Genomic DNA, 57,671 nt, shown 5'->3' on the forward strand with positions numbered 1-57,671 from the left:
TGCGGCGCATCCCACGCTGCCGCTGCCGAGTTATGTGCGCGTCACCAATCTGGACAACGGGCTTTCGCTGGTGGTGCGCGTCAATGATCGTGGCCCCTACCATGGCCGGCGCGTCATCGACGTGTCGCGCCGCGCCGCCGAACTGCTGGAGTTCCGGCGGGTTGGTACGGCGAAGGTGAAGGTTGATTTTATCCGCAAGGCCTCGGTGAACGGCAGCGATGACCAGGTGCTGGCCGCGACGCTTTCCGACGGCGCGCCGGCGAGGCTGGACGGTCGGCAGACCCCGGTGCTGGCGCCTGTGATGGTGGCGAGCGCTGGCGGGTCGGCAGCATCCGCGCATGAAGCGCCGCGCATGACCGCGCGCGACGCCGGCATGGCCGAAGGGCCAGTCAGCGGAGCGCCGGCCGTACAGATGCAGGCTCGCGACACGCAAGCTGGCGAGGCGCAGATCCAGGAGACGCAGGTGGCCGGGGTGTCCACGCACATCCAGGGCGGCGAGACCAGCCTGACCATGGCCGGCCTCGTTGAGGAAAGCGTCGCGACGCTGCCGGCCACGGCTCCGTTGCCGCCGGTGCGTCCGGTGATGATGGCTTCGGGGAACTGAGCCACGGCCGACGAAGTCGTCGGCTCATGGTTTCCGCGCGCAACTGCGTCATCCATCCGTGGTCATTCATTGGCAGTCGTTCATTGGCGACGTGAGCGACCACGATACTGTCGGCCTAAATGGCGTGGGGCGTGCGCCCGTTGTCTTTGTCCTGGGCGGGTTCTGATGGGCTGACGCCTTCAGCAGATGCTCTGGCGGATCGCATTTTGCCGTGTGGCGAGGGGGGCGGCGGCAAGCTTTTCCATGGCTGACCGGCGCATCGCGCCATGGCGCGTCGGGCAGGCTTCTGGCGGGCCGGATGCGCCGGCTGGCCCGGTTGCGGGCTGCTTGTTTTTGCGCCGCGGTCGCCGCACATTCCCCTGATGAGATTGTCCGCCATGATATCCGGACTGAAGCGGCGAGACGGGCGGCGCGCCACCTTTTCGGTGGGGGCGAAGGCTGCGGCGCGTGCGCTTGTGGGCGTGGTCGCGTTGCTTCCCGCGACGCTGGCGTTGCCTGTCGCGCCAGCGGCCGCCCAGCATGGGCGCGAGGCGGCGGCCAAAACGCCGGCCGGGTTCGAAACGGAAGCCGCCCAGGCGATCCTGATTGATGACGCCACGGGCTCCGTGTTGTTCGACAAGGCGGTTGATGCGCCGTTCGCGCCCGCCAGCATGGTCAAGATCATGACCGCCGCCCTCGTGTTCGAGGCGCTGTCTGCGGGAAAGGTCACGCCGGATACGATGTTCCGGGTGTCGGAGCACGCCTGGCGCACTGGCGGCGGGCCATCCGGCGGTTCGGCCATGTTCGCCATTTTGAACAGCGAGGTGCGCGTCGGCGATCTGCTGCGCGGCATGCTGGTGCAGGCGGGCAATGACGCCGCCATCGTGCTGGCGGAAGGCATCGCAGGCAGCGAGCCGGCGTTTGTCGCCCGCATGACGGCCAAGGCGAAAGAGCTGGGCCTGATCCGGACAAGTTTCACCAATGCTTCTGGCCTGCCGGACCCGGGGCAGATGACGACCGCCCGCGACATGGCGCGGCTGTCGCGCCATGTCATCGCCACATGGCCAGAGCTTTACCGGGTGTTCAGCGAGCCGGAGTTCACCTGGAACAAAATTCGCCAGCGCAACCGCAATCCGCTGGTGCAGGCGGTGAACGGCGCCGATGGCTTGCAGACCGGCTATACCAAAGACGGCGGCTTCGCCCTGGCGGGCTCGGTGGTGCAGAACGGCCAGCGGCTGGTGTTCGTGCTCACAGGCCTCAAGACCGCCGCCGCGCGCTCGGATGAAGCGCGCAAGCTGGTGGAATGGGCTTACAGGACCTTCGAGGCGCGCAAGCTGTTCGAGGCGGGCGCGACGGTGGGCGAGGCCAGTGTGTTCGGCGGCGCCAGCGGCTCTGTCGCGTTGGCGGCCCGCGCGCCTGTCAGCGTGTTGGTGCGCCGCGAGGGAGAGGACAAACTGACGGCGCAAATCGTTTATACCGGCCCGGTGCAGGCCCCGGTTGCGGCGGGCGCGGAAATTGGCAGGCTCGTGGTGCTGCGCGGCGATGCGCCGGCGCTGGAGACGCCGCTTTACGCCGCCACGGCGGTGACGCGGGGCAGTCTGCCGCAACGGGCTATGGATGGCGCGGTTGAGCTGGCGGGTGGCTGGATCCGCAAGGCATTGAGGCGCGAATGAGCGACAGGGCGAAGCTGCGCGGGCGATTCATCACGTTTGAAGGGGGTGAGGGGGTTGGAAAATCCACCCAGATCCGGCTGCTGGAAGCGCGGCTGCGCGCCGCCGGCCTGGAGGTGGTGGTGACGCGCGAACCGGGAGGCTCGCAACGCGCCGAAACGATCCGCAATTACATTCTGGGCGGCGGCGCCCGCGCGCTTGGCCCCATGGCCGAGGCGCTGCTGTTCAGCGCCGCCCGCATCGATCACATCGACACCTTGATCCGCCCTGCGTTACAGGCCGGCAAATGGGTGCTGTGCGACCGCTTCGCCGATTCCACCCGCGCCTACCAGGGGGCGAATGGCAAGCTTGACGATGCGGTCATGCAGGCGCTGGAACAGGTGACGCTGGCCGGCGTCCGGCCGGACCTGACGCTGATGCTGGACATGCCGCCGGCCATCGGCCTGCAGCGCGCCGCCGCGCGTCGCGAAGCCGGCGCCCAGCCTGACCGGTTCGAAAGCGAGGGGCTGGGGTTTCACGCCCGGCTGCGCAAGGCTTTTCACCAGATCGCCAGCGCCGAACCAGGGCGCTGCGCCATTGTCAATGCGGACAGGGCCGTTCCTGAGGTCGAGGCGGCCATTTTTCAGGTCGTCGACGAGCGGCTGGGCGAAGCGGTGACGCCGCTGCCGGCGATCACGCGATAAAAGTCGGTCGCCGCATAAAATGACGGCCTCCCGAACCGCGATCCTGATATACCGCGCGCGTCACACACAGGAGACACAGCAGCATGGCAACCGGAGCGGATGAAGCGATCGGGCCGGACCAGCATCCTGGCGCGCCGCATCCGCGCGAGCAGTCGCTGCTGTTCGGCCATCAGGAGGCTGAGGACGCGTTCCTTGAAGCCTGGCGTAGCGGCCGGTTGCATCATGCATGGCTCGTTGGCGGCCCGGCGGGGATTGGCAAGGCCACCTTCGCCTGGCGGGCGACGCGATTTCTGCTGGCCAATCCCGACCCGTCAGCGTCTGGCGCGGCGGCGACCAGCCTGTATGTGCCGCCGGACGCCCGGGTTTTCCGCCAGGTCGCCAGCGGAGCCCATCCGGATGTGGCGGTGATCCGCCGCGGGCCGCGCAAGGACGGCAAGGGATTCTCCGCTGAAATCGCCGTTGCGGACGTGCGCCGGGCGCTCGATCTGTTCGGGGCGACGGCCAGCGGCTGGCGGGTGGTCATCGTTGACTGCGCCGATGACCTGAACGTCGCCGGCGCCAACGCCCTGCTCAAGGCGATCGAGGAGCCGCCGCCGCGCGCCATCGTGTTCGTGATTTCACACGCCCCGGCGCGCACGTTGCCGACCATCCGCTCGCGCTGCCGGCGGCTCAACCTGCGGCCGCTGGCCGACGCGGACGTGACCAGGGCGGTGCGATCGCTGGGCGCGCCATGGAGCGATGCGGAGGAGGCTGAACTGGCGGAGGCGGTGACGCTGGCGCATGGCTCGGTGGGTGAGGCGCTGGCCATGCTCGATGATACCCGGCGGGCGTTGATCCGCCAGACGCGCGCGTTGCTGGAGGCGCTGCCGCGCATGGAGGTCGCCGACGCCCTGGCGCTGGCGGACAAGGTGACTGGCCGCGACCAGGAAGAGGCGTTCCGCACGGTGCTTGAAACCGTTGGCGACTGGACCTCCGGGCTTGTGCGCAGCCAGGCGGGGCAGGGGCCGCGTCGCCTTGCGCCCCTGGTCGAGGTGTGGGAGAAGAACGCCCAGGCGGCGCGCGAGGCGGAAAGCTATAATCTGGATCGGCGGCCGCTGGTCATGTCCATGTTCGGCGACCTCGCGGAAGCTGTCCGGCGGCTCTGCGCCCCGTAAGCACGCGCCGGTCTGGCCGGAAGGATCCTGGCGGCCCGCGCCGCCCGGGATCCGGCTCAAAATCAACGGGTTATCGCAGATGGCAGCCGGCCGGCCGACCTACTACATCACCACAGCCATTTCCTATCCCAATGGCGCTCCGCATATTGGCCACGCTTATGAGGCGATCGCCGCCGACGCCATCGCCCGCTTCAGGCGGCTGGATGGTTATGACGTCTATTTCCAGACGGGCACGGACGAGCACGGCCTGAAGATGGTGCAGACGGCGGCCAAAGCTGGCGTGACGCCGCGCGAACTGGCTGACCGGAACTCGGCGCTGTTCCAGGCCATGTGCGATGGCCTGTCGGTGTCCTACGACAGGTTTTTCCGCACCACAGATCCGGCCCATTACGCCGCCTGCCAGGAGCTGTGGCGGCGGATGCGCGCCAATGACGACATCTATCTGGACACCTACGCCGGATGGTATTCGGTGCGCGACGAGGCGTTCTACGACGAGAGCGAAACCACGTTGCAGGGCGATGGAACGCGCCTTGGTCCGCAGGGCACCCAGGTGGAGTGGACCGAGGAGCAGACCTGGTTCTTCCGCCTGTCGAAATATCAGGATCGCCTGCTGAAGCTCTATGAGGAGCAGCCGGATTTCGTCGGCCCGGACAGCCGCCGCAATGAGGTGGCCAGCTTCGTGCGCGGCGGCCTGCAGGATCTGTCGATCTCCCGCACCACGCTGGACTGGGGCATCCCGGTGCCGGACGCGCCGGGCCACGTCATGTATGTGTGGATCGACGCCCTGGCCAATTACATCACCGGCGTCGGCTTCCCGGATGAAAACAATCCGCGGTGGCGCTACTGGCCGGCGGACGCCCACATCATTGGCAAGGACATTATCCGCTTCCACGCGGTGTACTGGCCGGCGTTCCTGATGTCGGCGGGCGTGACGCTGCCGAAGCGCGTCTTCGGCCACGGCTTCCTCTTCAACAAGGGGGAGAAGATGTCCAAATCGCTGGGCAATGTCATTTCGCCGGCCGATCTGGCCACGGCCTATGGCGTTGACCAGATGCGCTACTTCCTGTTGCGCGAGGTGTCGTTCGGTCAGGATGGCAGCTACAGCCACGAGGCCATCGTCAACCGCGTCAACGCCGATCTCGCCAACGATCTGGGCAATCTGGCCCAGCGCTCGCTGTCGATGGTGGCGAAGAATTGCCACGGCAAGATTCCGCAGCCGGGCGGCCTGACGGTGGAAGACGCCGCCATGCTCGCCCAGGCCGACGCCCTGCGCGACAAGGCGCGCGCCGCGCTCGACCAGTTTGCCCTGCATACCTACCTGGCGGAGGTCTGGGCGGTGGTGGCCGAGGCCAACCGCTATTTCGCCGCCCAGGAGCCGTGGAAGCTGCGCAAGACCGAACCCGATCGCATGGCCACCGTGCTGTATGTGACGGCTGAGGTGATCCGCAACGTCGCCATCCTGGCCCAGCCGGTGACGCCGGCAGCCGCGGAGAAACTGCTCGATCTGCTGGCCGTTGACGCGGACAGGCGCGACTTCGCGCATCTGGGGCAGGTTGGCCGGCTGATCGAGCATACGCATCTGCCGGCGCCGGCGCCGGTGTTTCCGCGTTATGTTGAACCGGAAACGGAAGCAGCTTCCTGATGCTTGTCGACAGCCACTGCCACCTTGACTATTTCGCCAGTGATTTCGACGAGGTGATGGCCCGGGCGGAGGCGGCCGGCGTGACGCGCATGGTGACCATCGCCACCAACGTGCGCAAGGCGCACGTTTACCGCGAGATCGCCGAGCGTGATCCGCGCGTCTGGTTCACCGTCGGCACCCATCCGCTGCACGCAGGTGAGGAGCCGGACGTTACCGTCGATGAGATCGTCGCCCTGGCGCAGCATCCGCGCTGCGTCGGCATCGGTGAGGCCGGGCTGGACTATTTTTACGACAAGGACCCGCCGGAGGTGCAGCAGGCGGTGTTCCGCACCAATATCGCCGCCGCCCGCATCACCGGGTTGCCGCTGGTGATCCATGCGCGCAAGGCCGATGACGACATGATCGCCATCCTGCGTGAGGAGATGGCGAAGGGCGCCTTCAAGGCGCTGCTGCACTGTTTCTCCTCCGGGGCGGAGCTGGCGCGGGTCGGCGTCGAGCTTGGGCTGTATGTGTCGTTCTCGGGCATTTTGACGTTCCCGAAGTCGCAGGACATCCGTGACATCGCCGCCGGGGTTCCGGCGGAGCGGCTGCTGGTGGAGACGGATTCGCCATACCTGGCGCCGGTTCCGGTGCGCGGCAAACGCTGCGAGCCGGCCTACACAGCCCACACGGCGCGGGTGCTGGCGGAGGTGCGCGGCATGGACGCGGCGGCGCTGGCCAGGCTGACGACGGACAATTTCTTCCGGCTGTTCGACAAGGCCGCGGCCCTTGAACAGGCCGGAAACCAGTAAGAGGTTGGGGGAGCGCATGAGCCTGAAGGTCACCATTCTCGGCTGTGGCTCATCGGCTGGCGTGCCGCGCGTGGGGCAGGGGTGGGGCGCCTGCGATCCCGCCAATCCCAAAAACCGCCGCAGGCGTTGCGCCCTGCTGGTGGAGCGGATCGGGACAGGCGGCGCCACCACGGTGCTGGTCGACATGGGGCCGGACCTGCGCGAGCAATTGCTGGACGCCGACGTGCGCAAGCTTGACGGCATCCTGCTGACCCACGAGCACGCCGACCATACCCATGGCATCGATGACGTGCGCCCCCTGGCCATCGCCATGCGCCGGCGCCTCGACGTCTGGATCGACGACAAGACCTTTTCCTTCCTCGAAGACCGTTTCGACTACATCTTCCGCACGCCGCACGGCAGCTCCTATCCGCCGATCCTGCGCCGCCATTCCATGACGGTCGGCGCGGAGGTGGTGATCGACGGCGCTGGCGGCGCGGTGCGGGCGCTGCCGTTCAACATGCTGCACGGCGACACCACGGCGCTGGGCTTCCGCTTCAACGGCCTGGCCTACGCCAGCGACGTGCATCTGATGCCGGAAGACAGCATCGCCATGTTGCACGGCCTCGACGTGCTGATCGTCGATGCCTTGCGCCACACGCCGCATCCGACGCATTTCAACGTCGCGGAAGCGCTGGAACTGGTGGCGCGGGTGCAGCCGAAACGGGCGGTGCTGACCAATTTGCATACGGACCTGGATTACGCGACGCTGGCGGCGGAGCTGCCGCCGCATGTGACACCGGCCTTTGACGGCATGGTTCTGGAGACGGCGTAAACACTATAAAAACGGCCAGCGATGGAGCCGGCCGATATGGGAGGAACCGTCATGTCGAAAGCTTTTGCGACCGAAATCCATGATGACGGCGCGGTGATATCCGGTCCGCTGCGCGGTCCGCGCCAGATGTTGCAGGCGCAGTCCTACGACGATCACGCCTCGATTCATGATGACGCCACCGCCCAGAAGCTGGGCTTCAAGGGCGGCACCATCGAAGGCCCGACGCATTTCAGCCAGTTCGCGCCGCTCGGCGCGCATCTGTGGGGCAAGGCCTGGTTCGAAACCGGCTGCATTTCCGCCCACTACCGCAGCCCCTGCTACGAGGGTGATCTCGCCCGGGCTTTCATGCGCAAGCCGGCGGACGGCGCAACGCATACGGAAATCTGGATGCAACGTGAGGACGGCGAGGAAGTGCTGCGCGGCACCGCCTCGGTTGGCGCCGGCAACCCGCCGACGGCGCTGGAGCAGCGGCTGCAGACCCTGAAAGCGCCGGACGTTCTGGTGATCCTGGCGGATGTGACGATGGGCCGTTTTGGCGGCCGCGTTCCGGTGCGCATGGCCATGGACCAGAACATGGGCGCCCTGTATCCCTTCAGCCTTGGCGACAAGCTTAAAGTCATCACCGAGCCGTCGTCGTGGTATGTCGCCGGCGACAATCCGTGGGGGCGGGCGATCATCCCGATGGAGATGATCAGCGTGCTGCTGGGTTCGCCGGAGAATGGTCGCCTGCCAGCGCGCGGCCCGGCGGTTGGCCTGTTCGCCGACCAGGAAATCCGCCTGGTCAATGGCCCGCTATTCGTTGGCGAACCCTACGAACTGGAGCGCGAGGTCGTTGGCCTCAGCGGCAGCCGGCGCACCGAAAGCGCCTGGGTGCTGACCCGCGTCTATCGCGCCGGTACCGACGATCTCGTGGCGACGATGCTGCTCAACAGCGCCACGCTGAAGGATTCCTACGCGCCTTACGAGGCCGAACTCCAGCAGATCATGGCGGCGCGGCAAAGCGCCTGAAGAGTGCGCCTGAAGGGCGCATTTGCAGCCGGCCGCATTTCTTGCCAGACCGGGCAATGTCCGGTCGCCTGCCTGACGAAAAGATCCGTCAGGCAGGCGCGGCTGCCGCCGCCCTCAGGACGGCGGCGCCCAGATCGGCGCGGAGGTAGCGTCGATTTTTTGTGGGATCAGCCCGGCGGCGAAGAAGACGTCGGCGATGCGCTGCTGGTCGCCCAGCCTGTCGCGCTGCACCGGGAGAACCTGATAGCTGCGCCGCTGGTTGACGGCCCTGACGACCTCTGGCGGTACATCGCCCCAGATCGGCGCGAGCTTCTTCGCTGCAGCTTCCGGGTTGGCTTTCACCCAGCGGCCCTGTTCGGCCAGCGCTGCGAAGACAATATTCACCACATCCGGGCGTTCGTTGGCGAAGCTGGTATTGACCGTATAATAACGGCTGTAGCCACTGAGGCCGGTGGCGTCGGCGATGGTGCGCACCGGATGCTGGTGCTCGGTGATTGACAGGAACGGATCCCAGATCACCCAGGCGTCGATGCTGCGTCCCTTGAACGCCGCCGCGCCGTCCGGCGCTTCCAGATAGGCCGGCGTGATGTCGCTGAATGACAGACCCTCGCGGGCCAGCGCCGCCGCCAGGATGAAGTGGCAACCGGAGCCGCGCGAGACGCCAACCCGTTTGCCTTTCAGGTCCCGCACGCTGCGTATCGGCGAATCCGCGTGCACGATGATGGCTTCAGCGGACGGCGAGGGCGCTTCCGTTGCGTAAAATGTGAGTTTTGCGCCGGCGGCCTGCGTGAAGATTGGCACGGCGTCGGCCACATCCGCATGAAACTCCACCGAGCCGGCGTTCATGGGCTGCAGCACGGATGTGAACTGTTTCCAGTTCACCTCCAGCCCCAACGGCGCCAGCCGTTTTTCCAGCACCCGGTCTTCCTTGAGCAAGGTCAGCAGCGTCGATGAGCGCTGATAGCTGAACCGCACCGGCGTCGCGGCGGCGCGGGCAACCCCGGACAACACAACGGGCGCGGCGAGCGCGCCGGCAAGAAGATGGCCAAGTACATGGCGACGTGTGTGCGGCATGGTTAATTCCTGATTGTCTAGATGTAATTTAATTTTGTTGGCGTGTACATCAATATAGTTTTCGTATATTATGTATTCATTCGTTGAGAATGGAATATTGTTCTTTAGCAATGCGACTGCGAGGAAGAAATGTCTCAAAACGCGCTACGTTTTGGCATATGGGCGCTGGTTCATGGCAACCGGGCTGCGCTGCATGATCCGGAAGAGCCCTATGACGCGTCGTTCGCGCGGAATCGTGCGCTGGTTCTGGAGGCTGAGCGGCTCGGATATGCGACGACGCTCGTGGCGCAGCACACCGCAAATCCACTGGACCGGGAACTGGACCAGCTTGAGGCGTGGACCGCCTCCGCCGCGCTGGCGGCCCTGACCAGCCGGATCGAGATCATCGCTGCGATCAAGCCATACCTGTATCATCCGGTCGTGCTGGCCAAGATGGCGCTACAGATTGAGGAAATCAGCCAGGGGCGCTTTGGCCTCAATCTGGTCAATGCCTGGAACCGCCCGGAACTGGAGAGGGCCGGATTGCCGTTCGCGGAGCACGATGCGCGCTACGCTTATGGCGCGGAATGGCTGTCCGTGGTCAGTCGGTTGATGTCCGGCGAAGCGGTGACCCATCACGGCGCGCATTTCCACATCGACGACTATCAACTCAGGCCGGTGGGCAAATTCCGGCGGCGGCCGGCGATTTATGTGGGCGGCGAGTCGGGGCCGGCGCGGGCGCTGGTCGCCGCCCAGGGCGACGTCTGGTTCATCAACGGCCAGCCGCTGGAGGCGGTTCGCGATCTGGTCGCGGATTTGCGGGCGCGCCCGCGCGTCGGCGCGCCGCTGCGCTTCGGGCTGTCGGCGTTCGTCATCGCCAGGCCGACCCAGGCCGAGGCCGACGCCGAACTGGCGCGACTTGCCGGCCTGGCGCAACTGGATGCGCCGCTGCGCGATATACAGCGGACCAACACCGATCCGGCTGTGGTGATGATGCAGACGATCGCGCGCACGCCATCGGTCGGCACCAATGGCGGCACGGCCGCCGGGCTTGTCGGCGACTATGATGCGGTGGCGCGCCGGGTCGCGGCGTTTCATGACCTGGGTATCGACACCTTCATGCTGCAGTTCCAGCCGTTCGAGCGCGAGATGCGACGCTTCGCGGCCGAGGTCATTCCGCGCGTCCGCCGATTGACCGGCGAAGCGCCGGTTGCGGCGCGGCGCGGGGCCTGAGCGCCGGCAGTGCCGGCGGGAGCTCCCGCCCTGGCTCGCCGCCATTGAGGCCGCCAGATCCTTCCGAACTGTTTCAGCCCGTGGAGCGTCCCGATGCACGACGTCCGGATCTCCAGGGGCTGAAAACCGCTCAAATCGCCAGAGGCGCCAGATTGGCCTGATCTGGAGATGATTTATAGTTCCATAATATATCTTCTGCGAATTATATATGAAGCCGGAGCCACGCTTCCCGCTCCGTTGCAATCCATTACCGGGCTGAATGGCTGGTGAAACCTGTTCGGTTACAACGGTTTTCGCCCTGGTTTCCCTGGCATGGTTTCCCTGGTATGGCTGCTTGGGCATGACTCCCTTGCCCGGTCTCGCTGCTGCTCGTTCCTGGGCATTCCCTTGCTGGCGTCCTTCTGGCGACGCCCTGCAACTGGCCTATTCGTAACCGTCGGCCTGGCTTCGTCGCCAGGTTCGCCCATCCCAGGGCCACCCGATCCCGTGTCCTTCCGATCTTTGACCAGCACGATCCCTGGCCAGTTCCCATCGCCGGTGGCGCGTCAGCCACCGGCTGCGCGGGCACGCGCCATGGCTTTCCCACAAGGTGTGAACGGTTTATCCCGGTTGTCCGATGGCCCGGCGGGTTCTGGCCGCGGGCTGCATGCAGACGCCAATTTCCGCATGGCGGGCCTGTTTCCAGCGGCGCACAACGGATGGAGTTGCGATTTTTCATGAATGATACGCGCGCGCTGGAACTGCGCCTTGGCGAGATGGTGCGCCGGCGGTTGCCCGGCTATGCCGCCGAGTTTGTCATGTTTGGGCTCAAGCAGGCCTGGGCCTGCCTGTTCGCCGGGCTGCTGCTTGGCGCGATCCTGGTCAGCCGGCTGATCTGGCAAGCGGATTGGCCGGCGCCGCGCTACGACGCGCTGTTCATCTTCGCCATCGTTGTCCAGGTGGTGTTCCTGGCGCTGAAGCTGGAAACATGGTCGGAGGCGCGGGTTATCCTGGCGTTCCATATCACCGGAACGGCCATGGAATGGTTCAAGGTGAGCGCCGGGTCGTGGAGCTATCCGGAGCCAGGCTTCTTCCGCGTCATGGACGTGCCGCTGTTTTCCGGCTTCATGTATGCGGCGGTAGGCAGCTTCATGGTCAGGGTCATTCGCATCTTCGAGATGCGGTTCACGCCCTACCCGCAATTATGGTTAACCCTGGCGCTGGCGGTGGGCATCTATGCCAATTTCTTCGCGCATCACTTCCTGCCGGACATGCGCTGGGCCCTGTTCGCCGCCACCATCCTGATCTATGGCCGCACGCGCATCTGGTTCAGGCTGGCGCGCTGGTACTGGATGCCCCTGCCGCTGGCGGCTCTTTTCTCCAGCCTGTTTCTCTGGGTGGCGGAGAATATCGGCACGCGCACCGGCACATGGCTTTACGCCGGGCAAAAAACGCCGGAACTGGTGTCATTTTCCAAGATCGGGTCCTGGTATCTGCTGCTCTATGTGAGCTTTGTCACCATCTCCCTGGTGACGCGGGAAACCATGCACGGGCCGGCGCCATCGCCTGACGACGCCGGTTCCGGCAAACATGCATTGGGAGGCTTTTCCAGTGAGGCGGACACTGCCTCACGGCGCTGATCAGGCGCGAACGCCCGAGAAGCCCCAACTGCCGATAAACCCGGCCGACACCTTGCCATCCATGTTGTCGCCAGCGACGCTGCCCTTGAATTCCAGCGTCAGGGGCATCGGGCTGGTGATCTTGATCTTCCAGGAGACATCATCGCCGGATGTTTTGCCGTCAAAAATCTCGCCGGCCTCATGATCGGCGCTCTGCGTGCCCGTCAGGGCGCCGCCATTGGCCGTCAGGTTCACAGTGGAGCTCCGTTCGCCCATCGGTGTCTGCATGGTCAGATTCCAGGCGCCGTCAACAGCCATTACAAACTCCATTCATCGTCATTGAATACATCGCCCGATACGGGTGAGAGACGTCGCAGCATGCTTTTTCCTGGCGGATGAAGCAACTTGTCAGATGGTAGGAGCCTGACTGTTGTGACAGCTGTTGGAAATATCCTGGGCACAGGCCGCATCGGCGACAATGCCCTGCTCCTCGCCCAGACAATTGCCGGGGCGCGCATCGGACATCGGCCAGCAGACCAGACGCTTGCCGCCGCGCCTTTTGCCGGATGCGGCTGGGTTAGCCGCCGGGAATCGGCCAGAGACCTGGCGTCGCCAGTTCAAGCAGATGGCCGTCCGGATCGCGAAAATAAATGCTGTGGCCGCCCTTGGGCCAGTCGGTGCGCCCCTCAATGGCGACGCCGCGCGCCACAAGCGCCGTTTCCCATTGCCCCAGCCCTTCGCGGCTTGTCGCGAAGGCGATGTGCTGCTGGATACGGTCATCCGGCCGGGTTTTCAGATAACCGTGCGGCGGAATGGTTCCGCCCGGCATATGCACGGTTTCCGTGGTGGCGCCGCGCTGGAACAGCAGCAACACGTTGCGATCGCCAGCCGCATAGGCCCGGAAGCGTCCATCCGCCACCAGCGGGCGCAAGCCGAGGATATTCCCGTAAAACGCCGCCGCCCTTTCCAGGTCGTCCACATAAAGCGCGCTCTCAAGCAGCTGGCCAAGAGGCGGTGGATCAAAAGGCGGCGGGCTGTCGCTGGCGGTCATCTGCGGCGTTCCTTCCATGCGGGCGCGCAACAACGAACCCGCCCTGTCAGGAAAGTATATCTCACCGGGCCAGATACCAGGCCTGGCAGCCCGACAATGTGTCCCGCGAGACTGCCGTCGCGGCGCTTACCACATATCGAGGGCGACGCGGGCCTCGTCGGACATGCGGCTCTGGTCCCACGGCGGATCAAACACCATCCGCACATCGACGCCGGATACGCCAGGCACGGCGGCGATGGCGTTCTCCACCCAGCCGGGCATTTCGCCGGCCACCGGGCAGCCGGGGGCTGTCAACGTCATGTCGACGTCGACATGACGGTCGTCATTGATCGCGACGCGGTAAATCAGGCCAAGCTCGTAAATATCGACGGGGATTTCCGGATCATACACCGTCTTGAACGCCGCGATGATTTCGTCCGTCAGGCGATCGATCTCTTCCGGCGGCAAGGTGGACGACGGCGTGACGTCAGGCGCGTTGGGCGCGGGTCCGTCGGTCATCTGGTTCTGGGTCACTTCGTCATCTCCCGGGAGCGGACCGCCACGCGGATTTTGCATCCTGCGGAAACCGCTCCTGATCCGGCTGGCTGGCCAAACGAATGAAGCCGCCGCCCAAACACGCATTCCAGAGCGCTATGCGGTTTCACCGAACCGCATCACGCTCTAACTTTATAATTTCGCATGACTATTCGCGGACAAGCGATGCCCACCTGCCCGCATCATGCTCCAGCCGACGGCATACACCGATGCCGTGGTCATGTCATCCAAACATGCGCTCGGCCTTGCGCAGCGCATCGACCAGCGCATCAACCTCGTCGCGCGTATTATACAGCGCAAACGACGCCCTGCATGTGGAGGTGGCGCCGAAGCGCGTCAACAGCGGCATGGCGCAATGGGTGCCAGCCCGCACCGCCACGCCAGCCCGGTCGATGATGGTGGCCACGTCATGGGCGTGGGCGCCCTTCATCTCGAACGACAGGATGGCGCCCTTCCCCGGCGCCCGGCCGATGATGCGGATGGAATTCATTTCGCCCAGCCGCTCATGGGCGTAGGCGCTCAATTCCGCCTCGTGGGCGTGGATGCGGTCGCGGCCGATGGCCTGCATGTAGCGTAGCGCTGCGCCGAGGCCGATGGCCTCGACGATCGGCGGCGTGCCGGCCTCGAAGCGGTGCGGCGGCGTATTGTAGGTGACCGTGTCCATGGTCACCGTCTCGATCATCTCGCCGCCGCCATTGAACGGCGGCATCTTCGCCAGCAGGTCGCGCTTGCCGTAGAGCACGCCGATGCCGGTTGGTCCGTAAACCTTGTGGCCGGTGAACACGTAAAAATCGGCGTCGAGATCGCGCACGTCGACGCTCTGGTGCACCGCGCCCTGGCTGCCATCGACCAGCACCGGAATGCCGCGCGCATGGGCGATGCGGATCATCTCCTTCACCGGCGCGACGGTGCCCAGAACATTGGACATGTGGGTGATGGCGACGATTTTCGTGCGGTCGGTCAGCAGCTTTTCGTAAGCATCCAGATCGAGCACGCCATCGTCATCCACCGGAATCCACCTGAGCACGGCGCCTTTGCGCTCCCGGTGGAAATGCCACGGCACGATGTTGGAGTGATGCTCCATGATCGACAGGACGATCTCGTCGCCCTCGCCGATCGCCATGCGGCCGTAGCTGTCGGCCACCAGATTGATCGCCTCCGTCGCCGAGCGGGTGAAGATGATCTCGTCGGTCGAGGCGGCGTTGAGAAAGGCGCGCACCGCCTCGCGGCCGTCCTCGAACGCCTCGGTGGCGGCGTTGGCCATATAGTGCAGGCCGCGATGGACGTTGGAATAGCCGGTTTCCATCGCCCGGGTCATGGCCTCGATCACCGCGCGCGGCTTCTGGGCCGAGGCGGCGTTGTCGAGATAGACCAGCGGCTTGCCGTAGACCTGCCGGGAGAGAATCGGGAAATCGTCGCGAATGCGCGCGAGATCGAGAGGCGCGGCGGGCGTGCTGTCTGTCATGGAGACAATCGCGGGGCTGTCCCCGCCCTCCTGAAATACTGATCAGGGCGCCTCTGGCCGGGCGGACTATCCCATCCGGCGGGCGCTCCGGCGCATGCGGCGAGGTCGCCGCATGCATTGTCAGGACATGGAAATGCCTGCCTGCTCAGCCGCGGGCGGCCAGCCAGCTTTCCACCATGGCCACGAGATTGTCGCGCACGTCCTCGCGCGCCACGAATTCCAGCGGCTCGCCCAGGAACGCCTCGACCATCAGCGCCTCGGCCTGCTTGCGCGGCAGGCCGCGGGCCATCAGGTAGAACAGCAGATCGTCATCGAGCTGGCCGCAGGTGGCGCCGTGGGCGCACTGCACGTCGTCGGCGAAGATCTCCAGCTCCGGCTTGTTGTTCATCGTGGCGTTTTCCGCCAGCAGCAGCGCGGCGGACATCATGCGTCCGTCGGTCTTCTGGGCGTGCTGGCGCACGATGATCTTGCCCTGGAACACGCCGGTCGACTCATCGTCCAGCACCGTCTTGAACAGCTCGCGGCTGTTACAGTTCGGCACGGCGTGATCGAGCGTGAGCGTGGTGTCGGCGAACTGGCGACCGCGCAGCATGGTGGCGCCGCCAATGGTGATGTCGGCGCCCTCGCCCGCGCAGCCCAGGAAGATCTGGTGCCGCGACATGGCCGGGCCGGTGGTCAGCCCGAACGAGCTGAAGCGCACGTCAGCGCCCAGCGTGACGGCCAGCGTCGACACGGCCTGGGCGGCGTCGCCCTCAGCGTTGATCCGCGTGTGGTTCACGCGGGCCCCGTCGCCGGCGCTGATTTCCACCACCGCATTGACCTGGTAGGCCAGGCCGTTGGCGCCGGCGTGCGTCTCGATCAGATCGAGGCTGGCGCCGTCATCAACGATGACCAGCACGCGCGGCGCGGACGAGAATGGCGCCCCGGCGGCATTGGCGAAGCGCAATTGCAGGGCAACGTCGCCGGCGTCCTTCGTCACCCGCACGATGGCGCCTTCCGCCATGAAGGCGGTGTTGAGCGCCAGCATGGGGTTGTCCTGGGCCAGCTCCAGCGCGCCCAGGCGGCTGGTGAGGGCGTCGCCCGCCGCCAGCGCGGCGTCCAGCGCCACGATGTCGACGCCAGCGATCGCCGGCGGTTGCGAAACCAGGTAGCCGTTGACGAAATCCAGCGACGGAATCGCCAAGGGCGCCGGGAAGGCGGCGTTGCCGGCCAGCACCGTGGCGACGACGGCGGCGTCCGGCCGGGCGGCCGGCTCCGGCGCGTCGCGCAGCAGGGCGCGCAGGTCGGTGTAGTGGAACTCCTCGATCCGGCGGGTCGGCAGACCCGTCTTCTCGAAGCGGTCGAATGCCTCCGTGCGGCGACGCCCGGTTGCGCTGTCGCCTGGCAGGGAGTTGGCGGCGGCCTGGAAACGCGCGATCAGCGCGGTCTCGGCGGCGGTCCGCAACGGCTTCACGTCAGCGCCCATTATTCAGCGGCCTGCTGGCGGTAGTCGGCGTAGCCATTGGCTTCCAGCTCCAGGGCCAGCTCCTTGCCGCCGGTGCGGACGATGCGGCCATTGGCCATCACGTGCACGGTGTCGGGCACGATGTAGTCGAGCAGGCGCTGGTAGTGGGTGATGACCAGGAAAGAGCGCTCCGGCGAGCGCAGGGCGTTGACGCCGTCAGCGACGATCTTCAGGGCGTCGATGTCGAGGCCGGAGTCGGTCTCGTCGAGAATGCACAGCTTGGGCTCCAGCAGCGCCATCTGCAGGATTTCCATGCGCTTCTTCTCGCCGCCCGAGAAGCCGAAGTTCAGCGGACGCTTCAGCATGTCCTGTTTGATCGAGAGCTTTTCGGCTGCCTCGCGCACCCGGCGCATGAGGTCCGGCGTGGTCAGCTCGGCCTCGCCGCGCGCCTTGCGCTGGGCGTTCATCACCGCCTTGAGGAAGGTCATGGTGCCGACGCCGGGGATTTCCAGCGGGTACTGGAAGGCCAGGAACACGCCAAGGGCAGCGCGCTCGGCCGGGTCCATCTCCAGGATGTTCTCGCCGTCGAGCAGGATCTCGCCGTCCACGACGGTGTAATCCTCCTTGCCGGAGATGACGTAAGAGAGAGTCGACTTGCCCGAGCCATTCGGGCCCATGATCGCCGCGACCTCGCCCTTGTTCACGGTGAGGTTCAGGCCGTTGAGAATGCGCTTGTCATCGATGTCGACGACGAGATTCCTGATTTCCAGCATGGCGTTGTTCCGGTCTTTCGGGCCGGGCGTCGCGTCCTGCGCGCCTGCCGCGGTCCATTGGGTCTTGTTGTTCAGTTGAGGCAGCCGGGCGTCAGCCCACGCTGCCTTCCAGCGAGATCGAGATCAGCTTCTGCGCCTCCACCGCGAATTCCATCGGCAGATGCTGCAGCACGTCCTTGACGAAGCCGTTGACGATCAGCGCCACCGCTTCCTCGTCCGACAGGCCGCGCTGCATGCAATAGAACATCTGGTCGTCGGAGATTTTCGAGGTGGTGGCCTCATGCTCGAACACCGCCGAAGCGTTCTTCGACTCAATGTAGGGCACGGTGTGCGCGCCGCACTGGTCGCCGATCAGCAATGAGTCGCAATTGGTGAAATTGCGCGCGTTCGACGCCTTGCGGTGGGCCGAAACCTGACCGCGATAGGTGTTGTCCGACTTGCCGGCGGCGATGCCCTTGGAAATGATCCGGCTCGTCGTGTTCTTGCCGAGGTGGATCATCTTGGTGCCGCTGTCGACCTGCTGACGGCCGTTGGAAATGGCGATCGAGTAGAACTCGCCGTTGCTGCCATCGCCGCGCAGGATGCAGGACGGGTATTTCCAGGTGATCGCTGAGCCGGTCTCGACCTGGGTCCACGAAATCTTCGAGCGGTCGCCGCGGCAATCGCCGCGCTTGGTCACGAAGTTGTAGATGCCGCCCTTGCCTTCCGCGTCGCCGGGGAACCAGTTCTGGACCGTGGAGTACTTGATCTCCGCGTCCTCCAGGGCCACCAGCTCGACAACGGCGGCGTGCAACTGGTGCTCGTCGCGCTGCGGCGCGGTGCAGCCTTCAAGGTAGCTCACATAGGAGCCCTTCTCGGCGATGATCAGCGTGCGCTCGAACTGGCCGGTGTTGCGCTCGTTGATGCGGAAATAGGTCGACAGCTCCATCGGGCAGCGCACGCCCTCCGGGATGTAGACGAACGATCCATCGGTGAAGACGGCGGAGTTCAGCGTGGCGAAAAAATTGTCCGAGGCCGGCACCACCGACCCGAGGTATTTCTTCACCAGCTCCGGATGCTCGCGGATGGCCTCGGAGATCGGGCAGAAAATCACGCCGACCTTTTTCAGCTCTTCCTTGAAGGTGGTGGCGACCGACACGGAGTCGAACACCGCGTCCACCGCGACCTTCGACGTTTTCACGCCGGCCAGCAGCTCCTGCTCGCGCAGGGGGATGCCCAGCTTCGCGTAGGTCTTGAGGATTTCCGGATCGACGTCGTCGAGGGAATCCGGGCCGGAGAAATTCTTCGGCTCGGAATAGTAATAGGCGTCCTGGTAGTCGATCTTCGGGTAGTCGACGCGCGCCCAGGTGGGCTCGACCATGGTCTGCCAGCGACGGAAGGCGTCGAGGCGCCATTGGGTCATCCATTCCGGCTCATTTTTCTTGGCCGAAATATAACGCACCGTGTCTTCCGTAAGGCCCTTGGGGGCCTTCTCGGTCTCCAGCACGGTCTCAAACCCGTATTTGTACTGGTCTACGTCGATCGCCTTGACGCGGTCGACGGTTTCCTGCACGGCGGCCATCTTGTCCTCCTGTCACGGCTTCAAGGGCCGTGGGCTGGCCAGTCACGGCGCGCTCCCGAAAGAACGGCCAAATCAGATTGCACCGGCGACCTTGCGGCCGCCTGTTCGCGGGGGCGTCATACGCCCGCCAGCGCGCCTCTTCGTTCGCGCGCGCCAGCCACGCAGGCGGCGAACGCGTCGGCGAAGCGCGCAATGTCGGCTTCGGTTGAGTTCCAGCCGGTGCTGATGCGCACCGCCCCCCCTGCGATGTCCTTTGTCACTCCCATGGCTTCCAGCACATGCGAGCGCCTGACCTTGCCCGACGAGCAGGCCGAACCGGACGAGAGGGCGATACCCCGAAGATCGCACTGCATCAACAGGGTCTGCGCTGAAAAGCCGGGCGCCGCGAACGCCGTGACATTGGGCGCGCGCGTCGCGTGCTCGCCAAAAATCACCACGTCAGGCGCGATATCGCGCAACCGCCGTTCGGCAAGGCTTTGAAGCTCCCGGCAATGGGCGGCATTATGCTCAAGCTCTGTGGCGGCAATGCGGGCGGCGATCCCGAAACCGCTGATTCCGGCGACATTCTCGGTGCCGGCGCGCGCGCCGCGCTCCTGGCCGCCGCCGCGCAGCAGCCGCGTGTCCAGCGTGACGAAACCACCGCCAAGCGCGATGGCGCCAACGCCCTGCGGGCCACCGATCTTGTGCGCGGAAACGAACAGCGCGTCCGCCCCCAGGGCGGCCATGTCGACCGGCAGTTTCCCGGCCGCCTGGACCGCGTCGCACGCCACCACGCCGCCAGCCGCGTGGACAATCTCCGCTGCGGCGCTCACCGGCTGGATGACGCCGGTCTCGCTGTTGACCAGCTGGATGGCGAGCAGCGCCGGGCCATTGGCGTCAAGATCCGCGCGCAGCCAGTCGAGATCAATGACGCCGTCGCCATTCACCGGCGCATGGCTGACCCGACCCGCGGCGAAACCGTGGCCTTCCAGAACGCAGGGATGCTCGGTCGCCAGCGCGATCAGCCTGGCCGGCTGGGCTCCGTGGAACGATAGTCCACCCGCCAGCAGCGTATTGGCGGCCTCAGTGCCGCCGCTGGTGAAAATAATGTCCTGGCTGGCCGCGCCCACCAGCATGGCGACCTCATCGCGCGCCTGCTCGATGGCCGCCCGGGCCCGCCGGCCTTCTGCATGGATCGACGAGGCGTTGCCGGCGGCGCACAGGGCGTGGATCATCGCCTCACGCACGGCGGGTCGCGCCGGCGATGTCGCGTTGTGATCCAGATATATGCGCGCTTCAGTCATTCATGCCGCCCCAGAAAGGCCGTCGCCACGCCAAATGCCCGGCGGGCGAACGCAATCCTTGCAATGGACCCCTCTCGCCGTGTTAAACAGGCGCTCGCGCCTGTCTCCGGGCCAGACGCGGCAAACGTGCGGCCGTGCAACAGATCCTGACCAGGTCCGGCGTCCTGTTCTGGCCTGACCTGTTTTGGCCAGCCCCCTGGGGCCATGGCCATGTCTGCCATATGGGGTTCGCGCGACGCGGGCGCCATGGCCCGGATTCTGCTGGACGCGGACCGACCTGAGCCGTATCGCGCCGCGCCCCGGAGACCTGTTGCGAACCGCGTGTTAATGTGCGTAGAACCGTTCTAAGCCCTTTTTAGGCCGACCTGCCCTGAAGTCAAGCGCGCCCCGCGCCTTGACCTTCCAGAGGCGCACGGTCAGCCGCATCAGCAAGGTTGAGTATGCCTGAAGTCATCTTTCCTGGCCCTGCCGGACGCATCGAAGGCCGGTATCACCCGTCAAAGCGCAAGGGTGCGCCGATCGCGGTGATCCTGCATCCGCACCCGCAGTTTGGCGGGACGATGAACAACCAGATCGCCTACAACCTTTATTACACCTATGTGAAACGCGGCTTCTCCGTGCTGCGTTTCAACTTCCGCGGCGTCGGCCGCAGCCAGGGCAGCTTCGACCATGGCGTTGGCGAACTCTCCGACGCCGCTGCGGCGCTTGACTGGGTGCAGTCGATCAACCCCGAGGCCCGCACCTGCTGGATCGCCGGCATCTCCTTCGGCGCCTGGATCGGCATGCAGTTGCTGATGCGCCGCCCGGAGATCGAGGGCTTCATTTCCATCGCCGCCATGGCCAACCGCTATGACTTCTCCTTCCTGGCGCCCTGCCCCTCGTCTGGCCTGTTCGTGCATGGCTCGGAAGACCGGGTCGCGCCGGTGAAGGACGTTGTGCCGGTGATCGAGAAGGTGAAGACCCAGAAAGGCATCCTGCTCGAGCATGCGGTGATCGAGGGCGCCAACCACTTCTTCGACGGCAAGGTCGACGAGCTGATCGCGGTGGTGAACGACTATCTCGACAAGCGGCTTGGCTCGGGTGAGGAAGAAACCGCCGCGCTGCCGCCGCCGCCGGACCCGGTTGAGGAAGAAGCCGGGGAAGACTGACAGTGGAAGACTGACTGTCAGACCCGACGTTTCCCAAGGTTTGGGTGAAGCCGGGGTGGCGTTTGCGCTTTTCAGGCCACGGATGCGCCGGCATCTCCGCGCCCCGGCATGAGAGCCACATCGCCGGAGCCGCCATTTCGCGCCAGTTATCAGAAGGCCGCCGCCAGGCGGCCTTTTTCGCGTCGCGCCCTTGCTGCAGGCCCTTGCCGCGGGCCCTTGCCGCGCTCACGGCTGACCGTCGGAATCTGCCCCCGAAAGGCGGCGCCGGATCAGGCGGTTTCGGCGATGGCCGCGGTTTGCCGCAGCGGCGGTGTGGCGAGCACGCCGCCGGTCATTGGCGCGGGTGCGCCGGTGGAGCCGGGCCAGGTAAGCGGCAGGCCGTCGCAGCTGCGGACCGCAAGGAAGGCGAAGGCCTGCGCCTCGATGAAATCGCCATCCAGTTGCGCTTCATTGGCCAGAATGACGCGGGCTTGCAGGCGCTCCCGCAGCAGGCGGATCAACTCCGGATTGCGGGCGCCGCCGCCGCAGACAATCCAGCGCGCCGGCGGCGGACCGCCCGACGCCTCCACCGCCCTGGCGATGGAGCGGACAGTGAAATGCGCCAGGGTGGCGGCTCCATCCGCCGCGCCCAGATGCGCCGCCACGCCGGGTGAAAACCAGTTGCGGTCCAGGGATTTGGGTGGCGGAGCGTCAAACCACGGATGCGACAGCAGCCAGGCCAGCAGGGCTTCGTCCGGAGCGCCGGCGGCGGCCATGGCGCCGTCAATGTCCATGCTGGCGCCGGCGCGGGTGCGCATCCAGTCATCGAGCAGCGCATTCCCCGGCCCGGTGTCGAAGGCGACGAGCGATCCGTCCGCATTGATGAAGGTGACGTTGGCGACGCCGCCGATATTCAGGAAAGCCACGGGCGGCGCCAGGCCAGCCCAGCGCGCCAGGGCGGCGTGAAACACCGGGACCAGCGGCGCGCCCTGGCCGCCGGCCGCCACGTCGGCCGCCCGGAAATCATACGCCACCGGGATCCCCGTCGCCGCGGCGAGCCTGGCGCCGTCGCCCAGTTGCACGGTCAGGCGGGCTTGCGGGCGATGCAGCACCGTCTGGCCGTGAAAGCCGATGACATCGACATCCGATGGCCCCAGGCCGTTGCGGCCCAGGAAGTCATTCACCGCCTCGGCATGGGCGGCGGTCACCAGATCCTCGGCCGCGGTGAGCGCCGGCGGCCGGTCTTCGCGGCGCGTGAGCGCCGGCGCCGCCGTCATGGCCTCCGCCAGGACGGAGCGTTCCGCCGGGCTGTACGCCCGATATCCGGTCGGGCCAAAGGCGTGAATGGTTTCACCGTCCGTTTCCAGCAACGCCACGTCGACGCCGTCCATCGACGTGCCGCTCATCAGGCCAATCGCCCGCCGGACAGTCATCCCGTTCAACTCCTCAACCTGTTATGGAACGTCTTTTGCGGTGGTTGGCCGAAGGCGGGCAGCGCGCCAGCCGGGCCGGCGTTGTGTGGCGACGCCAGCCCATGCGGTCAAGCATAGCAGCATTTCTGGTTGTGCAGGAGCGGCGGGAACGGGAGACGCGGGAGGAGCCGCCGGATGGCGCGGCAAGGCCGGGCAGGCTGTTGGCATGCAGCGACGGATAGGGGTGCAAGCCTGGAGTGCGGCGCGGCGCGCCAGCATCGAAACCGTCCACGCCGGGGCGCGTATCCGCCGCACGGCGGGTCATCCCCTGATTCGGCGTGTTTCTCGCGCGATGAAGGGCTTCCGTCAGGTCCCGTGCTTTCAGGTCTCCTGAAGGATCCGGTAAATCGTCGCGGTGGAAACGCCAAAGCGCCTGGCCACCTGGCGGGTCGACATGCCCTGCTCGGTGACGAGACGTTGGGCCCGCTCCCGTTGCGCGCTGGTCAGGACAGCCGGGCGTCCGCGTTGCCGCCGTTCCTGCTCATCGTTTCTGGCTTCACCGCCCCCTGCCGGACCTGCGCCGCGCGGCGTCGGGCGGATCCGCTCCGCCAGGTATCTGGAGACCGGCAGCAGCGCGTCGCCCAAAGGCGTGCCGGGCGTGATGTCGCTTTCGCCGACCTGAATGGCGGCGCCGGTTTTTGAAATTTTTTCGAGCGAATCAACAATTGCCTCGAGGCTTTGCCCGAGCCTTTCGAGGGAGGCTATCAAAAACACATCCCCTTGCCGCAAAAAGGCGATCGCGTGCGCGAGAGTCGACTGCCCGCTCTCCGGCGATTCCGCCAGGAAGATACGCTCTGCGCCATTGGATTCGAGGAAAGTGTTGTCGCTGACAACGCCCTCTCTCGCGGCCTGACCAAAACCAATCCGCACCCCCTCCCCCCTCACGTTCAGTTCTTCAGACTAGCTTCCGTTATCTTTTTTGCATTCGCGCCCGCATTCAGCCGGCGCGCAGGTTGATCCACCAGCTCCAGTCTTCACGCTCTCCGGCCTCACCCCATCGTTCCTCAAGGTGAGGGCTGGGTGAACCCCATGTATCTGGTGGGACAAATACTCGCATGCACTTGCCCGTCGGTATCCTTGTCCGTGCGATCCTGATTTTGCATAATTTCAAAAAAGATCGCAAAAATTACGATTTTTGCGAAGTTCCCCAAGTTACTACGCCAAAGGTCGTAAGCGAAAGCTTGTATTTGGAGCAAGGCTGCTTTTCTTGCCTCAGGACGATGCGCCAAACAGGCGGAAGCTTGACTGTAAATAAGAATTTTATCCCATAAATCAGCAGCATATGCGGGGCGCGTCTGTAGCCCCCCGGGGGCTGGGTTTTCATGGCTGGTTGTCCAGGACAGTCCGCCGGCAAGGGCCATGCCGGCGCCCTTCCTGCCATGCCTCCCGCGCGGCGGAGGCTCCCGGCGCGCCCGATCTCGCGGCGCCGGAGCGGTTCGCCCCTCCCGCCTGACGGCGCGCATGGTTCTGGCGCTATCCCGCGTGATCTCCCGGCGCAAAGATGTTAAACGCGCGCAAGCCAGATTTGCGTCTCCCGCCTTCCCGTCCCGCCTCCGCCATGCGCGGCGTCTGGAATGGAGGCGGAGACACGGCGACGCCCGGCCCTGAGCGCCGGGCTCGCCTCCGCCAGAGATATTCCGCCAGAGATATAAAGTGAGCGAGCTGATGACCGCGCCAAAATCCGACTTTCTGCGCGTCCTGACCGAACGCGGTTACATTCACCAGTGCTCGGATCTGCCGGGACTGGACGAGAAGGCGGCGTCGGGCCAGCTCACCGCTTATGTCGGCTATGACTGCACCGGGCCGTCGCTGCACGTTGGCCATCTGCTGTCGATCATGATGCTGCACTGGTTCCAGCAGACCGGCCATCGCCCGATCGCCCTGATGGGCGGCGGCACCACCCGCGTCGGCGATCCCTCCGGCAAGGATGAGAGCCGCAAGATCCTGACCCTGGAGCAGATTGAAGAGAACAAGCAGAGCCTGCGCACGGTGTTTTCGCGCTTCATCGATTTTGGCAAGGACCAGGAGGGCCTGGCGCCCGCGCCCCACGGAGCCGGCGCCGGCGCGCCCGCCTTCATGGTCGACAACGCCGAGTGGCTGGCGCCGCTGAACTACATCGACTTCCTGCGCGACGTCGGCAAGCACTTCTCCGTCAATCGCATGCTCAGCTTCGATTCGGTGAAGACCCGCCTGGAGCGCGAGCACGAGCTGTCGTTCCTGGAATTCAACTACATGATCCTCCAGGCCTATGATTTCGTGGAGCTGAGCAAGCGGCATGACTGCGTGCTGCAGATGGGCGGCTCGGACCAGTGGGGCAACATCATTAACGGCATCGATCTGGGGCGCCGCATGGGCCGTCCCCAGCTCTACGCCCTGACCTGCCCGCTGATCACCACCGCCTCGGGCGCCAAGATGGGCAAGACCGCCAGTGGCGCAGTCTGGCTGAAGGGCGACATGCGCAGCCCGTATGAATATTGGCAGTTCTGGCGCAACACCGAGGATGCGGACGTGGCGCGCTTCCTCAGGCTGTTCACGGTGCTGCCGCTGGACGAGGTCGCCCGTCTGGCGGCGCTGGGCGGCAGCGAGGTGAATGAGGCCAAGAAGATTCTGGCCACGGAAGCCACCGCTTTGCTGCACGGCCGCGCGGCGGCCGACCAGGCCGCCGAGACAGCGCGCAAGACCTTCGAGGAAGGCGCCCTGGCGGCGGATCTGCCCAGCGTCACCATCGCCCTGGCCGATCTGAAGACCGGCCTTGGCGTGCTCTCAGCCTTCACCAGCGCCGGCCTGGTGGCCTCGACCAGCGAAGCGCGCCGCCAGATCAAGGCCGGGGGCCTGCGGGTCAACGATGCTGTGGTGAGCGATGAACGCGCGGCGCTGACGGAGGCTGATCTCACCGGCGACGGCGTCATCAAGCTCTCTTTCGGCAGGAAGAAGCACGTGCTGCTGCGCGTCGCCTGAAGCCCGCCGCGTCTGCGAAGGGATTTCCGGGAATCATGACCCATGGGGCGGCCGCCAGGCCGCCCCTTTTTATGCGGGCCTCCGCGCACGGCGGGCTGGTGCATGAAGATCGGCTGATGCGTGAATGCGCCCGCTCCACTGCTCCGGAACGCGCGCCGGCTGTTCCCGCCTAGGGTACGCGGCCAGGGGGGGCCGGCGGCGCCTGTTGCGTACGGCCGGCTCCGTCCGGCGTGAACACCTCCAGGAACTTGCGGAAAATCCCCGGCGCCACCGCGGTGAGCGGATTGACGGTGAGCGTTGGCGCGCTGGCTGGCCCGGTGATGCGGAAGCTGACAGCGAACAAGCCTTCATTGGCGCCGCCGCCAATCAGCGGCCCCACCAGCGGAATCCGCGCAAAGGCATTGTTGAGCGCGTAGGCCGGAATGAACGTGCCGGTCAAATCCGTGCGGTCGCGCGCAAAATCGACGGTTCCATCAAGCTTGATGCCAACCTGCGGACCCCAGATGATGCCGTCGCGCAGCTGTACGCGGCCAGCCCGGCGGTCGAACGACCCCTGCAGGCGCTGGAACGGCACTTCGGAGACGTTGAGGCGTTTTGACCCGGCGGCCGGCTGGGCGGCGGCGATGCGTCCGAGCGCCGGTTCATCACGCAGCGTGAACCGGGCCACGTCGATTGAGCCGCTCTGGCCCTTGCGTCCGAGCTGGGCCGAGATAACCAGGTCGCCGCCATACATGCGCTTGTAGAGGTCGGTGAAACGGAGCAGCGCGCCGGCGTTCGAAGAACGCACTTCCAGCTTCTCCGTCATGTCCGCCTGGGGCGAGAGGCGCAAGGAGGTCGAGGCCTGGCCGAAGCGCCCGTCCATCGTCGCCTGACGCACCTGACCATTGCGCGAGGTGAGTTTCAACGTGGCGTTGGTGAGCGATTCATCATTGAATCCCGCCAGAATCGCGCTCGACAGGTCCAGGTCGATTTTTGGCGCGCCGGAGCCGCCGCCGGCCGGGCCACCTGTGCCGCCGTCGTCGGTGACGATGGCGCGCAACATGGGCCTGGCGTCGATGAACTGCCCGCGCACGGTTACCTTGTATATGTCCTCGGCGCGCTCGACATCGACGCGCATGTTGTCTGTGGGCGACATGCGGAAGCCGGCGAAGCGCAGCCGCTGGAACCCACCCTTTGCGTCCAGCTCCATCATTCCCTTGCTGGCGGAGACATTGCCGGCGTCGACGGTCAGGTCGGACAGCCGCCAGGCGCCGCGCTGGGTTTCCAGCTGGAAGGACAGCCGCCCCGGCTTTCCGGCGGGCTTGGACCAGCCAGGCAACAGCCCGGCGATGCGCGCGCGCGCCAGATCCACCTCAATGCGCTGGCCACCGGCTTTCGCGGCGTCCCGCCCGGCGTCGGCGTCCTCCAGCGGCAGGATCGCGTGAACCGTGACCGGCCCGGAAAAGCCGGAGCCAAGGTTGACGTTGAAGCGCGCCCGGGCGGCGTCATCAAGCGTCGCCGCGACCCGGATTTCTCCCCCGGAGCGGCTTTTGCGCTGCTGGCGCAGATCCAGGGTCACCGGCACGGATGCAATGCGCCCCTCGCCCTTCAACTGGCTCTGGGCCTGGTCAACCATCACCTGGAACGCCCCCGCCTCGAGACGGTGCTCCCCCATGACCTGGGCAATCGTTACATTGCTCAGGGAGCCGGAAATCTGCGGCTGGATCTCGACTGTCTCGGTGGCGGGCTTCAGCGGGATCGTCAGGCCGACGCTCAGCTCCGCCTGGCCAGTGACCTTGGCCGGATCAATCGGCGCGGCGCCCAGACCGGCGCGGGCCATGACCCGCAAAAGGGCGGGAAGATCGCCGTTGACGCGGAAGGAAACGTCAGCGGTAGGCTCTGGCCGCTGCGCGGAATGTATCACCACCTGGCCGCCGGAGATGGGCAGCGCCGGGCCGTCTGCGGGCGTCATGCGCGCATCCTTTACGGCGATGCGGGCTTCCACGCCGGTTACGGCGGCGGTCGCGGAGGCGTGAACCGGCGGGGTGTCTGGCGAAGCGCGCCAGACCGCGTCGCGCATGCTGATGTCAACAGCCAGCTCATCCGCGCGCATGGGCATGCGCTGGCGCGCCTTCTGGATATCCTCGCGGGTCATGCGCACGCGCACGTCAAAGCTGTCGACGCGGCCAGACGTGAACGTGCGCCCCATGTAGTCGCGCACCGCCCTGGCGGAGAAGGATGGCCACATGGCGAGGGCCGCGCGGGTGTCGGCGTCCCTGCCAGCGATGGCGAGGCTGACGCCGTCCCCGGTCGCGGCGCCGCCCAGCTGGCCGGTCACCGAGACGGAACCCTGCCTGGTCTCCACGTCGAACTGGTCGATGCGGGCGCCGCCATCGCGGGCGCCCGCCAGACGCGCCGTAACGCGCTCAACGGGCAGCGGCGCGTCGCCTGGACCAAAGGGCGCCGCCAGCGCGTCAGTGGACGAAAGCTGCAATCGCCACGGATCTTCGCCCTCGCCCCGTTCAAGCCCCCCCGACGCGGTGACATGATAGCCGTCCCATGCGGCGTGTAGCCGGTGAATATCGAACTTCTGTTCGTCCGGCCGCCAGCTTGTTTCCAGCTCCACGGCGGTCATGGTGAAGTGCGGCATGTCCGGGTCATCCGTGTGGATGACCGCCGGGGCGCCGCTCACCTTCGCCACAAGATCCACCAGGGCGCCGTCGGGGCGCACCGCCCCCGTGATCGAGCCGGACAGCGGCATGTCGGTCCATACGGCCTTTTCGCGGTGGGAGAAGGCCTGCAGGTCCGACACCGGCACATCGCGGAAGGTCACGTTGGCGACCCGCTTTTCCCCGCCACGCCCGGAAATGGCGCCATCGAGCCGCCAGCGGCCCTTGCCCCCGGTCAGTTCAAAGGAAAAATTGCGCAGATTGTCCTTGGGGCGGCTGAAGGTCAGTTCGGCGTCGCTAAACCGGAAGCGCTCGCCCCCATCGGCGCCAACGAGGATCACCCGCGCATTGCTGATGCTGGCGGCGTCGACGCCGCCGAGCAGGCCGTCGCTCTGGGTCAGCAGTTCGATGGCCGACGCGACGCCTTTTGCCAGCGCTTCCGTCAACTGGCGGGGCGGCTGGGGCGCAGAGGCGGCGTCGGCGCTTCCCGTTTTCTGTGGCGCGTTCTGTGGCGCGGCGATCGCCGGGTCGGTTTCTGCTCCCGCCTGGAAAGATATCTGGCCTTCCGGGCCCATCTCCAGACGGAGCGCCAAGCCGCGAAATTCGATGGAGCGGGGCCGGAACTGCCCCCAGACCAGGCCCCATGGGTCAACGGCGACCGTCGCTTCCGGCGCGGCGACGGCGCGCTGGCCGTCAGGCGCAATGATGGCGACGCCCTGCAGGGTGAGCGCCGGGTTGAAGCCGGCGTGGTTGATGGCCGCCGCATTGATGCGGGCCTCCCATCCATTGCCGATCTGCCGGTTCATGGCGGCCGCGACGCGCTGGGACAGGCCCTCGATGGCGATGGGGCCGAACGCCAGGCGCACAGCCAGCACGCCTGCCAGGAGCACCACGAAACCAAGGCTGATGGCGACGAACAGCCCGGCGACCCGCGCCGAACGCCGCGCCAGGCTCCTGCGCTCCCCGCGCGCCGCGCCGCGGGCGCGCTCCTGCTCGTGGCCGCGCTCATTCTCGCCGGCGCCCTTGTGGGGCTGACGCGCTGGGGTCTCGCTTTTCTTCCGGCGCAATTTGAAGCGCGTGGGCGGGGTCGACCTTGGCAACCGGGGGCATTCCCTTTGTTCAGACATCCGGCGGGATCGGAAAGGGTCCAGCCGGATTGGGCGGGGATGCTGCCCCAGGTTTCTGGCGCGCCGCGCCATTCATGCAAATGCCCCGGTCCGGGAGGCCTGGCGCCGTCGCCTGGCAACAGGCGGCGCGGCTACCCTTAACCAACCGGCAGTCAGGGAGGCCCCCGGCACAAGCGGGCGCCGTTTCCTGAAGAAAAAGCCGCCGCCCGCCATGGCCCGCCTTCGCCGGTTCGCGCGAAGGGAGTTGCGGCGGGAGGACGGGTCTGGCAGTTCGTCTCTGGCAGTTCATCCCTGGATGATGAACCCGCCCTCCAGAGCAATACGATTCTCGGCCTGCCGGCCACATTTTTTCTGACCGCCGGTTACAAACGGACAACGCCGCAGCCTGTCCGCTATCAGCGGTTCTGCCGGGATTCTCCGCGGAAAGGAACGCGTATGCCGCTTAAAGAAGGCTTTCTGGCGCCGGATCTCCGGCTACCTCTGGGCGCTGGCGGGGAAGTTTCGCTCGCTGATCTCAGGGGCCGCAAAGTGGTCGTGTATTTTTACCCTAAGGACAACACGCCGGGCTGCACGACGGAGGCGCTGGAATTCAACGGTCTGAAACCGGAATTCGAGGCGGCTGGCGCCACCGTGATCGGGGTGTCGCCTGACGCCGTGGCCTCCCACCAGAAGTTCGCGGCCAGGCATGGGCTGGACATCGCGCTCGCCGCCGATCCTGAGCTGAAGACCCTGGAGGCCTGGGGCGTCTGGGTGGAAAAAAGCATGTATGGCCGCAGATACATGGGCGTGGAGCGCACCACCGCGCTGATTGGCGCTGACGGCAAAATCATCCGGATCTGGCGCAAGGTGAAGCCGGCGGGGCACGCGAAGGAAGTGCTGGCCGTGGCTCGCGCCGCCTGAAGCCGCCGCCTCTGCGGTGCAGGCAGACAAAAGGCCCGGTTCTTGCGGAACCGGGCCTTTTGTCGTGCGGGCAAAACCCGCTCAGTCGATGTCTTCCACCTCGGCTGCGCCGCCATAGACGCGGTGCGCCAGGGCGGCTTCCACGAACGGGTCGAGATCGCCGTCCAGCACATCGTCCGGGCTGGTGGATTGCACGCCCGTACGCAGATCCTTCACCAGCTGGTAGGGCTGCAGCACATAGGAGCGGAGCTGGTGGCCCCAGCCGATATCCGTCTTGGCGGCGGTTTCAGCGTTGGCCTTCTCCTCACGCTTCTGCAACTCGGCCTCATACAGGCGGGCGCGCAGCATGTTCCACGCGGTGGCGCGGTTCTTGTGCTGGGAGCGCTCCTGCTGGCATGCCACCACGATCCCGGTGGGAATGTGGGTGATGCGCACCGCCGAGTCGGTGGTGTTGACGTGCTGGCCGCCGGCGCCCGAGGCGCGGAAGGTGTCGATGCGGCAGTCCGATTCGTTGACGTCCACCTGGATGCGGTCGTCCACCACCGGATAGACCCAGGCCGAGGCGAAGCTGGTGTGGCGACGGGCGTTGGAGTCGAACGGCGAAATCCGCACCAGCCGGTGCACGCCGGATTCAGTCTTCAGCCAGCCATAGGCGTTGTGGCCCTTGATCTGGAGCGTCGCGCCCTTGATGCCCGCTTCTTCGCCAGCGGTGTATTCGATGACGTCGACCTTGAAGCCCTTGCGCTCGGCCCAGCGGGTGTACATGCGCAACAGCATGCTCGCCCAGTCCTGGCTTTCGGTGCCGCCCGCGCCGGAGTGGACCTCCAGATAGGTGTCGTTGGCGTCGGCTTCGCCGGACAGCAACGTCTCGATCTGGCGCTTGCCGGCTTCGGCCGCGACGGCGCGGATGGCCTCTTCGCCTTCCGTCACGATGTCGGCGTCGCCTTCCGCCTCGCCCATCTCGATGAGCTCGATGGAATCGCCCAGGTCGCGCTCCATGCGCTCGATGGCGCTGATGCGCTCTTCCAGATCGGTGCGCTCGCGCATCAGCTTCTGGGCGGCGTCGGCGTCGTTCCAGAACTCGGGAGATTCAGAAAGGGCGTTCAGCTCTGCGAGGCGTTTGACTGCGACATCCCAGTCAAAGATGCCTCCTCAGCAGTCCCACGGACTGCTTGGCCGCTTCTGCCAGCGATTGGATTTCTGCACGCATGTCGATTCTTTTCTGGATACGCAAAAACGCTTGAAATGCGGGGCGGGACGCGCCGCCGCGATCGGGCTCCAGGGCATTGTCAGGAAAAGCGGAAACCGCTTTCGTTCTGAGAATGCGTCAATCAAACGGCTGGAGCGTCTGCGGCGAACCCCTGTTCGCCCTGGACGCTCTAGCCCTGCCCGCCGCTTATGTAAACCGCAGCCTGGATATTCTGACGGCGTCAGAAGCCGCGGGCCCCGCCGTCATACTCCTGCGACGGCGCCTGAGGCGCCCCTTGCGACGATGCTTGCGGAGACCCCTGGGGACGCGGCGCGGATTCGCCTCCGGCCACATAATCGGGCGGTGCGGTGCCCGGCTTGAAGGCTTCGAGAATCACGGCCCCGCCTTCGCCGCCGGCGCGCAGGCCGGTCTTGGCGTTGACCTTGACGAGCTTGATTCCCGGCGGCACGCGGAACGGCGTGGCCGCCTTGTCCTTCAGCGCCATGTTGAGGAAGTCGCGCACCACCGGCGCCGCCAGATGGCCGGCGGTGACGCGGCCGCCCAGCGAACGGGGCTGGTCGTAGCCGAGGTAAACGCCGACCGCGAGATCCGGCGAGAAGCCGACGAACCACACGTCCTTGGCGTCGTTGGTGGTGCCGGTCTTGCCGGCGAGCGGCTTGCCCAGCGCCTTCAGCATGGTGGCGGTGCCGCGCTGCACCACGCCTTCCAGGATGTGGGTGATCTGGTAGGCGGTGAGTGGATCAATCACCTGCTCGCGCTTGTCCACCAGCGTCGGCTCGGCCTGGTTGGCCCAGCGGTCGGCGCTGCAGTTCTCGCAGATGCGCTCGTCATGGCGATAGATCGTCTTGCCCCAGCGGTCCTGGATGCGGTCGATCAGCGTCGGCTTGATGCGCTTGCCGCCGTTGGCGAACATCGAATAGGCCGCCGTCATGCGCATGACGGTGGTTTCGCCGGCGCCGAGCGACATGGGCAGATACTTCTGCAACTCGTCATAGACGCCAAAGCGGCGGGAATATTCGGCGATCACCGGCATGCCGATGTCGCGGGCCAGACGCACGGTCATGACGTTGCGCGACTGCTCGATGCCATAACGCAGGGTGTGCGGGCCGGAGAACTTGCCGCTGTAGTTCTCTGGACGCCACGGCGGCAGGCCGGGCCCCTGTTCGATCTCGATCGGCGAATCGTAAACGGTGGTGGATGGGGTGTAGCCGTTGTCCAGCGCCGTGGCGTAGACGATCGGCTTGAATGATGAGCCGGGCTGGCGCTGGGCCTGGGTGGCGCGGTTGAACTCGCTCTGGTCGAAGGAGAAGCCGCCGACCATGGCGAAGACGCGTCCGGTCAGCGGGTCCATGGCCACCATGGCGCCGGAAATCGCCGGAATCTGGCGCAGGCGATAGAAGCCAGGCCGCTTCTCGATCGGCTCGGCATAAATGACGTCGCCGGGCGACAGGAACGCGCCGGGCTTGCCCTTGCGCGTCCAGCGGACGCCGTCGGCGTCGATCTGGCCGGTCACCCGCCGCGCATCAAGCGAACCGTTGCCGTTGCGCTCGGGCTGCAGGCCAATGCGTACGCCGGCGGCGTTGCTTTCCAGCACCACGGCCAGACGCCACGGCTGCACGTCGGTGAGGGTTTTCAGCTCGCCCAGAGCCTTGCCCCAGTCCGCCGTCGCCCGCAGGTCGATCTTGTCCACCACGCCATGCCAGCCGCGCGCTTCATCATAGCGCACCAGGCCGTCCACCAGCGCCTTGCGCGCCATGGCCTGCATCGTCGGGTCGAGCGTCGTGCGGACCGAAAGGCCGCCGTCATACAGCTTCTTCTCGCCGTAGCGCTCGGCGATCTCACGCCGCACTTCCTCGGCAAAATAACCGGCCGCATAGGTGTTGGGCGAGAGCGAACGCGGCGAAACGCCCAGCGGCTGCTTGCGCGCCTGATCGGCCTGTTCGCGGGTGATGTAGTCGTTCTCATACATGCGCTCGATCACCCAGTTACGGCGATCGGTCGCCGCGACGGTGTGGCGGAACGCATTGTAATTGTTGGGCGCCTTGGGCAGCGCCGCCAGATAGGCGGCCTCGGCGACCGTCAGTTCGTGCACCGATTTGCCGAAATAGTTCAGCGCGGCGGCGGCGACGCCATAGTTGCCCGAGCCCAGATAGATCTCGTTCAGATACAGCTCGAGGATCTTGTCCTTGGTGTAGGCGTTCTCGATGCGCAGGGCGACCAGCGCCTCGCGGATCTTGCGCTCATAGCTGCGCTCGTTGCCGACGAGGAAGTTCTTGGCCACCTGCTGGGTGATGGTCGAGGCGCCCTGCTCGCGCTGGCCGGAGTTCTTGCGACCGACATTCTGCACCACGGCGCGCAGGGTGCCGAACGGGTCGACGCCAACGTGGCTGTAAAAATTCTTGTCTTCGGCCGACAGGAATGCCGCAACGACCTGGCGGGGAACCGCCTGGATCGGCAGGAACAGGCGCCGTTCGCGCGCGTATTCGGCCAGCAGCCGGCCGTCGCGGGCATGGAAGCGGGTCATGACCGGCGGCTCGTAGTCCCGCAGCTGGGTGTAGTCCGGCAGATCCTGGGAATAGTGCCAGATGAAATAGCCAACCGCCGCCGCGCCCACGACCGCGACGGTGAAAGCCAGCCCGAAGAGGAATGCGATGAAACGCAAAACAAAACGCATGCGAAACTGGCCCGCCGTCTGCCATTGACCGGAGGTCGCAACATCGCGACCCGGTGAGAATACGCGTTAACGATACGCGTGTTTACATGGTGATGCGCGCCGGAGCGAGTCGGCCGCGACCACCATGATTCCTATTGTCGAATAGTCCCTGGTGGCTATCAAAAGCGAAGTGTGCGGCAAGATTCCGGCGCCGCGCGACAAATCCGCCGCAGGAAAACGCAACGCTTCAGGGAATGTTCCCAGGGGCGTTCATTGGCGCGGTCATCGGGGCGGTCATCGAGCGTCGCCCGTCAAAATACTGGTTGATTGCTTTGGCCAGGGCGGCGGTGGTGCGGTCCCGCCACTCGGGCGAATTCATCAGGTCGGCGTCGCGGGTGCTTGAAAGATAACCGATTTCCAGCAGCGCTGAGGGCGTGTCTGGGGCCGTGAGCACTATGAACCGCGCTGAACGGTGCGGATTCTTGTTCATGCGGATGACCTGGCTGAGGCTGCCGACCAGCTTTGTCGCCAGTGTGTTCGAGAATGCCCGGGTTTCCCGCATGGTGAGATCAAGCAGGATGTTCGCCACCTGGTCATTGTCGACCTGGGTGGTAACGCCGGCGGCGCGGTCCGCGTCGTTTTCCTTGTCGGCGAGCTGCGCTGATTCCGTGTCGGTGGCCAGTTTCGAGCCCGTATAGACGGTGGCGCCGCGCACCCCGGGGCTTTCGCGCAAAATGTCGGCGTGCACTGAAAGAAACAGCGCCGCCTTGTGCTGCTGGGCGATGCGGACGCGGTCGCCAAGCGGCACGAACAGGTCGCCTTCGCGCGTCATGATCACCCGATACCGCCCGGTGGCCTCAAGGTGCTCGCGCAGGCGCTGCGCGAATGCCAGCACGATTTCCTTCTCGACCAACCCGGCCGAATTGATGGCGCCGTTGTCGAGGCCGCCGTGGCCAGGGTCGAGCACGATCACCGGCCTGCGGTCGCCCCGGTCCGCCGGAACGACGGCGGCGGGCGGCGGCGCCTGCCCGGCGCCCTGCCCGGCCGCCAGGCGGGCTTCCTTGTGGAAATGCGCCCGGTCGGCGCGCGTGATCTCGATCTCAAGGCGCGGCAGGGCGTTGTCCTGCTGGACTGACGCGACGCGGGTGACAGTGGCCGGCGCGGCGAGATCAATGACGATGCGGGATTTGCCTGGCGCGAAGACGCCATAACGGAATGAGGCGGCCAGGCCCGCGCCGCGTCGCCCGGCCCCCTGGGGGAGCTGGAAATTGACTTCGGGCAGTTCGATGACCACCCGGTCCGGGCGCTCCATGACAAAGGCGCGGGCTTCGACCGGCTGCGAAATCGTGAAACTCAGGGTTGTAGCGCGGTTGTCGCCGGTGACGCTCACCGCATTGGTGACGGCGCGTGGAGCCGCCGGAGCATTTGCCGGCGCGGCGGCGCGCGCGCCGGTAGCGTCAGCTGCGTCGGGCGCCGCCAGCGTCGGCAGGCCGGCGGCCAGAATGGCGGCGACGGCCATGATCGGGGCCAGAACGGCGCCGGCCGCCCGGTCGCGCTTCAGTCTGGCGACTGGTTCGTCCCGGCGGCGTTTCGCGGTCTGTTCGCGCGGCGTCTGCGTCCCGTCCTGCATGCAGCCTGCTATAATACAGTTGTGGCCCCGCTTTAAGACCAGCACGGCGGTTCGGCTCTGTTTATATTAACGGCCATGGGCCCTGGCGGGAAGCGGTCGCCGGAGCGGCCCTCCGGATGTCCCCGGTCGGGCGGAACATTCAGGCGGAACATTCAACTTGCCAAGCACGGGGCCGGCTATGTATTGATGGGACGACCCGCCGCAAATCGGCGCGCGTCTGCCAGATCGGCGGGCGGCGCCAGTCGCCGGAACAGCCAGCGGATTTGACGCTCCCGCGTCTTTCGATCCACGCGGCTGCACGACGGACCCTTTTCCGGATCGCGGCGGGGCGTTTTTTTCAGCTGCTTGCGAGCAGTTTTTTGCCCGTAGCCCTGTGGGTCTGCGTGGCGTCACGAGGAATTTTAATGGGCGCGCGCCGGGTTCTGGCCCAGTCCGATCTGCCATTGACCGCACAGGTTTGCGGCGGCGGTCGTTCGGGGCAGTCAGACGCGACGCGGCCTTCTCTCCTCCTTCGCTCCCCTCCACAATCATGCGCCGGTTATTCCAGCTACGGAGTCGCCTGGCGCAATCGCAGCCCTCGCAAGGGAATCCCGTCTCTGGCCGTTTGCCGGAGGCGCGCGCTTTTTCCGGGGCTTGCGACAACGGAAGTTCACTATGGCCAACAAGATGCTTATCGACGCGTCCCACCCGGAGGAAACCCGGGTGGTCGTGGTTCGCGGTCAGAAGGTTGAAGAATTCGATTTCGAATCATCGAGCCGGCGCCAGCTCCGCGGCAATATCTATCTCGCCAAGGTCACCCGGGTAGAGCCTTCGCTTCAGGCCGCGTTCGTTGAATATGGCGGCAATCGCCACGGCTTCCTCGCCTTCAGCGAAATCCACCCGGACTACTACCAGATCCCTGTCGCAGACCGGCAGGCGCTGCTCGCCGAGCAGGCCGAGGAAGCCGCGCGCGAGGAGCAGGAAGAAGAGCGCGGCGCCCGCCGCCGTTCGCGCCGCGACCGCAGCATGCGGGCCCGCAACAGCGATTCCATCTCCGCAGAGGCGACCGGGGCCGATGGCGAAGGCGCCGGTCAGGGCGATGAGGCGCAGGGCGACGTTGCCGCCGCTGACGACGTCGCGTTCGACGACGTGGGTCCCGTGACCGAACTTTCCTCGCCGGATGACGACGTGATCGAGACCGTGGGCGGAGACGCCGGCGACGAGGCCGCCGCCGATGCGGAAAACGGCGACGACGGCGAGGATGAGGACGACGCCGTCGAGCAGGTCGGCGGCGCCGATGCGCTGGAAGAGGTTTCGGAGCGCCGCTTCCGTCCCAGCCGCCGCCAGTACAAGATCCAGGAAGTCATCAAGCGCCGGCAGATCCTGCTGGTCCAGGTGGTGAAGGAAGAGCGCGGCAACAAGGGCGCGGCGCTGACCACCTATCTCTCCCTCGCCGGCCGTTATTCGGTGCTGATGCCCAACACGGCGCGCGGCGGCGGCATTTCCCGCAAGATCACCAATTCGGGCGATCGCAAGCGCCTGAAGGAAATCGCCTCGGCGCTGGAAGTGCCGCAGGGCATGGGCATCATCCTGCGCACGGCCGGCGCGGCGCGCACGCCCCAGGAGGTGACGCGCGATTTCGAATATCTGCTGCGCCTGTGGGAGAGCGTGCGCGAACTGACCCTCAAGTCCTCGGCTCCGTGCCTGGTCTATGAGGAAGGCTCGCTGATCAAGCGCGCCATCCGCGATCTCTACAACAGCGACATCGACAATGTGCTGGTTTCCGGCGACGCCGGGTTCGGCGAGGCGCGCGATTTCATGCGTATGCTGATGCCGGACAACGCCGGCGTTGTGCAGCAGTACAAGGGCGCGCAGCCGCTCTACGCCCATTATGGCGTGGAGCCGCAGCTCGACGCCATGTTCTCCACCCATGTCACGCTGAAGTCGGGCGGCTATATCGTCATCAATCCGACGGAAGCGCTGGTGTCGATCGACGTGAACTCGGGCCGCTCCACGCGCGAGCACTCGATCGAGGACACGGCGCTGCGCACCAATCTGGAAGCCGCGGAGGAGATCTCCCGCCAGCTTCGCCTGCGCGACCTCGCCGGCCTGATCGTGATCGATTTCATCGACATGGAGGAAGGCCGCAACAACCGCGCGGTTGAGAAGAAGCTCAAGGAGTGCCTGAAGAACGATCGGGCCCGCATCCAGGTGGGCCGCATCTCGCCGTTCGGCCTGATGGAAATGTCGCGCCAGCGCATCCGCACCGGCGTGCTGGAAAGCTCCTCGATCCCCTGCCCGCACTGCGCCGGCGCCGGCACTGTCCGCTCCGTGCCGTCGATCGCCCTGCAGGTGCTGCGCATGCTGGAGGAAGCGCTGATCCGCAACAACAGCCACAACCTCAACGTCCGCACCCGGACCGAGGTGGCGCTGTATATCCTCAACCAGAAGCGTAACCATCTGCGCGATCTGGAGTCGCGCTTCGGCGTCGATATCTGCGTGCTGGTCGACGACACGCTGATCGGCCAGATCCATTATCACCTGGAGCGCGGCGAGCCGGCCACCGGCGTGGCGCGGGCCCCGGCCACGGGCGTGCAACTGGAGAACTTCTTCGCCGACGACACCCAGGCGATCGAGGGCGAAGCCTTCGAGGTCGAGGCTGACGACGAGCGCGAGGAAGCCGCCGCCGCTCCCGCTGGCGAGCAGAACGGCGAGAATGGCGATGGTGAAAATCGCCGCCGTCGCCGTCGCCGCCGCCGCCGTGGTGGGCGCGGAGAGGACGACAACGGCTTTGAGGCTGGCGGCGAGTCCGGCGACGAGGGCGACGACGCGACGGCTGAAGCCGGCGATGACGACGCTGCCGCTGGCGTTGCGGGCCAGGAGGCGGTTGCCCAGGAGAAGACTGGTCAGGAGCAGGCTGGCCAGGAGCAGGTTGGCCAGGATACGGCTGACCAGGAGGAAGCCGGCGCCGCAGACGCGGCGGCTGATGACAATGGCGAAGAGGCTGGCGAGCGCGGTGGACGCCGCCGTCGTCGCGGTCGCCGCGGCGGTCGTCGCGATGAGCGCGATGGCGGTCCCTCCCTCGCTCCGGTTGCCGACTACCGCATCGATGACGCGGGCGATCCGGCTGGTTTTGCCGAGAGCGCCGTGGTCGAGACCGGCGGCTGGACGCCCTTCGGCGCCAGCGAGCCGGTAGTCGCCGCCGTTGCGGCGCCTGCTCCCGCCAGCGAGCCGGAGGCGGCCCCCGCCTCCGCCGCTCAGGCGGAGCCAGAGGAAGCGGCAGCGGAGCCCGCGCCTGACGCCGCCAGCATTGTCGCGGCGACGCCAGAGCCCGAGACGGTGGTGCTGACCCAGGAAGCGGACCCGGCGCGTCCCCGCCGCAGCGGCTGGTGGTCGCGGAAGGTCGGCTGACGCAGACTTCCAGACAGCATGAGAAAAAACGCCCGTGACATGGTCACGGGCGTTTTTGTTTGGGCGCGAAATCTCCAGGCAGCCGTCAGCTGCTGCGCAGCGGCCGCTCCTCCATGCTGGCGAGGAAGCCGGCGGAAACCAGCACGCCCAGCGCCGCCGCGCCGTAGATCCAGCGGAAGACCATGGCCAGCTGGTGCGCAGCCTCCGGAGCCAGCGCGCCGGCGATGCGGACGCCCTCGCCGGAAAAACCGGCGGCATGGCCCGCGAAGGCCGCGCCGTTCAGCATGATGGCGCCAAATGCGGCGACGATCAGCGCCGCCCCCATCTGGCGGAAGAAATTCATGGCGGCGGTTGCGGTGCCGAGCTGGTGCAGGGCCACGGCGTTCTGGATCGAGATGGTGCACACCGGGAACAGGCTGCCGATGCCGGCGCTGGTCGTCGCCAGCAGCGCGATGGTGATCCAGGTGGGCCGTGTTTCCAGGGCGAAGACCGCCAGGGCCAGCAGGCTGAGGCAGGAGATGGCGAGGCCGGTCAGGGCCACGCCCTTGTAACGGTTGAAATACACCATGCTGCGGCCGGAGGCCGTGGCGCCGAACACGGTGGCGACCATCATGGGCGTGACGGCAAGGCCGGCGTCCGCCGTGCTGAAGCCGCGGACAATCTCGAAATACAGCGGCGCGTAGATGCTGAGGCCAACAAAAACGCCCATGCCGAAGCAGGCGGCGATGCAGGCGCGGACCACCACGCGGTTACGCAGGATGTCCAGCGGCATCAGCGGCTCCGCCGCCGTGCGCAGCCGGATGGCGAACAGCGCCCACAAGACCAGCGAGGCGCCGACCGTTGCGCCGATGGGCCAGGAGAACCAGGGATAGCGGTGGCCGCCCCAGCCCATGGCCAGCAGCAGGCTGATGGTCGCCCCCATCAGCAACAGCGCTCCGGCGAAATCGAGGCGGTGGCGGCGCTCGTGCCGGGGCAGCTGCTTCAGCAGCGTGGCGCACAGCCACAGGGCGACCCCGCCGAGCGGCAGGTTGATCCAGAAGATCGCCGACCAGTGCAGATGGCCGGAAAGAAAGCCGCCGAGCGCCGGCCCCAGCAGGCTGGAGGTGGCGAACACGCTGGCGACGTGGATCTGGTAGCGCGAACGCTCCTTCGGCGTCAGCACATCGGCGAGCACGGTCTGGGCCAAAGAGATCAGGCCGCCGCCGCCCAGTCCCTGAACGCCGCGCGCCACGATCAGCGAGATCATGTCCGGCGCCAGGGCGCAGGCGACGGAACCGGCGAGAAACACCACGATGGCCGTCATCATCAATGGCCGCCGGCCCCAGATATCGCTGGCCTTGCCATAGAGCGGCGTCGCCGTGGTCGCGGCGAGCAGATAGATCGACACCACCCAGGGCAGCAGGTCCGGATCGCCGAGATCACGGCCGATGGCGGCCAGCGCCGTCGCGACGATGGTCTGGTCGAGCGCCGCCAGGAACATGGCGAGGATGACGCCGCCGAGGACGGCGTAGATTTCCCGCTGGCTGAGCTTCGGGCGTTCGAACGCCGTGGAAGCCGCCGCCATGGGCGTGCTTGCAGATGCTGACATGAGACTGGCCCGTCGCGCCGCGAATTGCGGCGCCCCTTTTCGATACCGGCCAGTCCTCGCCTGTTTTTAGGCCCGGAGGGAGGCGGTTGCCAGAAAGGTTTTCAACCGCGCCATGCCCTCAATGCATGTCTCTTCCGAACCGGCGAAGGAAAGGCGCACGAAATGCGCGCCCCGGTGTGGGTCGAAATCAAGGCCTGGGGTGATGGCGACGCCGGCCTCATCAAGGAAGCGCTGGCAGAACGCCATCGAATCCGCCGCATGGCGCGACACGTCCACATAAGCGTAGAAGGCGCCGTCGGCGGGCGCGGTCTCCAGGCCGAGATCAGCGAGGGCGTTGAGAACGATATCGCGGTTTCGGGCATAGCCGGCGCGCACCGCTTCCAGTTCGTCAATGGCGTCGAACGCCGCTTCGGCGGCGACCTGGCTGAGGAACGGCGTGGAGATGAACAGGCTCTGCGCCAGCCGTTCGATGGGCCGCACCAGCGCCTGTGGAACCACCAGCCAGCCGATGCGCCAGCCGGTCATGCAGTAATATTTGGAGAAGGAGTTGACGACGATGGCGTCCGGCGCGCTTGCCAGCGCCGTCGCGGCCGGGGCGCCATAGTGCAGGCCGTGGTAGATTTCATCGGAAATGAGCCACAGGCCCTGTCGCCGGCACAGGGCGCCGATATCCGCCAGCTCCTGGGGCCGGGCGATGACGCCGGTGGGGTTTGACGGGCTCATGACCAGCACGCCGTCAAGCGGACGCAGCCGGGATTCAGCTTCGATGGCCGCCGCCGTCATCGACCAGCCGCTCCGGGCGCCCAGCGGAATGTCGACGGTTTCCATCTCCAGGGCATTGAAGATATTGCGGTAGGCCGGGTAGCCCGGACAGGCGCAGGCAATGCGCGCGCCGGTTTCAAACGCGGCCAGGAAAGCCAGCATGAAGCCGCCGGACGAACCGGTGGTGATGACCACCCGCTCCGCCCCGACGTTGACGCCATAAAGCTCCTGATAGCTGCGGGCGATGCGTTCGCGCAGCGACGGCAGCCCCAGGGCTTCCGTATAGCCGATCTGGCCGCTGGCCATGGCGGCGCGCGCCGCTTCCAGCGGGCGGCGCGGCGTCGGCGCTGACGGCTGGCCGATCTCCATATGCATGATGTCCGCGCCCTGCCTTGCTTTCGCCCTGGCGGCGGACAACACATCCATGGCCAGAAACGGCGCGACTCGCGCGGTGCGGCGGGATGGGGCCGGAGCTGGCGGCGTGACGGGCGGAACGGACAAGATGGTGCTCCAGTATGCGGCGGCGGGCAGATAAGCCGGCTGACGGGTGAACCAGCTCTATAGCATCCCGGCCGGTGCGTCGCCGTTTTCGTGTGCAGGGCGCCTGCTGGCGGCTTGCGGGCAGGCGCTACGGCTTGAGCGTGGCCTTCCCGTCCGGGGCGCGGGTGGAAAATGGCGCGAGACCTCCCCATTTGGGAGTTTTGGCGCGGCGACATCTGTTGCTAACTGCTATGGATTATCATGTGCGCCGCCGGGATTCCGGCGCGTTCGCCGATGCAGTGACCATATCAGACAGCAGCTTTTTCCGGTCAGGCCATGGCGCCTGCCCGGAAAAAGCTGTTCAGGCGCTGCGCTGACAATCACGCCGGGACGCCGGTATATGGGTTATCGACAGTTTTGGGTTTCAGCGTCTGTTGTGGGCGCGGGCATGAAGCAGATCATCATGCAGTTCAGGGTGCGAAGGATCGAACCGAACATGAACGCTTTTTCAGGAATTCACCGTTCCGCCGCCCGTCCCCTGACGGGCGTTTCCGGCTGGCGCCGTTTCGCGTTTGCCGGCGCGGCGGCCGTTCTGGCCGTGGCCACGGCCGGCGGTGCGGCCCAGGCCCAGACTCCGGATTTCACGCCCGAGCAGAAGAAGGCCATCGAGTCGATGGTTCACAGCTACATCGTGGCCCATCCGGAAGTGCTCCAGGAGGCCATGGCCGAGCTGGAAAAGCGTCAGCAGACGGCGCAGGAAGCCAAGCAGCAGCAGGTGCTCACGACCGAAAAGGACACGCTGCTGAAGAGCAAGAACGCCGTGGTCGTCGGCAATCCGGATGGCGACGTCACGCTGGTTGAGTTCTTCGACTACAATTGCGGCTTCTGCAAACGCGCCGTGGGCGACGTTTCGCGCCTTATCAAGGGCGACGGCAAGCTGCGCGTGGTGATGCGCGACTTCCCGGTGCTGGGCCAGGAATCGCTGGAGGCGTCGCGGATCGCCCTGGCGGCCAAGCAGCAGCTCTCCGGCCAGGGCGCGCTCGACTACCACAAGCGCCTGATGGCGGTGAAGGGCCGCATCGGCAAGGAACAGGCTGAAGCCGTCGCCCGGGAGATGGGGCTCGACATGACGCGCCTCGCCAAGGACGCAGATTCTCCGGCCGTCGCCGACGCGCTGAAGGAAAGCCGCGAGCTTGGCGACAAGCTGGGCCTCACCGGCACGCCGTCGTTCGTCATCGGCGACACCATCATTCCAGGCGCCGTCGGTCATGACGCCATGGCGGAGGCTATCAAGTCCGTGCGCCAGTGCGGCAAGGCCAGCTGCGGTTAAAGGCCAGCTTCTGCTGAAGCGGTTGTGTAGAGGGGCGGCTGGCGACAGCCGCCCGTGGTCGCGTCTGGGCTCGCCTCCTCGGGCCGCTTCGCGGCGGACGCTTTGCTTGCGCGGGCCGGCTCCGGCCGCGCTCCGTTTACCATGCCGGACGTCGCGCCTTATCTTCGCCCTGAATCCGGCCTCTGGTTGCGGCTGTGACTTCCTGGGTTTGTAACTTCGGGCGCCACAGGCGCAGGCGGAGACTGGCGGGTTCGTAACGGCGCAACCTGTCTGGCGGTGAAGGCCCTGCCTGGTGGCGGCAGGTCCGCCAGGCAGAAGAAGAGGTTCGAAGAAGGCTTCGAAGAAGGCTTGGCGGCGCCGCGCCCGCACGGTAATACGTCGTGATTCATCCGGCGGCGTCTGGTGGGTGACCGGGGCATCCCGGAAGACCGGCCGTCCGTGCGATAGCTGGAATGCGGCGCGCCCTTCACCGGCGGGTCACGCTTCAGAAACGTGGGGTGCGCTTTGGTCAGACAGGCCCAGGGCCGCGCCCCGGATATTTGGCATGACGCATTGTGCTCCCGTGGGGTGGCGATCACTTCATGGGGCGATGCCCCAGGCGCAGCAGCATGGTCGCAATTCACGTCATCAACGGGCCGAACCTCAACCTGCTTGGGCGTCGTGAGCCGGAAACCTACGGCCACGCCACCCTGGCGGATATTGAGGCGCGCATCGCCGCCCGGGCGAAGACGCTCGGCGTCGACGTGAGCTTCATGCAGAGCAATCACGAGGGCGCGCTGGTGGACGCCGTGCAGGCGGCGGGTCTTGCCGGCGCTGGCGTCATTATCAACCCAGGCGCCTACACCCATACCTCGATCGCCCTGCGCGACGCCATCGCCGGCGCCAGCGCCCAGGTCATCGAGGTGCATCTTTCCAATATTCACGCGCGTGAGCCGTTCAGGCACAGTTCCCACGTTTCGCCGGTCGCCGTCGGGGTGATCTGCGGTCTTGGCCCGCTTGGCTACGAACTGGCCCTGGAAGCGCTCGCACCGCTTGTCAGGTCACGCACCGGATCAGGAGCCCAGGCATCCATATGAGCGAGAAAACCAACGCAACCGCAGCCGACATCGAACTCGTTCGCGAACTCGCCCGTCTGGTCTCCGAGAGCACCCTGACGGAGATCGAGGTGGAGAAGGACGATTTGCGCATCCGCGTCGCCCGTCAGGCGCCGCCGGCCGCCGCCGTTCCCACCTATGTCCAGGCCACGGTCCCCGCGCCGGTCGCCGCCGCGCCAGCGGCTGCTGCTCCGGCTGCCGCCCCTGCTCCCGCCGCGCCGCGCGGCGATCACCCTGGCGCCGTCACCTCGCCGATGGTCGGCACCGCCTATCGCCGCGCATCGCCGGAAGCCAAGCCGTTCGTCGAGGTGGGCTCGAAGGTCAATGCCGGCGACAAGCTGCTGCTGGTCGAGGCGATGAAGACTTTCAACGATATTGTCGCCCCCCGCCCCGGCACGGTTACCGCCATTCTGTTCGACGATGGCCAGCCGGTGGAATATGGCGAGCCGCTGCTGATCATCGAGTAACGGGCGCTCCCCGACTTTCCGGACGCTTCGCATCCCGGGCAGCGACTGGCCCCGTTCCGCCGCTGTCCCACGTTATTTCGCTCCAGCGCCGATTGGAGAGCCATGTTCGAGAAAATCCTGATCGCCAACCGTGGCGAGATCGCTCTTCGTATTCTCCGCGCCGCCAAGGAGCTTGGCATCGCGACCGTCGCCGTGCATTCGACCGCGGACGCTGACGCCATGCACGTGCGCCTCGCGGACGAGAGCGTCTGCATTGGCCCGCCCGCCGCGCGCGACAGCTATCTGAACATTCCCGCTTTGGTGGCGGCCTGCGAGATCACCGGCGCTGACGCCGTGCATCCCGGTTACGGCTTCCTGTCGGAGAACGCCGGTTTCGCCGACGTGCTGGCGGACCACAATATCGCGTTCATCGGCCCCAAGGCCGAGCATATCCGCATCATGGGCGACAAGATCGAGGCCAAGCGCACGGCGCGGCGTCTCGGCATTCCATGCGTGCCGGGCTCGGAGGGCGGCATTTCCGACGAAGCCGAGGCGCTGCGGGTTGGCGATGAAATCGGCTATCCGGTGCTGGTCAAGGCGGCCTCCGGCGGCGGCGGTCGCGGCATGAAGGTGGCGCGGACGCGCGAGGACCTCGCCGATGCGCTCGCCGTGGCCCGCCAGGAGGCGAAGGCCGCCTTCGGCGACGACGCCGTCTATCTGGAAAAATATCTGGAGAAGCCGCGCCACATCGAAGTGCAGGTGATGGGCGACGGGCGCGGCAAGGCGGTGCATCTGGGCGAGCGCGACTGCTCGCTGCAACGCCGGCACCAGAAGGTGTGGGAAGAAGGCCCCTCGCCGGTTCTGGGGCAGGCTGACCGCGAGAAGATCGGCGCGGTCGTCGCCAACGCCATGGCCGAGCTGAAATATCGCGGCGCCGGCACCGTCGAGTTCCTCTGGGAGAACGGCGAGTTCTATTTCATCGAGATGAACACCCGCATCCAGGTGGAGCATCCGGTGACGGAGATGATTACCGGCATCGATCTGGTCAACGAGCAGATCCGCGTCGCCGCCGGCGAGGAGCTGTCGTTCAGCCAGTCCGACGTGCGCTTGCGCGGCCACGCCATCGAATGCCGCATCAACGCCGAGCATCCGGTGACGTTCCGCCCTTCGCCGGGCGTCATTTCCTACTACCATCCGCCGGGCGGCCTTGGCGTGCGCGTCGATTCCGCCATCTACCAGGGCTATCGCATTCCGCCGAACTACGATTCGCTGCTTGGCAAGCTGATCGTTCATGGCCGCACCCGCGATGAATGCCTGATGCGTCTGCGCCGCGCCCTCGACGAGATCGTGGTTGGCGGCGTTGACACCACCCTGCCGCTGTTCCGCACCCTGGTGCGCAACCACGACATCCAGGCTGGGGCCTATGACATTCACTGGCTGGAGCACTTCCTCGCCGATGGCGGCATGGACGACGCGCAGTTCTGAGCCGTGATGAGCGGGGAAACGGTCGCTTCCGTCCTGACCCCCGATCTGTTGCTGGCCGCCTATGCGGCCGGCATTTTTCCCATGTCGGATGGGGCGGACGCCGCCGACATCTATTGGGTCGAGCCTGACGAACGCGGGATTTTCCCGCTCGACGCGCTGCAATTGCCGCGTCGCCTTGCCCGCACCATCGCCGCTGAGCCGTTCGAAGTGCGGGTCGATTCCGATTTCTTCGGCGTTATCGACAATTGCGCCGCGGCGCGGCCCGACCGCGACACCACCTGGATCAATGGCGAAATCCGCCGCCTCTATGGCGATCTGTTCGCCATGGGCGCCTGCCACACGGTGGAATGCTGGCGCGACGGCGTGATGGTTGGCGGCCTGTATGGCGTGCGCATTGGCGGCGCATTCTTCGGCGAGAGCATGTTCCACACCGTCACCGACGCCTCCAAGGTGGCGCTGGCGCACCTGTGGGCGCGGCTGATCGCCGGCGGCTTCACCCTGCTCGACACCCAGTTCATCACCGGCCATCTTGCCAGCCTTGGCGCGATTGAAATTCCCCGCGCCGAATACCGCCGTCGCCTGCAACAGGCGCTGGCGGTTCGCGGCGACTGGCGGGCGCTGCCGGCCCGGGCGACCGGCCGCGAGGTGGTGGAGATCATCCGCGGTCACGGTCGCGTTTCTGGCGCGGACGCCTGAAACGGACAGCCAGGCGGCGCACTGCGAGGCGGCCTGCGAGATGCGCCTGGCGCGCCAGTCCAAACCGGCCTGCGCCTTGGGGAGACGTTTCTATTTGCCGGCTATCGCGGGATGTTTTACCCGGTCGCCCGGCTGAATTCCCAGCTTTTCGGTGACCCCGCCATTGAGCTCCAGCACGTAGCGCACCGGCTCGCCGGAGGCGATGATGCGGGTGGACATGGGTTCGGTCTGGCGCGCCACGCGGGCGATGGTTCCGTCCGCCCGGATAAACACCATGTCCAGCGGAATCAGGGTGTTTTTCATCCACATGGCGACGGGCGCGTCGCGCTCGAAGTCAAACAGCATCCCCTGAGCTTCCGGCATGCTGCGACGGTGCATCAGTCCGACCTCCCGCCCCTCCGGCGTATCACGCACTTCGACCTGAAAAGCCTGGGTTGTGACGGCGGTGATGATCTTCAGCGGCGTGGCGTCCACCGGCGTGACCAGGGCGGCGGCGGGTCCCTGGCCGGAGCCGGCCAGCGCCGGCAGGGCCGTCAGCGCTGACAGGGCGATGGTGAGCGCGGCGAGGAGGCGGCGCGCGCCGCTGGCCGAAGATTGCCTGGCCGAAGATTGCCTGGCCAAACATTGTCTGGCTGACGACTGGAGGCGCGGTGGAAACAGCTCGGACATGGGGAATGCTGGCTTTCAGAAGGATGACGGCAAGAATCGTCTGGCAATTATCGTCTGGCCTGCCGTGCATGTTGCCAGCGTAACTGCGTCAAAACGAAGGGCCGGTCAAAACAGGGCGAGGCAAAACCTGGGCTGGTTGCCGCAAGCCGCAGGCGGCCAGGTTGCCCGGTTGTCCCGCGCGCGGTTCCCTCAATGTCGCAAGGCCGCGCCGGAGGTTGCCTCCTCCAGCGGGTAGACTTCCGTCGCCATCAGGCCGCGCGGCCCGGGGCCAAAGCGCACGGCGACCGCCTGGCCAGGGCGCAGGCCGAGCATGCCGCAGCGGCGCGCCACTTCCATATGCACGAAAATATCCGGCTCGCCCTCGCCGCAGGAAACGAAGCCGAAGCCGCGCAAGCGATTGAACCATTTCACCGTGGCGATTCTCAACCCGCTTTCCGGCGTGATGCTCACATGGGTTCTGGGCGCGGTTTCCGCCGGGTTGGGCGCGGAGCTTTCATCAATGGTGATGAGGCGCACCACATGCAGTCCACGCGGCCCGCTGGCGGCGATGCAGGTCACCATGGCCCCCTCGCGGATGGCGCTGCGGCCCTCGCGCCGTAATGTGGCGGCGTGCAGCATCACGTCGGGCCCATCTGCCCGGGAGATGAAGCCGAAGCCACGCGCCATATCGAACCATTTTATGCGGCCCGCCACCTCCTCCAGAGGCGCTCCGCCAGGATCGGCCATGGCCTCCTCCAGCCCCGGCTGGCCTTGCGCGCTGGCCGGGGGGAGATCTCCGCCGTGCTTTTTCGGGCCGGAGTTGTCTGTCATGCCTTTGCCCATCGCAACGGGTTACGGACGTTGTGCAAGGTTAAACCGCTGGCGCGCTGGAGGAAAGCGTCCCGTCGCCAGTAAAGTGGCGTCAGTTAAGCTGCGCCAGCGGCTCCAGCGCCTCGCCAATGTCGGCGTTGACCACCAGGCTCGCCGCCTCATCCAGCGGCGTCGGATCGCGGTTGAGGATGATGAGGCGCGCGCCGCTCTGCCTGGCGATCAGCGGCAGCGTCGCCGCCGGGTGCACCACCAGCGACGAGCCGGCCACCAGAAAGACGTCGCAATCCATGGCGACGGCGTGGGCCCGCAGCATCTCGCGCTCCGGCATTGCCTGGCCAAATGAAATGGTGGCTGATTTGACGATGCCGCCGCAACTCACGCACACGGGCGGTTCGCCCGAAGCCTCGAAGCGGGCGCGGACGTCGGCCAGTTCATGGCGCAGGCCGCAGTCGAGGCAATGGGCATAGGTGCCGTTGCCGTGCAGTTCGATGATGCGCGATGGCCCGACGCCAGAGGCCTGGTGCAGGCCATCGATATTCTGGGTGATGATGGCGCTCATCCGTCCAATGCCGACAAGATGCGCCATGGCCCGGTGGCCGCGGCCCGGCGTTGCGTGGCCGTAAATATCGTCCATGGCGAATTTGCGCCGCCATGCTTCCTGGCGCGCAGCTGGGCTGGAGACGAATTCGCCAAATTCGATGGGCGCGAATTTCAGCCACGGACTGCCAGGCGAGCGAAAATCGGGCACGCCGCATTCGGTGGAAATACCGGCGCCTGTGAATCCGACAATCCGGCGGGCATCGCGCAGCATCTCGTGCATTTCAGCCACGCTGTCCGCGACGTCCTGACTTAACTCATGGGTTTTCATAATGAATTTCCCCATCACGCCGCTGCTGCGGCCAGATGAATTCCTGTTTCAGGAGCTTCTAGGCGTCTGGAATGGCCAAAATGCAGCGCATTCGTCCACAGCCTTGGTCGCAACGTGCGCCATGCCCTCTTGCGCCCCCCCGCAATGGCCTCTATAGGTCCGCTCACCGACGGAACGCGCCCATCGTCTATCGGTTAGGACGCCAGCCTTTCACGCTGGAGAGAGGGGTTCGACTCCCCTTGGGCGCGCCATCGGATCCACATTCCCCTACAGAACCGGTTGATGCAATCTTCGCTCGCGGCGTTTGGCCTGCGGGCTATTTGCATGTGCGCCCTGCCTGTCGACCGGTTGCAGCTCTTTCCAGAATGGCCGAAAACAACGTCACATATGTGGCGGGTTCCCTCTCGGGGGCGCAACTCGCCCGGTCAGAAAAATAACGGGGTCGGGATGGAAGCGGTTTTCAGGGTTGAGGGCAACCGGGTGCTGGCGCGGCCGTATGCGGCGGGCCCATGGGACAACACCATGCAGCACGGCAGCGCGCCCACGACCTTCGCTGTCTGGGCGGCGGGCCAGGTGGAGACGCCGGAGCCCATGCATGTGGCCCGCGTCACCATGGACCTGATGCGGCCGGTTCCGCTGGGCGAACTGGAATACGAGACCAGCATTCTGCGCTCCGGCCGCAAGATCCAGCTTGTCGGCGTTTCCCTGCGCGCCGGCGGCCATGAGGTGGCCCGCGCCAGCGTGCTGAAGATCCGCGCCGCCGCGACGACCCTGCCCGACTATATCGACAACAGCTCCCTGGCGCTGGATGCGCCCATGCCGGAAGCCTGCAGCGATCCCCGCGAGGGGTTCGGGGCCAACAATCCGTTCGTGCAATGCATGACCCTGAAGCTGGCGCGCGGCGGCTTTGAGGAGTTGGGGCCGGCTTCCGTGTGGTTTCGCGCCGACCGCCCGATGATCGAAGGCCACGAAACGACGCCGGTGATGCTGGCCGCCATTGGCGGCGACTTCTGCAATGGCGTCGCCTCATCGCTCGATTTCAGCAAATGGACGTTCATCAACAGTGATCTGACGCTGAATTTCTCCCGTCCGCCGGTGGGCGACTGGGTGCTGGTGGATGGTCATTCGGTATTCGGGCCGGAGGGCGCCGGCCTGTCGATCGGCCGCCTCGCCGACCGCAACGGCTATTTCGGCCGCTCGATCCAGAGCCTGGTGATCGAGCCGCGCTGAGGCTGGCGCCGCGGCCCGCTGCGCGGGCGGCGCAATGGGAGGCCCGGGAAGGCTCCGGCCCCGCGCTGGCGGCATGGCCGGGCGACGTTTGTCCCGCTTGCCCGCGCGCCTGCCCCCCGCCAAACATGGCGCCGCCAATGAATGATCCGGGAGGGGACGGCGCAATGGTCCACGCTGGCGACAGGGCTGCACGATGAGCATTCGCGCATCCGGGGGACGCTCTTTCAATCTGATGCTCTGCGCCATGGCGTCGGCTTTCTTGCTGAGCCAGGCCTATCGCACTTTCCCCGGCGTGACCGCCGGCCAGATAGCCGCCGAGTTCAGCCTGAGCCAGAAGCAGGTCGGCGAGTTCGCGGCGCTGTTCCACCTGGCCTTCGCGTTGATGCAGGTGGCCGTGGGCGTATCGCTCGACCGCTATGGCTCGCGCCGCACCCTCACCTGTTTCTTCTCCCTCACCATCGTTGGCTCGCTGGTGGCGGCTTCCGCCACCTCCTTCACCATGCTGATGGTTGGGCAGGCGCTAATCGGCTTTGGCTGCGCCCCTGGCCTGCTGGCCTCGCTGGTGTTCATCGGCCGCCACCTGCCGCCGGAGAAGCTCTCGGCCATGTCCGGGCTCATCATGTCGATCGGCAGCATTGGCACGCTGATGACGGCGACGCCGCTGGCCTGGCTGGTGGAGCATTATTCCTGGCGCGCCGGCTTCATCAGCCTCGGGGCGCTCTCGGCGCTCTCGGTCGCCAGTTGCCTGCTGCTGGTGGAAAAGGACCCGGACAATCCGGCTGCGCGCGGCGAAAGCATCATCGGTTCGTTCAAAAATCTGGCGGCGGTGGTGTTCCAGAAGCAGGCGGCGGCGATTCTGCTGCTGGCTGGCGTGATCTATGCGGTGCAGATGTCGGTGCGCGCCCTGTGGCTGGCGCCGCTGTTCATGGAGCGTTTTGGCTACAGCCTTGTCGCCGCCGGCAACGTCGTGCTGATGATGTCCGTCGCCATGATCTTCGGACCGGCGATCTTCGGCCGCCTCGATCCAGGGCCGCGCCATCGCCGGTTGATGATCCGGTCGCTGGGCCTGCTGCTCGCCGCGCTGATCGCGGCTTTGGGGCTGACCCCGGCCAGCGCGCCGATGCTGGCGCTGGTCCTGTGCCTGCTGCTGGCGCTGGAGGGCGGCTTTGGCGTGCTGCAATATTCCGACTGCCGGGATTCCTATCCGCCGGAGGAACAGGGCCGCGCCCTCTCCGCCCTGACCATGGCCATGTTCCTCGGCGTGGCGGTGGTGCAATGGCTATCCTCGATTGTTGCCGGCTGGTCCGCCCTGGTCGGGCTGGATTCGCTCACCGCCGCCTATCTGTTTCTCGCGGCCCTGTGCGTCACCGGCGTTGTCGCCTTCACCGTGTTGCCGCAGCCACCGCGCCTGCGCGAGCTGGCGTCGGGAAAGTGAACCTGTCGCCGCGCCGGTTGCGCCCGTTGCCCGGCGCAGGCACTGTTGCGAAACGTCCGGGAATCGTGAACAGCTTCGCCCTGGGTTCTTTGTGTGGTTTGTTTTGGTACGGTCCCGTTTAATGGCGTCGCAGGCGGACGCTGCGGCGCCTGGTGGAGGCGCGGCCCGGAACACGGACAAGGTTATCGCGGACAAGGTCTACTGGCAGCATTTCTGGAGCGCGCATATGGCAGGGGTTATGATGAAGTTTCTGGCGGCTGCTGGCGCTGCCGCGGCGCTGTCCGCCTGCTCGCATCCCGGCCCCGGCATCCAGATATGGGACCACCCGCTCGATGTCCGCCATTGCCGCAAGGTGGCGGAAGTCAGCCCGCCCACCAGCACCGCCGGCGGCTTTGGCCCCGCGGTGCAGGGCATGGCGGCTGGCGTGCGCGCGGCGGGCGGCACCGACCTCTATCTGCGCCGCGACCGGCACGACTGGTCGGTGACCACGGGCTACGCCTATGATTGCAGCAAGCGCCCGGCTTCGCATCGCCATCATTCCCACAAGATCGTCAAGGATTGATGGGGCGCGGGACAACAGCCCTCAGGCCGCTCCGCGAGATCCCTGCTGCAGGTTGCAGATGCATTACGCGCGGTCGCGCCCGCCGCGCGTGAACATGCCGGAGCTGGAGCCGTTCACGCCCAGATCGTCAACGCGATCCGGTCATGGCCGGCGAACTGGCCTTCATCCAGTGTTTTGAAGCGCGATCCCTGTCGGCGGAGCGACGCCACGGACAGGAGACGCGCTTCAGGCGGGCCCGCGGACAGATGAGCAACAGCATTCAGCCGGAACATTCTGACAGCCCCCGGACATCCATGGCCAGCGCCGCGCCAGCGAAAACGCCCTGGTGGAAATTTTCCGCATGGTTCGCCGGGTCGGCCGTGGCGACGGCCACGGCGCTGCTTGGCTTCACCGTCGCCATGGATCCCTATGGCGTCTTTGCCTCGCCCGCCCGTGCGCCGGCGCCGATCATGGACGTCAACCAGCGTTACATGTACCCGCAGGTGACCCGTAGCGGCCAGTTCGACGCCGCCGTCTTCGGCACGTCCACGGTCCGCCTGCTGGACCCTGCCCGCCTCTCCGCCGGCCTCGGCGGCAAGTTCGCCAATCTGGCCATGAACGCCGCCACGCCGTGGGAGCAGACGCAACTTGCCGCCCTGTTCCTGCGCCAGACGCCGCGGGCCCGCACGCTGGTTTTCGGCCTCGACGCCAACTGGTGCGACGCCGACGCGGACAGCGACAAAAAGCGCCTCACCTTCCGCAGCTTCCCGCCATGGTTGTATGACGACGACAGGACGTTTGACGCCCTGCGCATGTTTGATTTCCAGAGCCTGGAAATCGCTGTCCGGGTCGCCGCCAACCGGCTGGGCATGGCGAAGGATCGCATCCGCTTTGACGGTTATGAGGTCTTCACGCCGCCGGAAAATTTCTATGATCTGGCGCGGGCGCGCACCCATATCTGGGCTGGAAAACCGGATGTGAGCCCGCTTGAGCCGCCGGTTCAGCCAGCGGCCAGCGTCACGGCGAGCTGGCGCTTTCCCGCCGCTGCATGGCTGGAGACGCTGCTGCGCGCTGCGCCGGCGGATGCCCGCGTGGCGCTGGTGTTCCCGCCGGTCCATATCGCCGCGCAGCCCCGCCCGGGGAGCGAGGAGGCCGCGCGTCAGGCCGCCTGCAAGAAGACATTCGCGGAGCTTGGGGCCCGTTATGGCGCGACGGTGCTGGACTTCCGCTTTCCCAACGCCATCACCGCGCGCGATGACAATTACTGGGACAACCTGCACTACCGGCTGCCCATCGCCAGCAAGCTGACCGATGCGATCATTGCCGGCTTGCGCCGCGCGCCGGTGGGCGATCCGGATTTCGAGCGGGTGCTGGCGCCGGGCAAAAGCTGAGCCGCGGCGCCTTTCGCACGCTGATGGTGACGGCGCGCCGGTGAAATGGCGCGCTGGCGGTTATGCCGCCGCTTCGCCTTTCGCCCAGCCGTCTTTCGTTTCCGCGATGAAATCATCAAGGCGGCCGGCGACGATGGCGGCGCGCAGGCCGGCCATCAGTTCCTGATAATAGGCCAGATTGTTCCACGTCAGCAGCATCATGCCGAGGATTTCGCCTGACTTGACGAGGTGATGCAGGTAGGCGCGGCTCCAGGCGCTGGAGGCCTCACAGGGCGAGGCTTCGTCCAGCGGACGCGTGTCCTCCGCGTGGCGGGCGTTCTTCAGATTGACCTTGCCGTGACGGGTGTAGGCCAGGCCGTGCCGGCCGGCGCGGGTCGGCATCACGCAGTCGAACATGTCAACGCCGCGCCGCACCGATTCCACCAGATCATCCGGCGTGCCGACGCCCATCAGATAGCGCGGCCGGTCAGCCGGCAGGATCGGCGTCACCACGTCGAGCATGGCCAGCATCACCTCCTGCGGTTCGCCCACCGCAAGGCCGCCGACGGCATAGCCATGGAAGCCGATGTCAATGAGTTTGCGGGCGCTTTCAATCCGTAATTCCGGCACATCGGCGCCCTGGACGATGCCGAACAGTCCCTGGCCCGGCAGCGCGCCAAAAGCCGCCTTCGAGCGCTCCGCCCAGCGCAGGCTCAGCTGCATGGCGCGATCAGCCTCCTCGCGCGAGCACGGCATGCGGACGCATTCGTCCAGCTGCATCTGGATATCGGCGCCGAGCAGGCCCTGGATCTGGATCGAGCGCTCTGGCGTCAGCTCATATTTGGCGCCGTCGATGTGCGACTGGAAGGTGACGCCTTTCTCGGTGATCTTGCGCAGCTTCGACAGGGACATCACCTGGAAGCCGCCGGAATCGGTCAGAATCGGATGCGGCCAGTTCATGAACTGGTGCAGGCCGCCAAGGCGGGCCACCCGCTCCGCCCCGGGGCGCAGCATCAGATGGTACGTGTTGCCCAGCACCACGTCGGCGCCAAGCTGCTTCACCTGGGCCGGATACATCGCCTTCACCGTCGCGGCGGTGCCCACCGGCATGAAGGCCGGCGTGCGGATCTGGCCATGGGCGGTGGTGATGAGGCCGGTGCGCGCCCGTCCGTCAGTGGCGGAGGCGGCGAACGCGAAAGCGGCAGGCGCTGCGTTCATGGGGGCGCTGGCGTCGGGCTGGCTGGTCAAGGCGACCTCTTTCGGAGCTTCATTTCCCAGCGGAGCATGGGCGCGGCCTGTCGCGGGGAAAGACATGTCAAATCAGATTGTGGCGGCGGCTTCGCCGGCATCCGCCCGGAACAGCAGGCTGGCGTCGCCGTAGGAGTAGAAGCGATACCCGGCGGCGATGGCGTGCGCGTAAGCGGCGCGCATGGCCGAAAGACCGCTGAAGGCGCTGACCAGCATGAACAGGGTCGAGCGCGGCAGGTGGAAATTGGTCATCAGCACATCGACAGCCCGAAAGCGGAAGCCGGGCGTGATGAAAATGTCGGTGGCGCCGCTCCACGCCCGCACCAGTCCCTCCGGGTCCGCCGCCGCGGCGCTTTCCAGCAGGCGCAGCGAGGTGGTGCCAACGGCGACGATGCGGCCGCCGGCGGCGCGGGTCGCCGCGATGCGCGCCGCCGTTTTAGCGGTGATGACGCCGCGCTCGGCGTGCATGCGGTGATCGTCGGTGTCGTCGGCCTTCACCGGCAGGAAGGTGCCGGCTCCCACGTGCAGGGTGACAAACGCATGCTCAACGCCAGCCGCCATCAGATCATCGAACAGGCGCGGCGTCATGTGCAGGCCGGCGGTGGGCGCGGCTACGGCCCCGTCCTCGCGGGCGTAGACCGTCTGATAGTCGGCGCGGTCGCGGGCGTCCTCCGGCCGCTTGCTGGCGATATAGGGCGGCAGCGGCATGACGCCGACCAGTTGCAGCGCCTCGTCCAGATAGGCGCCGGAGAGCGAAAAGCGCAGCAGCACTTCGCCGCCCTCGCCCTTTTCCTCCACCCGCGCCTCAAGCTGGCCCAGGGCGCAGGCCGCGCCATGATCGGCGTCGCCCAGGGCGCCGCCGGCGCCGAAGCGGATCAGATCGCCAGCCGCCAGCCGCTTGGCCGGCCGGGCGAAGGCGCGCCAGGCGTCGGGGGTCTCGCGCATGTGCAGGGTCACCTCGACGCGCGAGGCGTTGTCGCCGCGCAGGCGCAGGCCGCTGAGCCGCGCCGGAATGACCCTGGTGTCATTCAACACCAGCAGATCGCCAGGCCGCAGCAGTTTCGGCAGGTCATGCACCCGCCAGTCGGTCAACTCTGGCGCCGCGCCGCCCTGTGCTGGAGCCACCCGCAGCAGTCGCGCCGCATCGCGCGGCTCAGCCGGCCGCACGGCGATGGCGCTTTCGGGAAGCTCGAAATCGAACAGGTCAACTTTCACGCGGAATGGCTTTCACGGGTACGGATGCGCAAACGCAACGGGACGGGCGCGTCGCCGCGTCCATCCCGCCAGAGTATCGCGGGCGCGACAACGCCCGGCATGTGGCTGCGATCAGGCGCCGACGCGGGCGCTGACGATGCGGTCCGGATTGGCGACGGGCTCGCCGCGCTTGATCTGGTCGACGATGTCCATGCCCTCGGTCACCTGACCCCAGACCGAATACTGGCGGTCGAGCCACGGCGCATCGGTGAAGCAGATGAAGAACTGCGAATTGGCCGAATTGGGGTTGGCGGTGCGGGCCATCGAGCAGGTGCCGCGCACGTGCTTTTCATTGCTGAACTCGGCCTTCAGGTCCGGCATGCTGGAGCCGCCGGTGCCGGTGCCGTGCGGGCAGCCGGTCTGGGCCATGAAGCCGTCGATGACGCGGTGGAACGCGACATTGTCATAGAACCCCTGTCCGGCCAGCGCCTTGATGCGCTCCACGTGCAGCGGGGCCAGATCCGGTCGCAGGGCGATAACCACGCGGCCCTTGGTCGTTTCGAGGGTCAGGGTGTTGTCGTTGTCGCTCATGGTCTCGTTCCTCGTGAGGCTTGCCGTTTGGGGCCGCCTTGTTGGCCTGATGCGCCTGTTAACGGCGCCTCCGGCTGATGTCGAGTGTCCGGCCTTCGCCGCGTGAGGGAAACCGCGCCGTGGCGGCGCCGCTCCCTCTGGGCCAGCTATGGGATTTACGTCAGGCGCGGGGCTTATTTGGCCGCCGGCGCCATCTGCATCTTCACGATCTTGTCCGGGTTCTCGACCAGGCCGTTGCGGGCCTTGTTGCCCTTCTTGATCTTGTCGACCACGTCCATGCCCGAAATGACCTCGCCGACGATGGTGTACTTGCCGTCCAGCGAGGGCGTCTTGTCGAACATGATGAAAAACTGGGAATTGGCGGAGTCTGGCGACGACG

General features: G+C 66.4%; 48 protein-coding genes and 1 tRNA gene (2 of these 49 running past the window's edge). 24 read left to right on the forward strand and 25 right to left on the reverse strand.

The features are described from left to right. The 8 genes from ACERNI_RS01325 to ACERNI_RS01360 all read left to right on the forward strand — a co-directional run. Positions 1–604, forward strand: partial view of a septal ring lytic transglycosylase RlpA family protein gene (locus tag ACERNI_RS01325; RefSeq protein ID WP_448831463.1) — the 3' portion only. Its footprint begins 473 nt before the window's first position; 604 of the gene's 1,077 nt are visible here — the last part of the coding sequence; the start codon falls outside the window, past its left edge; it ends in the stop codon at positions 602–604. 377 nt (positions 605–981) lie between these two features. After that, a complete protein-coding gene (locus ACERNI_RS01330; RefSeq protein WP_448831464.1) occupies positions 982–2,256 on the forward strand; it encodes a D-alanyl-D-alanine carboxypeptidase family protein in 1,275 nt (424 codons plus the stop codon). After that, a complete protein-coding gene (gene tmk / locus ACERNI_RS01335; protein WP_448831465.1) occupies positions 2,253–2,936 on the forward strand; it encodes a dTMP kinase in 684 nt (227 codons plus the stop codon). The genes ACERNI_RS01330 and tmk overlap by 4 nt, the downstream gene beginning before the upstream one ends. An 83-nt stretch (positions 2,937–3,019) precedes the next feature. Continuing rightward, positions 3,020–4,090 carry a DNA polymerase III subunit delta' gene (locus tag ACERNI_RS01340; protein WP_448831466.1) on the forward strand — a complete coding sequence of 357 codons (1,071 nt, stop codon included), beginning with the start codon at positions 3,020–3,022 and terminating at the stop codon, positions 4,088–4,090. A gap of 79 nt (positions 4,091–4,169) precedes the next feature. After that, the gene (gene metG, locus ACERNI_RS01345) at positions 4,170–5,732 is read left to right on the forward strand and encodes a methionine--tRNA ligase (RefSeq protein WP_448831467.1); all 1,563 of its coding nucleotides are present in this window, start codon (positions 4,170–4,172) and stop codon (positions 5,730–5,732) included. After that, positions 5,732–6,523 (forward strand): TatD family hydrolase, encoded by a 792-nt coding sequence (locus tag ACERNI_RS01350; protein ID WP_448831468.1) that lies wholly within the window; start codon positions 5,732–5,734, stop codon positions 6,521–6,523. The genes metG and ACERNI_RS01350 overlap by 1 nt, the downstream gene beginning before the upstream one ends. A 16-nt stretch (positions 6,524–6,539) precedes the next feature. Further along, a complete protein-coding gene (locus ACERNI_RS01355) occupies positions 6,540–7,337 on the forward strand; it encodes an MBL fold metallo-hydrolase (RefSeq protein ID WP_448831469.1) in 798 nt (265 codons plus the stop codon). Positions 7,338–7,388: 51 nt separating this feature from the next. Then, positions 7,389–8,345, forward strand: a complete 957-nt coding sequence (locus tag ACERNI_RS01360; protein WP_448831470.1) for a hypothetical protein — start codon at positions 7,389–7,391, stop codon at positions 8,343–8,345. 114 nt (positions 8,346–8,459) lie between these two features. Here ACERNI_RS01360 and ACERNI_RS01365 read toward each other — a convergent pair whose 3' ends face one another. Beyond that, positions 8,460–9,419: an aliphatic sulfonate ABC transporter substrate-binding protein gene (locus ACERNI_RS01365; RefSeq protein ID WP_448831471.1), complete on the reverse strand. Its 960-nt coding sequence runs from the start codon at positions 9,417–9,419 to the stop codon at positions 8,460–8,462. 129 nt (positions 9,420–9,548) lie between these two features. Here ACERNI_RS01365 and ACERNI_RS01370 point away from each other — a divergent pair, with 129 nt between their 5' ends. Further along, entirely contained in the window at positions 9,549–10,631 is a 1,083-nt protein-coding gene (locus ACERNI_RS01370) for an LLM class flavin-dependent oxidoreductase (protein ID WP_448831472.1), read from the forward strand. Positions 10,632–11,347: 716 nt separating this feature from the next. Next, positions 11,348–12,250, forward strand: a complete 903-nt coding sequence (locus ACERNI_RS01375) for a DUF817 domain-containing protein (RefSeq protein WP_448831473.1) — start codon at positions 11,348–11,350, stop codon at positions 12,248–12,250. On the opposite strand, the gene ACERNI_RS01380 is transcribed toward ACERNI_RS01375, so the two are convergent. From ACERNI_RS01380 to ACERNI_RS01415, 8 genes are all read right to left on the reverse strand, one after another. Further along, positions 12,251–12,547 (reverse strand): hypothetical protein, encoded by a 297-nt coding sequence (locus ACERNI_RS01380; RefSeq protein ID WP_448831474.1) that lies wholly within the window; start codon positions 12,545–12,547, stop codon positions 12,251–12,253. It abuts the gene before it with no gap. Between the two features lie 259 nt (positions 12,548–12,806). Then, the gene (locus ACERNI_RS01385; RefSeq protein ID WP_448831475.1) at positions 12,807–13,280 is read right to left on the reverse strand and encodes a VOC family protein; all 474 of its coding nucleotides are present in this window, start codon (positions 13,278–13,280) and stop codon (positions 12,807–12,809) included. A gap of 126 nt (positions 13,281–13,406) precedes the next feature. Next, positions 13,407–13,778, reverse strand: coding sequence for an SUF system Fe-S cluster assembly protein (locus ACERNI_RS01390; RefSeq protein ID WP_448831793.1), 372 nt, complete (start codon positions 13,776–13,778; stop codon positions 13,407–13,409). Between the two features lie 259 nt (positions 13,779–14,037). After that, positions 14,038–15,279 carry a cysteine desulfurase gene (locus tag ACERNI_RS01395; protein ID WP_448831476.1) on the reverse strand — a complete coding sequence of 414 codons (1,242 nt, stop codon included), beginning with the start codon at positions 15,277–15,279 and terminating at the stop codon, positions 14,038–14,040. 145 nt (positions 15,280–15,424) lie between these two features. Continuing rightward, on the reverse strand, positions 15,425–16,732 hold the full coding sequence (gene sufD / locus ACERNI_RS01400; RefSeq protein ID WP_448831477.1) for a Fe-S cluster assembly protein SufD: 1,308 nt from the start codon (positions 16,730–16,732) through the stop codon (positions 15,425–15,427). Positions 16,733–16,743: 11 nt separating this feature from the next. Beyond that, on the reverse strand, positions 16,744–17,496 hold the full coding sequence (gene sufC, locus ACERNI_RS01405) for a Fe-S cluster assembly ATPase SufC (RefSeq protein ID WP_448831478.1): 753 nt from the start codon (positions 17,494–17,496) through the stop codon (positions 16,744–16,746). Between the two features lie 91 nt (positions 17,497–17,587). After that, positions 17,588–19,057 (reverse strand): Fe-S cluster assembly protein SufB, encoded by a 1,470-nt coding sequence (gene sufB, locus ACERNI_RS01410; RefSeq protein ID WP_448831479.1) that lies wholly within the window; start codon positions 19,055–19,057, stop codon positions 17,588–17,590. 116 nt (positions 19,058–19,173) lie between these two features. Then, positions 19,174–20,340 (reverse strand): cysteine desulfurase family protein, encoded by a 1,167-nt coding sequence (locus tag ACERNI_RS01415; protein WP_448831480.1) that lies wholly within the window; start codon positions 20,338–20,340, stop codon positions 19,174–19,176. A 440-nt stretch (positions 20,341–20,780) separates the two neighbouring features. On the opposite strand from ACERNI_RS01415, the gene ACERNI_RS01420 reads away from it, so the two are divergent. Continuing rightward, positions 20,781–21,488 (forward strand): alpha/beta hydrolase, encoded by a 708-nt coding sequence (locus ACERNI_RS01420; RefSeq protein WP_448831481.1) that lies wholly within the window; start codon positions 20,781–20,783, stop codon positions 21,486–21,488. Positions 21,489–21,757: 269 nt separating this feature from the next. Here ACERNI_RS01420 and ACERNI_RS01425 read toward each other — a convergent pair whose 3' ends face one another. From ACERNI_RS01425 to ACERNI_RS01435, 3 genes are all read right to left on the reverse strand, one after another. Beyond that, a complete protein-coding gene (locus ACERNI_RS01425; protein ID WP_448831482.1) occupies positions 21,758–22,900 on the reverse strand; it encodes an anhydro-N-acetylmuramic acid kinase in 1,143 nt (380 codons plus the stop codon). A gap of 360 nt (positions 22,901–23,260) precedes the next feature. Continuing rightward, complete coding sequence (locus ACERNI_RS01430) at positions 23,261–23,809, reverse strand: recombinase family protein (RefSeq protein ID WP_448831483.1); 549 nt, start codon at positions 23,807–23,809, stop codon at positions 23,261–23,263. A 134-nt stretch (positions 23,810–23,943) separates the two neighbouring features. Then, the gene (locus tag ACERNI_RS01435; RefSeq protein WP_448831484.1) at positions 23,944–24,300 is read right to left on the reverse strand and encodes a hypothetical protein; all 357 of its coding nucleotides are present in this window, start codon (positions 24,298–24,300) and stop codon (positions 23,944–23,946) included. Between the two features lie 304 nt (positions 24,301–24,604). On the opposite strand from ACERNI_RS01435, the gene tyrS reads away from it, so the two are divergent. After that, positions 24,605–25,897, forward strand: coding sequence for a tyrosine--tRNA ligase (gene tyrS, locus ACERNI_RS01440; RefSeq protein ID WP_448831485.1), 1,293 nt, complete (start codon positions 24,605–24,607; stop codon positions 25,895–25,897). A gap of 169 nt (positions 25,898–26,066) precedes the next feature. Here the strand turns inward: tyrS and ACERNI_RS01445 are convergent, their stop codons facing one another. After that, the gene (locus ACERNI_RS01445) at positions 26,067–29,645 is read right to left on the reverse strand and encodes a hypothetical protein (protein WP_448831486.1); all 3,579 of its coding nucleotides are present in this window, start codon (positions 29,643–29,645) and stop codon (positions 26,067–26,069) included. A 462-nt stretch (positions 29,646–30,107) separates the two neighbouring features. Between ACERNI_RS01445 and ACERNI_RS01450 the strand changes: the two genes are divergently transcribed. After that, complete coding sequence (locus ACERNI_RS01450) at positions 30,108–30,572, forward strand: peroxiredoxin (RefSeq protein WP_448831487.1); 465 nt, start codon at positions 30,108–30,110, stop codon at positions 30,570–30,572. Positions 30,573–30,653: 81 nt separating this feature from the next. On the opposite strand, the gene prfB is transcribed toward ACERNI_RS01450, so the two are convergent. From prfB to ACERNI_RS01465, 3 genes are all read right to left on the reverse strand, one after another. Continuing rightward, positions 30,654–31,782 (reverse strand): peptide chain release factor 2 gene (gene prfB / locus ACERNI_RS01455; RefSeq protein ID WP_448831488.1). Its coding sequence is split into 2 segments (ribosomal slippage): positions 30,654–31,712 and positions 31,714–31,782, totalling 1,128 coding nucleotides; the frame shifts between segments, so codons are not numbered across the junction. 220 nt (positions 31,783–32,002) lie between these two features. Continuing rightward, positions 32,003–34,456, reverse strand: a complete 2,454-nt coding sequence (locus ACERNI_RS01460; protein ID WP_448831489.1) for a penicillin-binding protein 1A — start codon at positions 34,454–34,456, stop codon at positions 32,003–32,005. Between the two features lie 226 nt (positions 34,457–34,682). Beyond that, complete coding sequence (locus tag ACERNI_RS01465; RefSeq protein ID WP_448831490.1) at positions 34,683–36,065, reverse strand: N-acetylmuramoyl-L-alanine amidase; 1,383 nt, start codon at positions 36,063–36,065, stop codon at positions 34,683–34,685. Between the two features lie 654 nt (positions 36,066–36,719). Here ACERNI_RS01465 and ACERNI_RS01470 point away from each other — a divergent pair. After that, positions 36,720–39,455: an Rne/Rng family ribonuclease gene (locus ACERNI_RS01470; RefSeq protein WP_448831491.1), complete on the forward strand. Its 2,736-nt coding sequence runs from the start codon at positions 36,720–36,722 to the stop codon at positions 39,453–39,455. 85 nt (positions 39,456–39,540) lie between these two features. On the opposite strand, the gene ACERNI_RS01475 is transcribed toward ACERNI_RS01470, so the two are convergent. Together ACERNI_RS01475 and ACERNI_RS01480 are read right to left on the reverse strand one after the other, a co-directional pair. Further along, positions 39,541–41,043, reverse strand: a complete 1,503-nt coding sequence (locus tag ACERNI_RS01475; protein WP_448831492.1) for an MFS transporter — start codon at positions 41,041–41,043, stop codon at positions 39,541–39,543. A gap of 66 nt (positions 41,044–41,109) precedes the next feature. After that, on the reverse strand, positions 41,110–42,231 hold the full coding sequence (locus ACERNI_RS01480) for a pyridoxal phosphate-dependent aminotransferase (protein ID WP_448831794.1): 1,122 nt from the start codon (positions 42,229–42,231) through the stop codon (positions 41,110–41,112). Between the two features lie 502 nt (positions 42,232–42,733). Between ACERNI_RS01480 and ACERNI_RS01485 the strand changes: the two genes are divergently transcribed. From ACERNI_RS01485 to aat, 5 genes are all read left to right on the forward strand, one after another. Then, the gene (locus ACERNI_RS01485; RefSeq protein WP_448831493.1) at positions 42,734–43,615 is read left to right on the forward strand and encodes a DsbA family protein; all 882 of its coding nucleotides are present in this window, start codon (positions 42,734–42,736) and stop codon (positions 43,613–43,615) included. A 608-nt stretch (positions 43,616–44,223) separates the two neighbouring features. Then, on the forward strand, positions 44,224–44,691 hold the full coding sequence (gene aroQ / locus ACERNI_RS01490; protein WP_448831494.1) for a type II 3-dehydroquinate dehydratase: 468 nt from the start codon (positions 44,224–44,226) through the stop codon (positions 44,689–44,691). Then, positions 44,688–45,176 (forward strand): acetyl-CoA carboxylase biotin carboxyl carrier protein, encoded by a 489-nt coding sequence (accB, locus tag ACERNI_RS01495; protein ID WP_448831495.1) that lies wholly within the window; start codon positions 44,688–44,690, stop codon positions 45,174–45,176. The genes aroQ and accB overlap by 4 nt, the downstream gene beginning before the upstream one ends. A 102-nt stretch (positions 45,177–45,278) precedes the next feature. After that, complete coding sequence (accC, locus tag ACERNI_RS01500) at positions 45,279–46,640, forward strand: acetyl-CoA carboxylase biotin carboxylase subunit (protein WP_448831496.1); 1,362 nt, start codon at positions 45,279–45,281, stop codon at positions 46,638–46,640. Between the two features lie 6 nt (positions 46,641–46,646). After that, complete coding sequence (gene aat, locus ACERNI_RS01505) at positions 46,647–47,336, forward strand: leucyl/phenylalanyl-tRNA--protein transferase (protein WP_448831497.1); 690 nt, start codon at positions 46,647–46,649, stop codon at positions 47,334–47,336. 90 nt (positions 47,337–47,426) lie between these two features. Here the strand turns inward: aat and ACERNI_RS01510 are convergent, their stop codons facing one another. From ACERNI_RS01510 to ACERNI_RS01520, 3 genes are all read right to left on the reverse strand, one after another. Further along, positions 47,427–47,957, reverse strand: a complete 531-nt coding sequence (locus tag ACERNI_RS01510; RefSeq protein WP_448831498.1) for a DUF192 domain-containing protein — start codon at positions 47,955–47,957, stop codon at positions 47,427–47,429. Between the two features lie 237 nt (positions 47,958–48,194). Further along, entirely contained in the window at positions 48,195–48,815 is a 621-nt protein-coding gene (locus tag ACERNI_RS01515; RefSeq protein WP_448831499.1) for a cold-shock protein, read from the reverse strand. Between the two features lie 91 nt (positions 48,816–48,906). After that, positions 48,907–49,683 (reverse strand): SIR2 family NAD-dependent protein deacylase, encoded by a 777-nt coding sequence (locus ACERNI_RS01520; RefSeq protein ID WP_448831500.1) that lies wholly within the window; start codon positions 49,681–49,683, stop codon positions 48,907–48,909. A gap of 176 nt (positions 49,684–49,859) precedes the next feature. Here ACERNI_RS01520 and ACERNI_RS01525 point away from each other — a divergent pair. From ACERNI_RS01525 to ACERNI_RS01545, 5 genes are all read left to right on the forward strand, one after another. Next, positions 49,860–49,934 (forward strand) — tRNA-Glu (locus tag ACERNI_RS01525). Positions 49,935–50,130: 196 nt separating this feature from the next. After that, positions 50,131–50,913, forward strand: coding sequence for a thioesterase family protein (locus ACERNI_RS01530; RefSeq protein WP_448831501.1), 783 nt, complete (start codon positions 50,131–50,133; stop codon positions 50,911–50,913). A gap of 244 nt (positions 50,914–51,157) precedes the next feature. Further along, the gene (locus tag ACERNI_RS01535; protein WP_448831502.1) at positions 51,158–52,348 is read left to right on the forward strand and encodes an MFS transporter; all 1,191 of its coding nucleotides are present in this window, start codon (positions 51,158–51,160) and stop codon (positions 52,346–52,348) included. 226 nt (positions 52,349–52,574) lie between these two features. Further along, complete coding sequence (locus ACERNI_RS01540; protein ID WP_448831503.1) at positions 52,575–52,910, forward strand: hypothetical protein; 336 nt, start codon at positions 52,575–52,577, stop codon at positions 52,908–52,910. Between the two features lie 293 nt (positions 52,911–53,203). Then, entirely contained in the window at positions 53,204–54,280 is a 1,077-nt protein-coding gene (locus tag ACERNI_RS01545; RefSeq protein ID WP_448831504.1) for a hypothetical protein, read from the forward strand. Between the two features lie 60 nt (positions 54,281–54,340). Here ACERNI_RS01545 and tgt read toward each other — a convergent pair whose 3' ends face one another. The 4 genes from tgt to ACERNI_RS01565 all read right to left on the reverse strand — a co-directional run. After that, on the reverse strand, positions 54,341–55,477 hold the full coding sequence (gene tgt / locus ACERNI_RS01550; protein WP_448831795.1) for a tRNA guanosine(34) transglycosylase Tgt: 1,137 nt from the start codon (positions 55,475–55,477) through the stop codon (positions 54,341–54,343). 102 nt (positions 55,478–55,579) lie between these two features. Continuing rightward, a complete protein-coding gene (gene queA / locus ACERNI_RS01555) occupies positions 55,580–56,722 on the reverse strand; it encodes a tRNA preQ1(34) S-adenosylmethionine ribosyltransferase-isomerase QueA (protein WP_448831505.1) in 1,143 nt (380 codons plus the stop codon). 111 nt (positions 56,723–56,833) lie between these two features. Next, positions 56,834–57,292 (reverse strand): peptidylprolyl isomerase, encoded by a 459-nt coding sequence (locus ACERNI_RS01560; protein ID WP_448831506.1) that lies wholly within the window; start codon positions 57,290–57,292, stop codon positions 56,834–56,836. 173 nt (positions 57,293–57,465) lie between these two features. Further along, positions 57,466–57,671, reverse strand: partial view of a peptidylprolyl isomerase gene (locus tag ACERNI_RS01565; protein ID WP_448831507.1) — the final stretch only. It continues 391 nt past the right edge of the window; 206 of the gene's 597 nt are visible here — the last part of the coding sequence; its start codon lies off the right edge, out of view; its stop codon occupies positions 57,466–57,468.

It is taken from the genome of Camelimonas sp. ID_303_24 (genome assembly GCF_053543495.1).

Excerpts from the sequence above, each read along its gene's own strand:
- ACERNI_RS01530 (WP_448831501.1), top strand. The coding sequence starts at position 50,131 with ATGGAAGCGGTTTTCAGGGTTGAGGGCAACCGGGTGCTGGCGCGGCCG.
- metG (WP_448831467.1), top strand. The coding sequence starts at position 4,170 with ATGGCAGCCGGCCGGCCGACCTACTACATCACCACAGCCATTTCCTAT.
- sufB (WP_448831479.1), bottom strand. The coding sequence starts at position 19,057 with ATGGCCGCCGTGCAGGAAACCGTCGACCGCGTCAAGGCGATCGACGTA.
- ACERNI_RS01370 (WP_448831472.1), top strand. The coding sequence starts at position 9,549 with ATGTCTCAAAACGCGCTACGTTTTGGCATATGGGCGCTGGTTCATGGC.
- ACERNI_RS01350 (WP_448831468.1), top strand. The coding sequence starts at position 5,732 with ATGCTTGTCGACAGCCACTGCCACCTTGACTATTTCGCCAGTGATTTC.
- ACERNI_RS01520 (WP_448831500.1), bottom strand. The coding sequence starts at position 49,683 with ATGAAAACCCATGAGTTAAGTCAGGACGTCGCGGACAGCGTGGCTGAA.
- ACERNI_RS01360 (WP_448831470.1), top strand. The coding sequence starts at position 7,389 with ATGTCGAAAGCTTTTGCGACCGAAATCCATGATGACGGCGCGGTGATA.
- ACERNI_RS01540 (WP_448831503.1), top strand. The coding sequence starts at position 52,575 with ATGGCAGGGGTTATGATGAAGTTTCTGGCGGCTGCTGGCGCTGCCGCG.
- ACERNI_RS01420 (WP_448831481.1), top strand. The coding sequence starts at position 20,781 with ATGCCTGAAGTCATCTTTCCTGGCCCTGCCGGACGCATCGAAGGCCGG.
- ACERNI_RS01560 (WP_448831506.1), bottom strand. The coding sequence starts at position 57,292 with ATGAGCGACAACGACAACACCCTGACCCTCGAAACGACCAAGGGCCGC.
- ACERNI_RS01515 (WP_448831499.1), bottom strand. The coding sequence starts at position 48,815 with ATGACAGACAACTCCGGCCCGAAAAAGCACGGCGGAGATCTCCCCCCG.
- ACERNI_RS01465 (WP_448831490.1), bottom strand. The coding sequence starts at position 36,065 with ATGCAGGACGGGACGCAGACGCCGCGCGAACAGACCGCGAAACGCCGC.
- ACERNI_RS01365 (WP_448831471.1), bottom strand. The coding sequence starts at position 9,419 with ATGCCGCACACACGTCGCCATGTACTTGGCCATCTTCTTGCCGGCGCG.
- ACERNI_RS01485 (WP_448831493.1), top strand. The coding sequence starts at position 42,734 with ATGAAGCAGATCATCATGCAGTTCAGGGTGCGAAGGATCGAACCGAAC.
- ACERNI_RS01475 (WP_448831492.1), bottom strand. The coding sequence starts at position 41,043 with ATGTCAGCATCTGCAAGCACGCCCATGGCGGCGGCTTCCACGGCGTTC.
- ACERNI_RS01385 (WP_448831475.1), bottom strand. The coding sequence starts at position 13,280 with ATGACCGCCAGCGACAGCCCGCCGCCTTTTGATCCACCGCCTCTTGGC.
- ACERNI_RS01375 (WP_448831473.1), top strand. The coding sequence starts at position 11,348 with ATGAATGATACGCGCGCGCTGGAACTGCGCCTTGGCGAGATGGTGCGC.
- ACERNI_RS01535 (WP_448831502.1), top strand. The coding sequence starts at position 51,158 with ATGGCGTCGGCTTTCTTGCTGAGCCAGGCCTATCGCACTTTCCCCGGC.
- ACERNI_RS01425 (WP_448831482.1), bottom strand. The coding sequence starts at position 22,900 with ATGACTGTCCGGCGGGCGATTGGCCTGATGAGCGGCACGTCGATGGAC.
- ACERNI_RS01545 (WP_448831504.1), top strand. The coding sequence starts at position 53,204 with ATGGCCAGCGCCGCGCCAGCGAAAACGCCCTGGTGGAAATTTTCCGCA.
- ACERNI_RS01415 (WP_448831480.1), bottom strand. The coding sequence starts at position 20,340 with ATGACTGAAGCGCGCATATATCTGGATCACAACGCGACATCGCCGGCG.
- ACERNI_RS01330 (WP_448831464.1), top strand. The coding sequence starts at position 982 with ATGATATCCGGACTGAAGCGGCGAGACGGGCGGCGCGCCACCTTTTCG.
- ACERNI_RS01395 (WP_448831476.1), bottom strand. The coding sequence starts at position 15,279 with ATGACAGACAGCACGCCCGCCGCGCCTCTCGATCTCGCGCGCATTCGC.
- tyrS (WP_448831485.1), top strand. The coding sequence starts at position 24,605 with ATGACCGCGCCAAAATCCGACTTTCTGCGCGTCCTGACCGAACGCGGT.
- ACERNI_RS01450 (WP_448831487.1), top strand. The coding sequence starts at position 30,108 with ATGCCGCTTAAAGAAGGCTTTCTGGCGCCGGATCTCCGGCTACCTCTG.
- ACERNI_RS01380 (WP_448831474.1), bottom strand. The coding sequence starts at position 12,547 with ATGGCTGTTGACGGCGCCTGGAATCTGACCATGCAGACACCGATGGGC.
- accC (WP_448831496.1), top strand. The coding sequence starts at position 45,279 with ATGTTCGAGAAAATCCTGATCGCCAACCGTGGCGAGATCGCTCTTCGT.
- aroQ (WP_448831494.1), top strand. The coding sequence starts at position 44,224 with ATGGTCGCAATTCACGTCATCAACGGGCCGAACCTCAACCTGCTTGGG.
- ACERNI_RS01480 (WP_448831794.1), bottom strand. The coding sequence starts at position 42,231 with ATGGATGTGTTGTCCGCCGCCAGGGCGAAAGCAAGGCAGGGCGCGGAC.
- tmk (WP_448831465.1), top strand. The coding sequence starts at position 2,253 with ATGAGCGACAGGGCGAAGCTGCGCGGGCGATTCATCACGTTTGAAGGG.
- ACERNI_RS01340 (WP_448831466.1), top strand. The coding sequence starts at position 3,020 with ATGGCAACCGGAGCGGATGAAGCGATCGGGCCGGACCAGCATCCTGGC.
- tgt (WP_448831795.1), bottom strand. The coding sequence starts at position 55,477 with ATGAACGCAGCGCCTGCCGCTTTCGCGTTCGCCGCCTCCGCCACTGAC.
- accB (WP_448831495.1), top strand. The coding sequence starts at position 44,688 with ATGAGCGAGAAAACCAACGCAACCGCAGCCGACATCGAACTCGTTCGC.
- ACERNI_RS01470 (WP_448831491.1), top strand. The coding sequence starts at position 36,720 with ATGGCCAACAAGATGCTTATCGACGCGTCCCACCCGGAGGAAACCCGG.
- sufC (WP_448831478.1), bottom strand. The coding sequence starts at position 17,496 with ATGCTGGAAATCAGGAATCTCGTCGTCGACATCGATGACAAGCGCATT.
- ACERNI_RS01355 (WP_448831469.1), top strand. The coding sequence starts at position 6,540 with ATGAGCCTGAAGGTCACCATTCTCGGCTGTGGCTCATCGGCTGGCGTG.
- ACERNI_RS01460 (WP_448831489.1), bottom strand. The coding sequence starts at position 34,456 with ATGCGTTTTGTTTTGCGTTTCATCGCATTCCTCTTCGGGCTGGCTTTC.
- ACERNI_RS01435 (WP_448831484.1), bottom strand. The coding sequence starts at position 24,300 with ATGGCCCTTGCCGGCGGACTGTCCTGGACAACCAGCCATGAAAACCCA.
- aat (WP_448831497.1), top strand. The coding sequence starts at position 46,647 with ATGAGCGGGGAAACGGTCGCTTCCGTCCTGACCCCCGATCTGTTGCTG.
- ACERNI_RS01390 (WP_448831793.1), bottom strand. The coding sequence starts at position 13,778 with ATGACCGACGGACCCGCGCCCAACGCGCCTGACGTCACGCCGTCGTCC.